Origin of the sequence: Citrobacter sp. Cs237 (assembly GCF_030332325.1) — a bacterium.
GTDB classification, from domain to species: domain Bacteria; phylum Pseudomonadota; class Gammaproteobacteria; order Enterobacterales; family Enterobacteriaceae; genus Citrobacter_A; species Citrobacter_A sedlakii.
In genome coordinates, this window is sequence record NZ_JAOWIB010000091.1 from 1 (window position 1) to 55,400 (window position 55,400).

Annotated in this window: 65 protein-coding genes (1 of these 65 running past the window's edge); 52 read left to right on the forward strand and 13 right to left on the reverse strand. The window is 53.0% G+C overall.

Translation table 11 applies throughout. The annotated features are described in order from the left end of the window. Positions 1 to 731: 731 nt before the first annotated feature. The 12 genes from OGY07_RS03700 (at position 732) to OGY07_RS03755 (ending at position 14,561) form a co-directional block, all read left to right on the forward strand. Positions 732 to 995, forward strand: a complete 264-nt coding sequence (locus tag OGY07_RS03700; protein WP_060569349.1) for a PAAR domain-containing protein — start codon at positions 732 to 734, stop codon at positions 993 to 995. A gap of 2 nt (positions 996 to 997) precedes the next feature. Continuing rightward, entirely contained in the window at positions 998 to 2,260 is a 1,263-nt protein-coding gene (locus OGY07_RS03705; RefSeq protein ID WP_286598723.1) for a KPHS_23130 family T6SS system protein, read from the forward strand. Positions 2,261 to 2,319: 59 nt separating this feature from the next. Continuing rightward, complete coding sequence (locus OGY07_RS03710) at positions 2,320 to 5,724, forward strand: ImcF-related family protein (RefSeq protein WP_286598724.1); 3,405 nt, start codon at positions 2,320 to 2,322, stop codon at positions 5,722 to 5,724. After that, complete coding sequence (gene tssA / locus OGY07_RS03715) at positions 5,724 to 7,319, forward strand: type VI secretion system protein TssA (protein ID WP_286598726.1); 1,596 nt, start codon at positions 5,724 to 5,726, stop codon at positions 7,317 to 7,319. Before OGY07_RS03710 ends, tssA begins: the two co-directional genes overlap by 1 nt. A 50-nt stretch (positions 7,320 to 7,369) precedes the next feature. Further along, positions 7,370 to 8,113 (forward strand): YidX family protein, encoded by a 744-nt coding sequence (locus tag OGY07_RS03720; RefSeq protein ID WP_286598728.1) that lies wholly within the window; start codon positions 7,370 to 7,372, stop codon positions 8,111 to 8,113. Positions 8,114 to 8,128: 15 nt separating this feature from the next. After that, positions 8,129 to 9,892 carry a type VI secretion system baseplate subunit TssF gene (gene tssF / locus OGY07_RS03725; protein WP_286598730.1) on the forward strand — a complete coding sequence of 588 codons (1,764 nt, stop codon included), beginning with the start codon at positions 8,129 to 8,131 and terminating at the stop codon, positions 9,890 to 9,892. Next, positions 9,847 to 10,950, forward strand: coding sequence for a type VI secretion system baseplate subunit TssG (gene tssG / locus OGY07_RS03730; RefSeq protein ID WP_286598732.1), 1,104 nt, complete (start codon positions 9,847 to 9,849; stop codon positions 10,948 to 10,950). The genes tssF and tssG overlap by 46 nt, the downstream gene beginning before the upstream one ends. After that, positions 10,931 to 11,467: a type VI secretion system lipoprotein TssJ gene (gene tssJ, locus OGY07_RS03735; RefSeq protein ID WP_286598877.1), complete on the forward strand. Its 537-nt coding sequence runs from the start codon at positions 10,931 to 10,933 to the stop codon at positions 11,465 to 11,467. Before tssG ends, tssJ begins: the two co-directional genes overlap by 20 nt. Beyond that, positions 11,460 to 11,912 (forward strand): type VI secretion system baseplate subunit TssE, encoded by a 453-nt coding sequence (gene tssE, locus OGY07_RS03740; RefSeq protein ID WP_060569342.1) that lies wholly within the window; start codon positions 11,460 to 11,462, stop codon positions 11,910 to 11,912. The genes tssJ and tssE overlap by 8 nt, the downstream gene beginning before the upstream one ends. A gap of 22 nt (positions 11,913 to 11,934) precedes the next feature. Beyond that, a complete protein-coding gene (locus tag OGY07_RS03745; protein ID WP_286598735.1) occupies positions 11,935 to 12,408 on the forward strand; it encodes a hypothetical protein in 474 nt (157 codons plus the stop codon). Positions 12,409 to 12,450: 42 nt separating this feature from the next. Beyond that, the gene (locus OGY07_RS03750; RefSeq protein ID WP_286598737.1) at positions 12,451 to 13,833 is read left to right on the forward strand and encodes a VasL domain-containing protein; all 1,383 of its coding nucleotides are present in this window, start codon (positions 12,451 to 12,453) and stop codon (positions 13,831 to 13,833) included. Positions 13,834 to 14,114: 281 nt separating this feature from the next. After that, the gene (locus OGY07_RS03755) at positions 14,115 to 14,561 is read left to right on the forward strand and encodes a hypothetical protein (RefSeq protein ID WP_286598739.1); all 447 of its coding nucleotides are present in this window, start codon (positions 14,115 to 14,117) and stop codon (positions 14,559 to 14,561) included. Here OGY07_RS03755 and OGY07_RS03760 read toward each other — a convergent pair. The 13 genes from OGY07_RS03760 to OGY07_RS03820 form a co-directional block, all read right to left on the reverse strand. Continuing rightward, the gene (locus OGY07_RS03760) at positions 14,497 to 14,883 is read right to left on the reverse strand and encodes a phage integrase central domain-containing protein (protein WP_192841973.1); all 387 of its coding nucleotides are present in this window, start codon (positions 14,881 to 14,883) and stop codon (positions 14,497 to 14,499) included. The genes OGY07_RS03755 and OGY07_RS03760 overlap by 65 nt on opposite strands. Before the next feature lie 427 nt (positions 14,884 to 15,310). Continuing rightward, on the reverse strand, positions 15,311 to 16,498 hold the full coding sequence (locus tag OGY07_RS03765) for a phage integrase Arm DNA-binding domain-containing protein (RefSeq protein ID WP_048993903.1): 1,188 nt from the start codon (positions 16,496 to 16,498) through the stop codon (positions 15,311 to 15,313). Positions 16,499 to 16,500: 2 nt separating this feature from the next. Further along, positions 16,501 to 16,710, reverse strand: a complete 210-nt coding sequence (locus tag OGY07_RS03770; protein WP_001515618.1) for a hypothetical protein — start codon at positions 16,708 to 16,710, stop codon at positions 16,501 to 16,503. 44 nt (positions 16,711 to 16,754) lie between these two features. After that, entirely contained in the window at positions 16,755 to 17,327 is a 573-nt protein-coding gene (locus tag OGY07_RS03775; RefSeq protein WP_047363398.1) for a 3'-5' exonuclease, read from the reverse strand. A gap of 201 nt (positions 17,328 to 17,528) precedes the next feature. After that, on the reverse strand, positions 17,529 to 18,002 hold the full coding sequence (locus tag OGY07_RS03780) for a hypothetical protein (protein ID WP_286598748.1): 474 nt from the start codon (positions 18,000 to 18,002) through the stop codon (positions 17,529 to 17,531). After that, entirely contained in the window at positions 17,999 to 18,211 is a 213-nt protein-coding gene (locus tag OGY07_RS03785) for a hypothetical protein (protein WP_286598751.1), read from the reverse strand. The genes OGY07_RS03780 and OGY07_RS03785 overlap by 4 nt, the downstream gene beginning before the upstream one ends. Beyond that, positions 18,211 to 18,438 carry a TraR/DksA family transcriptional regulator gene (locus tag OGY07_RS03790; protein WP_059686777.1) on the reverse strand — a complete coding sequence of 76 codons (228 nt, stop codon included), beginning with the start codon at positions 18,436 to 18,438 and terminating at the stop codon, positions 18,211 to 18,213. Before OGY07_RS03790 ends, OGY07_RS03785 begins: the two co-directional genes overlap by 1 nt. After that, a complete protein-coding gene (locus OGY07_RS03795; protein WP_286598754.1) occupies positions 18,435 to 18,938 on the reverse strand; it encodes a hypothetical protein in 504 nt (167 codons plus the stop codon). The genes OGY07_RS03790 and OGY07_RS03795 overlap by 4 nt, the downstream gene beginning before the upstream one ends. Continuing rightward, positions 18,935 to 19,132, reverse strand: a complete 198-nt coding sequence (locus OGY07_RS03800) for a hypothetical protein (RefSeq protein WP_016247400.1) — start codon at positions 19,130 to 19,132, stop codon at positions 18,935 to 18,937. Before OGY07_RS03800 ends, OGY07_RS03795 begins: the two co-directional genes overlap by 4 nt. Beyond that, on the reverse strand, positions 19,120 to 19,659 hold the full coding sequence (locus OGY07_RS03805) for an HD family hydrolase (protein ID WP_286598757.1): 540 nt from the start codon (positions 19,657 to 19,659) through the stop codon (positions 19,120 to 19,122). The genes OGY07_RS03800 and OGY07_RS03805 overlap by 13 nt, the downstream gene beginning before the upstream one ends. Before the next feature lie 135 nt (positions 19,660 to 19,794). Further along, positions 19,795 to 20,625, reverse strand: coding sequence for a YfdQ family protein (locus OGY07_RS03810; protein ID WP_032623253.1), 831 nt, complete (start codon positions 20,623 to 20,625; stop codon positions 19,795 to 19,797). A 52-nt stretch (positions 20,626 to 20,677) separates the two neighbouring features. Further along, a complete protein-coding gene (locus OGY07_RS03815) occupies positions 20,678 to 21,049 on the reverse strand; it encodes a YfdP family phage-associated protein (protein WP_016247397.1) in 372 nt (123 codons plus the stop codon). Between the two features lie 628 nt (positions 21,050 to 21,677). Then, positions 21,678 to 22,304: a LexA family protein gene (locus tag OGY07_RS03820; protein ID WP_139507284.1), complete on the reverse strand. Its 627-nt coding sequence runs from the start codon at positions 22,302 to 22,304 to the stop codon at positions 21,678 to 21,680. A gap of 99 nt (positions 22,305 to 22,403) precedes the next feature. On the opposite strand from OGY07_RS03820, the gene OGY07_RS03825 reads away from it, so the two are divergent. The 40 genes from OGY07_RS03825 to OGY07_RS04020 all read left to right on the forward strand — a co-directional run. After that, the gene (locus tag OGY07_RS03825) at positions 22,404 to 22,619 is read left to right on the forward strand and encodes a Cro/CI family transcriptional regulator (RefSeq protein WP_286598761.1); all 216 of its coding nucleotides are present in this window, start codon (positions 22,404 to 22,406) and stop codon (positions 22,617 to 22,619) included. A gap of 22 nt (positions 22,620 to 22,641) precedes the next feature. After that, the gene (locus tag OGY07_RS03830; protein ID WP_023294083.1) at positions 22,642 to 23,190 is read left to right on the forward strand and encodes a YmfL family putative regulatory protein; all 549 of its coding nucleotides are present in this window, start codon (positions 22,642 to 22,644) and stop codon (positions 23,188 to 23,190) included. A gap of 172 nt (positions 23,191 to 23,362) precedes the next feature. Then, a complete protein-coding gene (locus OGY07_RS03835; RefSeq protein WP_286598765.1) occupies positions 23,363 to 23,542 on the forward strand; it encodes a DUF4222 domain-containing protein in 180 nt (59 codons plus the stop codon). Then, positions 23,532 to 24,386, forward strand: coding sequence for a conserved phage C-terminal domain-containing protein (locus OGY07_RS03840; protein WP_286598767.1), 855 nt, complete (start codon positions 23,532 to 23,534; stop codon positions 24,384 to 24,386). The genes OGY07_RS03835 and OGY07_RS03840 overlap by 11 nt, the downstream gene beginning before the upstream one ends. Further along, positions 24,386 to 25,264, forward strand: a complete 879-nt coding sequence (locus tag OGY07_RS03845; protein WP_286598769.1) for a phage N-6-adenine-methyltransferase — start codon at positions 24,386 to 24,388, stop codon at positions 25,262 to 25,264. Before OGY07_RS03840 ends, OGY07_RS03845 begins: the two co-directional genes overlap by 1 nt. Further along, a complete protein-coding gene (locus OGY07_RS03850) occupies positions 25,257 to 27,239 on the forward strand; it encodes a DNA cytosine methyltransferase (RefSeq protein ID WP_286598771.1) in 1,983 nt (660 codons plus the stop codon). Before OGY07_RS03845 ends, OGY07_RS03850 begins: the two co-directional genes overlap by 8 nt. Next, positions 27,236 to 27,556 (forward strand): LexA family protein, encoded by a 321-nt coding sequence (locus tag OGY07_RS03855; protein ID WP_353655517.1) that lies wholly within the window; start codon positions 27,236 to 27,238, stop codon positions 27,554 to 27,556. The genes OGY07_RS03850 and OGY07_RS03855 overlap by 4 nt, the downstream gene beginning before the upstream one ends. Continuing rightward, positions 27,553 to 27,942, forward strand: coding sequence for a RusA family crossover junction endodeoxyribonuclease (locus tag OGY07_RS03860; protein ID WP_181681098.1), 390 nt, complete (start codon positions 27,553 to 27,555; stop codon positions 27,940 to 27,942). The genes OGY07_RS03855 and OGY07_RS03860 overlap by 4 nt, the downstream gene beginning before the upstream one ends. A gap of 14 nt (positions 27,943 to 27,956) precedes the next feature. Beyond that, positions 27,957 to 28,649 (forward strand): phage antirepressor KilAC domain-containing protein, encoded by a 693-nt coding sequence (locus OGY07_RS03865; protein ID WP_286598775.1) that lies wholly within the window; start codon positions 27,957 to 27,959, stop codon positions 28,647 to 28,649. Then, complete coding sequence (locus OGY07_RS03870) at positions 28,646 to 29,707, forward strand: DUF968 domain-containing protein (RefSeq protein WP_286598777.1); 1,062 nt, start codon at positions 28,646 to 28,648, stop codon at positions 29,705 to 29,707. Before OGY07_RS03865 ends, OGY07_RS03870 begins: the two co-directional genes overlap by 4 nt. A gap of 21 nt (positions 29,708 to 29,728) precedes the next feature. Then, on the forward strand, positions 29,729 to 30,412 hold the full coding sequence (locus OGY07_RS03875; RefSeq protein ID WP_286598779.1) for a bacteriophage antitermination protein Q: 684 nt from the start codon (positions 29,729 to 29,731) through the stop codon (positions 30,410 to 30,412). Between the two features lie 333 nt (positions 30,413 to 30,745). Continuing rightward, positions 30,746 to 31,798 carry a DNA methyltransferase gene (locus OGY07_RS03880; RefSeq protein WP_286598781.1) on the forward strand — a complete coding sequence of 351 codons (1,053 nt, stop codon included), beginning with the start codon at positions 30,746 to 30,748 and terminating at the stop codon, positions 31,796 to 31,798. Between the two features lie 68 nt (positions 31,799 to 31,866). After that, positions 31,867 to 32,169 (forward strand): hypothetical protein, encoded by a 303-nt coding sequence (locus tag OGY07_RS03885; protein WP_286598783.1) that lies wholly within the window; start codon positions 31,867 to 31,869, stop codon positions 32,167 to 32,169. Beyond that, positions 32,169 to 32,705 (forward strand): lysozyme, encoded by a 537-nt coding sequence (locus OGY07_RS03890; protein WP_286598785.1) that lies wholly within the window; start codon positions 32,169 to 32,171, stop codon positions 32,703 to 32,705. The genes OGY07_RS03885 and OGY07_RS03890 overlap by 1 nt, the downstream gene beginning before the upstream one ends. Beyond that, positions 32,702 to 33,223: a hypothetical protein gene (locus OGY07_RS03895; RefSeq protein WP_286598786.1), complete on the forward strand. Its 522-nt coding sequence runs from the start codon at positions 32,702 to 32,704 to the stop codon at positions 33,221 to 33,223. Before OGY07_RS03890 ends, OGY07_RS03895 begins: the two co-directional genes overlap by 4 nt. A 273-nt stretch (positions 33,224 to 33,496) precedes the next feature. After that, positions 33,497 to 34,360 (forward strand): DUF6236 family protein, encoded by an 864-nt coding sequence (locus tag OGY07_RS03900; protein WP_286598788.1) that lies wholly within the window; start codon positions 33,497 to 33,499, stop codon positions 34,358 to 34,360. A 484-nt stretch (positions 34,361 to 34,844) separates the two neighbouring features. Further along, on the forward strand, positions 34,845 to 35,390 hold the full coding sequence (locus OGY07_RS03905; protein ID WP_286598790.1) for a terminase small subunit: 546 nt from the start codon (positions 34,845 to 34,847) through the stop codon (positions 35,388 to 35,390). Further along, positions 35,365 to 37,287: a phage terminase large subunit family protein gene (locus OGY07_RS03910; protein WP_048029714.1), complete on the forward strand. Its 1,923-nt coding sequence runs from the start codon at positions 35,365 to 35,367 to the stop codon at positions 37,285 to 37,287. Before OGY07_RS03905 ends, OGY07_RS03910 begins: the two co-directional genes overlap by 26 nt. Beyond that, positions 37,287 to 37,493: a phage head-tail joining protein gene (locus tag OGY07_RS03915; protein ID WP_023292738.1), complete on the forward strand. Its 207-nt coding sequence runs from the start codon at positions 37,287 to 37,289 to the stop codon at positions 37,491 to 37,493. The genes OGY07_RS03910 and OGY07_RS03915 overlap by 1 nt, the downstream gene beginning before the upstream one ends. Continuing rightward, the gene (locus tag OGY07_RS03920; RefSeq protein ID WP_286598793.1) at positions 37,490 to 39,079 is read left to right on the forward strand and encodes a phage portal protein; all 1,590 of its coding nucleotides are present in this window, start codon (positions 37,490 to 37,492) and stop codon (positions 39,077 to 39,079) included. Before OGY07_RS03915 ends, OGY07_RS03920 begins: the two co-directional genes overlap by 4 nt. Beyond that, complete coding sequence (locus OGY07_RS03925; RefSeq protein WP_286598795.1) at positions 39,060 to 40,403, forward strand: S49 family peptidase; 1,344 nt, start codon at positions 39,060 to 39,062, stop codon at positions 40,401 to 40,403. The genes OGY07_RS03920 and OGY07_RS03925 overlap by 20 nt, the downstream gene beginning before the upstream one ends. A 9-nt stretch (positions 40,404 to 40,412) precedes the next feature. After that, entirely contained in the window at positions 40,413 to 40,745 is a 333-nt protein-coding gene (locus OGY07_RS03930) for a head decoration protein (protein ID WP_023292735.1), read from the forward strand. 55 nt (positions 40,746 to 40,800) lie between these two features. Beyond that, on the forward strand, positions 40,801 to 41,826 hold the full coding sequence (locus OGY07_RS03935) for a major capsid protein (RefSeq protein ID WP_023292734.1): 1,026 nt from the start codon (positions 40,801 to 40,803) through the stop codon (positions 41,824 to 41,826). A gap of 45 nt (positions 41,827 to 41,871) precedes the next feature. Beyond that, positions 41,872 to 42,285: a DNA-packaging protein FI gene (gene gpFI / locus OGY07_RS03940; RefSeq protein WP_286598798.1), complete on the forward strand. Its 414-nt coding sequence runs from the start codon at positions 41,872 to 41,874 to the stop codon at positions 42,283 to 42,285. 11 nt (positions 42,286 to 42,296) lie between these two features. Further along, complete coding sequence (locus tag OGY07_RS03945) at positions 42,297 to 42,650, forward strand: head-tail joining protein (protein WP_048029717.1); 354 nt, start codon at positions 42,297 to 42,299, stop codon at positions 42,648 to 42,650. Between the two features lie 9 nt (positions 42,651 to 42,659). Beyond that, positions 42,660 to 43,244, forward strand: a complete 585-nt coding sequence (locus OGY07_RS03950) for a phage tail protein (RefSeq protein WP_023292731.1) — start codon at positions 42,660 to 42,662, stop codon at positions 43,242 to 43,244. Next, the gene (locus tag OGY07_RS03955; RefSeq protein WP_000683284.1) at positions 43,241 to 43,639 is read left to right on the forward strand and encodes a phage minor tail U family protein; all 399 of its coding nucleotides are present in this window, start codon (positions 43,241 to 43,243) and stop codon (positions 43,637 to 43,639) included. The genes OGY07_RS03950 and OGY07_RS03955 overlap by 4 nt, the downstream gene beginning before the upstream one ends. Before the next feature lie 7 nt (positions 43,640 to 43,646). Continuing rightward, positions 43,647 to 44,390 carry a phage tail protein gene (locus OGY07_RS03960; protein ID WP_001704116.1) on the forward strand — a complete coding sequence of 248 codons (744 nt, stop codon included), beginning with the start codon at positions 43,647 to 43,649 and terminating at the stop codon, positions 44,388 to 44,390. A 10-nt stretch (positions 44,391 to 44,400) separates the two neighbouring features. Continuing rightward, positions 44,401 to 44,832, forward strand: a complete 432-nt coding sequence (gene gpG / locus OGY07_RS03965) for a phage tail assembly chaperone G (RefSeq protein ID WP_286598801.1) — start codon at positions 44,401 to 44,403, stop codon at positions 44,830 to 44,832. A 50-nt stretch (positions 44,833 to 44,882) separates the two neighbouring features. Next, positions 44,883 to 45,155 carry a phage tail assembly protein T gene (locus OGY07_RS03970; RefSeq protein WP_023292728.1) on the forward strand — a complete coding sequence of 91 codons (273 nt, stop codon included), beginning with the start codon at positions 44,883 to 44,885 and terminating at the stop codon, positions 45,153 to 45,155. Next, positions 45,139 to 48,282 carry a phage tail tape measure protein gene (locus OGY07_RS03975; protein WP_286598802.1) on the forward strand — a complete coding sequence of 1,048 codons (3,144 nt, stop codon included), beginning with the start codon at positions 45,139 to 45,141 and terminating at the stop codon, positions 48,280 to 48,282. Before OGY07_RS03970 ends, OGY07_RS03975 begins: the two co-directional genes overlap by 17 nt. 3 nt (positions 48,283 to 48,285) lie before the next feature. Beyond that, entirely contained in the window at positions 48,286 to 48,633 is a 348-nt protein-coding gene (locus OGY07_RS03980) for a phage tail protein (RefSeq protein WP_023343873.1), read from the forward strand. Further along, positions 48,630 to 49,385, forward strand: a complete 756-nt coding sequence (locus OGY07_RS03985; protein ID WP_286598803.1) for a phage minor tail protein L — start codon at positions 48,630 to 48,632, stop codon at positions 49,383 to 49,385. The genes OGY07_RS03980 and OGY07_RS03985 overlap by 4 nt, the downstream gene beginning before the upstream one ends. Position 49,386: 1 nt before the next feature. Then, on the forward strand, positions 49,387 to 50,097 hold the full coding sequence (locus OGY07_RS03990) for a C40 family peptidase (RefSeq protein WP_286598806.1): 711 nt from the start codon (positions 49,387 to 49,389) through the stop codon (positions 50,095 to 50,097). A gap of 29 nt (positions 50,098 to 50,126) precedes the next feature. Continuing rightward, a complete protein-coding gene (locus OGY07_RS03995) occupies positions 50,127 to 50,537 on the forward strand; it encodes a hypothetical protein (protein WP_200882527.1) in 411 nt (136 codons plus the stop codon). A gap of 58 nt (positions 50,538 to 50,595) precedes the next feature. Beyond that, positions 50,596 to 51,186, forward strand: coding sequence for a tail assembly protein (locus OGY07_RS04000; protein WP_286598810.1), 591 nt, complete (start codon positions 50,596 to 50,598; stop codon positions 51,184 to 51,186). Further along, the gene (locus tag OGY07_RS04005) at positions 51,183 to 51,455 is read left to right on the forward strand and encodes a hypothetical protein (RefSeq protein WP_286598812.1); all 273 of its coding nucleotides are present in this window, start codon (positions 51,183 to 51,185) and stop codon (positions 51,453 to 51,455) included. Before OGY07_RS04000 ends, OGY07_RS04005 begins: the two co-directional genes overlap by 4 nt. Positions 51,456 to 51,504: 49 nt before the next feature. Next, positions 51,505 to 54,678 (forward strand): TipJ family phage tail tip protein, encoded by a 3,174-nt coding sequence (locus tag OGY07_RS04010; protein WP_286598817.1) that lies wholly within the window; start codon positions 51,505 to 51,507, stop codon positions 54,676 to 54,678. Then, complete coding sequence (locus tag OGY07_RS04015) at positions 54,672 to 54,974, forward strand: hypothetical protein (protein WP_237770469.1); 303 nt, start codon at positions 54,672 to 54,674, stop codon at positions 54,972 to 54,974. Before OGY07_RS04010 ends, OGY07_RS04015 begins: the two co-directional genes overlap by 7 nt. Continuing rightward, positions 54,971 to 55,400, forward strand: the 5' portion of a protein-coding gene (locus tag OGY07_RS04020; RefSeq protein WP_165556927.1) for a DUF8377 family phage-derived protein. 212 nt of this gene lie beyond the right edge of the window; only the first 430 of its 642 coding nucleotides appear in the window; it begins with the start codon at positions 54,971 to 54,973; the stop codon falls past the right edge of the window. Before OGY07_RS04015 ends, OGY07_RS04020 begins: the two co-directional genes overlap by 4 nt.

The following is a 55,400-nucleotide window of genomic DNA, read 5'->3' on the forward strand; positions in this document are numbered from 1 at the left end:
ACCGCATACGGGTATCAGTCAGGAAGAGATCCGTTACTTTACCGAAGGTGAAACCATGCCGATGGATATTGTTGAGAGGCAGTATTCGCGTCCGTGGCCGTTCAGTGATAAACGGGTGCGTGAGGAACGCGCAGTGGAATGGCGATTAGTTGGTGAAGCGTAAGTATTTTACATATCTCTTGAATTAATTCCTTCACTGGAAAGAGAATGTCTGTGATGTATAGTCATTAAACAACATGTTATTTTCAATGAAGAGGTTAATATTTATGCCAAAGATAGCTAAAGTGTTGTTAGTCGTTTTTTTTATTGCCATTGGACTTTTTAGTTTGTTCTTCAGCTTCATGATTATCGGTGCTGGCGTCAGTGGCAGCGGGTGTGGGACTGAGTGCTTTAACTCAGCGTCTACCATGAAAACTATAAGTTATATATCTTTCGCGCTGGCATTTTTGTCAGGGATACTCCCAGCCAAAAAGAGTAATAATAAGTGAACTAACATTAAGTCAGCACTGTAACTAAATTAATTAGTTTCGACATGCAAAGTTTCAGTCATCTATTTTTTGTTGGGTTGGTAGCAAATCTGAATTGAGTTCGATGCGTTCTTTTGTGTTAATACAACTCCTCTCATTTACTGTTATTTATCAGAGAATCTCTCCCGTTTTTTTAGGTGGTGTGGTTTTATTTGGTGTATGTCCAGAGATGTATGATGATGTTGTTATTAAAAGGAAATATAAATGAAGAGTATAATTCGTATCGGTGATAAACATACAGGCGGTGGTTCTGTATTAAGTGGTTCCACAAAAATGAAATTTGGTGGCATTGGTGTTGCCCGCCTCGGCGATCCCGTTAGTTGCCCCATCGAAGGACACGGGCCAACTGTGGTTGCTGAAGGCCATCCGACATTTAAAGATAATGGTGTACCGGTGGCCTTCGACGGTCACCGCTGCGCATGTGGCTGTAAGCTGATCTCTAGCCTGCCTCAGGCTACGGCGAGCTGAATATGCCTGTAAATTTAAAGCTGATCCCGGCTCCTGCGATCAAGCCGCGTCCACCGATCTGGTGGGTGTGGTTGCTTTTACTGGTTTTCATGCTACTGGGGGGAATGGCTGATGCAATACTGAGTAATCTGTCCCGGACAGAGATCAATTCACAAGAATTCTGGACATCGGCATTAGGTCTTCCCTCCCTGCTTTGGCTCATCTTAGCGGCATTGCGCGTCGCCTGGTATAAAGGGCAGTTGGGCACGGCGCGAAGCAGGGATAAAGAGCGTGATCGTCTGCTTCACCGCGAAATTCAGCGCGGGCAGCGCTACCTGAACGTCTTTGGAATAAGCTTACATAGTGCTCTGCGGGAACCCGAGGATACCGACGGCGCGAAGCAGTGGGAGGCACTGCGGGGAAAAGTTAAAGCATTAAAAACTCAGCCTTCATGGAAAAGCCATGAAGGTATACGCCATAGCCGACTTGCTCTGGCTGATGGCGAGGATACCGGGCAGATGCTGGGGCGCGGATTGAAGAAAACGCTCGAAGAACTCAGCATTGTACTGTCTTCCCTGCCCCTGGACACCCCCGTATCACTTTTGCTGGAAAGTAACAGTAGCTTACCCGAAAGCCAGTTGGAGGAAATCTGGCAGAAGAGCTGGGATGCGAGTCAAATCCGACAATCTGCAATACGCCTTGATGAGAGGGGGCTGTCAGTAGTGGATAAATGGCTTGATGATCTACGTAATGCCCATTCACTGCTAATGATTATCGCTCTGCAGGTCAGACCTGAGCACCCGAAAGGATCTGCTGAGAATATTGTGGGGCTGCTTCTGGGAGGTAATCAGGTATCGCAGGACTTAAAACCACTTGCCCGATTACACCGCCCGGAGATGATGCATCACACTGAAGCTGACGATTTTCAGTATGCCCTGAAGCAATCAATGGAGTGGGTTCCGATCGCTGCCGGTGAGGTAAAAAGTGGTTTTCTGGTCGGTGTTAACCCGGCATGGCATATGGCAATTGCTACAGGTTTGCAGGCAATACAAAGTCCCATCAACGTGGGGCAGGACATTCACGATCTGGGCAAGACACTTGGGTATCCCGGGCCTGCTGCGCCATGGGTTGCCATTGCCTGTGCTGTTGAGGCTTGCCATCGCAGTGATTCGCAACTGATTGTGAGTGGAAACAATCATGATAATGTCCCGCTGTGGGTCACCATGGTGACGCCCGCAGAAAAACAACAGGGACAGGCGGCTGCTTTTAATCCGAAAAACAGATGATCGGCAGTAAAAGCAAAAGAGCGATTAATTTATTTATATTATTACGGCAGGGAAAGAGGATGGATGCATCGAATAACACGGAACACTGGGTTAGTCGTCCAGGCTTTATCATAGCGCTACTGGCGGGCATCGCTCTGGGTATATATCGTTTTGGGGACCATCTTGGCCTGGACTCACCCAGGGTTAAGCTTTATGTCGTTTTGGGTTTATGTGCTGTCATTCTTTTGCTCCGCTATGGGGGGCAAATCTTCCAGTATTTCAAAAACCGAAATAACGAGAAAGTAAGCGCATCCTTATCCCAAAAAACAGTAAAATCAACTCTCAAGACACCTTATTTCGACACACTGACCGATCTTAAGCAGGCACTTCGTTACCAGTATGGTCGTTGCTGGCGACGTAAAGTCACATTCCTGATGCTGACGGGGCGTGCTGCTGATGTTGAATATCTGGCGCCCGGGCTCAGCACTCAGCACTGGCTGGAAGATCAGGGGACGGTTTTGTTGTGGGGAGGTGACATTGACATGCCTCTGGACAGCGACTGGTTCAGTGGTGTGTGTAAATTACGCCATCGTTCCGTGGATGCGATGGTCTGGGTAACCTCTGCGTTTTCTCAATTTGCGACACTGAGTCAGCCTGCTAAAAATAGTTCGCTATCACCAGATGAAATGGACAATATTTCCAGCCGCATTAGCTCCCGCTTTGAGGCGCTTGGATGGAAATTACCTCTTTATCTATGGTCAGTCTCGCCGGGAAGCCAACATCAGGGGCGGATCACGCAACCCGTGGGTTATTTGCTCCCGGCGCGCGCAAAACCTGCCGATATTGATGTCCAGCTTGCAAGCTTATGCGAAAAGCTGACCGCGCAGGGGATACAGCAAATATGTATTAATCCGGAATATACCTATCTGCTTGATCTTACCAGCCAGCTTTCTCTGTCGCCGGGAAGTATCAGTACACCGTTATCCGTACTGCTGAACCCTTATCGTTCCTTGCCGTTGGCGGGTATGATGTTTAGCCCTCCAGCTACGGGTGCCGCCAGAGAGATTAAACACCACTGGGGCAGAGATAATCGCTGGGACTTGTTGCTGACGTCCTTGTCTGAGCTTCCTGCGGAATTACGCGCCAGGAAGCAACGTTTTGGGTCGTGGCAGGCATTGCGCATACTACTTGCTGCAGGCATGGTCGCCTGGGCAGCCTGGATGAGCATCGCGTATGTCACCAACCGCAGCCAGATTGACAGCGCTAATGCCCAGGCTGCACTTGCCGCCCGGCAGAATCAGTCCCTGGAACAGCGCCTGCACGCTCTGTCTGAACTGCAGAAAACGCTGGCCCGCCTGCAGTACCGTTCTGAGCATGGCGTGCCGTGGTACGAGCAGGCCGGACTAAGCCAGAACAATGCGCTGCTGGCCGCACTATGGCCACGTTACCAGGACAGCGCATTGCCGCTGTTGCGGGATGCCGCCGCTGACTATCTGCAGAGACAACTGAATACCTTTAATGCGTTGCCACCGGGCAGCCCGCTACGTGAGCAGATGGCCAGAACCACTTATGACCAGCTCAAACTCTATCTGATGTTGGCCCGCCCGGAGCATATGGATGCATCCTGGTTCAGTTCTGCGTTGATGAATGACTGGCCGAAGCGTGATGGTGTGAAAGACGGCGTCTGGCAGGGGATAGGGCCGTCGCTGCTGTCGTTTTACAGTGCCCAACTGGCGACACATCCCGAGTGGAAGTTACGGGCTGATGAGAACCTGGTCAGCCAGGCGCGCTCCCTGCTGGTTCGTCTGATGGGCGTACGTAACAGTGAATCGACCCTGTACCAGAAGATGCTCTCCCGGGTGTCGCACCTGTATGTCGATATGCGCCTTGAAGACATGACCGGCGATACTGACGCCGCCCGCCTGTTCAGCACCACCGAAATTGTGCCGGGCATGTTCACCCGGCAGGCCTGGGAGCAGGCCGTGCAGCCTGCCATTGAGAAAGTGGTGAAGGCGCGCCGGGATGAGCTTGACTGGGTGCTCACTGACAGCAAGCGTCAGGTGAATAAACAGGATGAAACCTCTCCGGAAGCGTTGAAAAAGCGCCTGACGGAGCGTTACTTTGCCGACTTCGGCGGGGCATGGCTTGAGTTCCTTAATAGTCTGCACTGGAACCAGGCCGTCACGTTGTCAGACTCCATTGACCAGTTGACCCTGATGGCCGACGTGCGTCAGTCACCACTGGTGGCACTGATGAACACCCTGAATGTGCAGGGACGTACCGGGCAAACTGGGGAGGCGATTTCTGATTCACTGGTGAAATCAGCGAAAAATCTGTTGGGTGGTGACAACCAGGATGCCATTGACCAGAGTGCCGGTGTTCACGGCCCGCTGGATGCGACCTTTGGTCCGGTACTGGCGCTGATGGATAAAAGCAACACTGAAGCACAGGCGCTGAGTCTTCAGTCGTACCTGACCCGGGTGACGCAGGTGCGCCTGCGTCTGCAGCAGGTGACCAATGCCGCCGACCCGCAGGCGATGACACAGACGCTGGCGCAGACCGTATTTCAGGGCAAGGCGGTCGACCTCACTGAAACCCGTGACTACGGCAGCCTGATTGCCGCCGGTCTCGGCCAGGAGTGGAGCGGCTTTGGCCGTACCGTGTTTGTTCAGCCGATGGAGCAGGCCTGGCAGCAGGTACTGACCCCGGCGGCGGAAAGCCTCAATGCCCAGTGGCAGCAGGCGGTGGTTGCTGAGTGGAACAGTGCCTTCAGTGGACGCTATCCGTTTAACAACTCCAGCAGTGATGTATCCCTGCCGCTGCTGGCTAAATACCTCAATGCAGATTCCGGGCGTATTGCCCAGTTCCTGCAGACCCGCCTCAGGGGAGTGCTGCACAAAGAGGGCAACCACTGGGTGCCGGACAGCATCAACTCGCAGGGGCTGGTCTTTAACCCTGCATTCCTCAATGCCATCAATACCCTGAGCCATATCTCGGATGTCGCTTTCACCGAAGGCAACGCCGGCATGAATTTCGAACTGCGTCCGGGCACTGCTGATGGCGTGATGCAGACGGACATGGTTATCGACAGCCAGAAGCTTATTTATGTGAACCAGTTGCCGGCATGGAAGCGCTTCGCCTGGCCTGCGGATACCGAAGCACCCGGTGCGAACCTGAGCTGGATAAGCACGCAGGCAGGAACCCGTCAGTACGCCGATATCCCAGGTGCCTGGGGCTGGATACGTCTGCTTGATAAAGCGGTGGTCAGTGCTTATCCGGGCGTTGACAGCAGTTACAGTCTGAGCTGGAAAGCACAGGACGGACGCACGCTCAAATACACCCTGCGTACCGAGGCGGGCGAGGGGCCACTGGCGCTGCTGAAACTGCGTAATTTCCGTCTGCCGGAAACCATCTTCAGCACCTCCGGTGCAACATCACCAGACCAGGTTGCCAGTGCAGGCAATGATACAGAGGACGTATATTGATGAGCATGCTCAATGCCTTACTCAGCGCCTGCCAGACTGAGCAAGAGCCGCTGCTTGCGGCAACCCGTGAGCGCGTGGCGCAGTGGGACAACTGGCTGCAGCCGCTGTCCGGTTCATCGCCCGCTGGCGAAGAACCCGGCTATGACGATGACTTCCAGCAGATGCGCGAAGAGGTCAACAAACTCTCCGGCGCGGATACCGAACTCATCTGCCGGCTGGCGGAGAAGCTGCTGACCAGCACTGCGAAAGACATTCGCGTCGCGACGTACTACTGCTGGGCGAAGCTGCACCGCGAAGGCGAGCAGGGGCTGGCTGAAGGGCTTGAACTGCTGGCCGGGTTGCTGGAGCGCTTTGGACCACAGCTGCACCCGCAGCGTGACCGCAGCCGTAAGGCGGCGCTGGAATGGCTGGCGGGGTCGCGTATGACGGATTCTCTCTCCCTGTACCCGGAAGTGGTCAGGATCGATGCGATGCGTACCACCGGGGCGCTGCTGCTGATAGCACAACTGACCGAAAATGAGCCAGATGAAACCCGTCCGGAACTTAACGCGCTGTACGGTGCACTGGAAAGTCGTCTGCAGAAAGCAGGGGGCGTGGATGCGGTGGTACCGCAGAACGCCAGTACCAGCGACACACCTGCCATGACCAGCCACAGCGACGCCCCGGCCATCGGGCGTATCACCTCCGGCCAGGATTTGCTGGCCCAGGCTCGTACGCTCACTGAATACCTGCGCGAGCAGCCGGATGGCTGGCTGTCAGCGCACCATCTGATGAAAAGCCTGCGTCATGACACACTGCGGGCCATCCCGGCCACGGATGCGCAGGGGCGTACACGTATTGAGCCGCCAAGGGCGGATCAGCGCGCGTTGCTTAAACGCCTGTACCTGCAACAGAACTGGGCTGAAATGCTTGAAACGGCGGACAGCGCGTTTTCCCGTGGTGCCAATCACCTGTGGCTGGATTTGCAGTGGTATATCCATCAGGCGCTGACGAAATCCGGTCAGGACACGCTGGCCGGTATTATCGCGGCTGACCTGAAAGGGCTGCTGACCCGTCTGTCCGGGCTCGAAACACTGGCCTTCAGTGACGGCACGCCATTTGCGGATGACGTGACGCTGAACTGGATCCAGCAGAGCGTGCTGGATTCGACAGGCGGGTGGGGTAATGACACTCCTTCCGCACAGATGTCCCCAGGCAACGATGACATTCTGGCGCTGGAGCCGGAAGCGGTGGCACTGGCCGACAGTGAAGGCCCGGATGCGGCACTGGGCTGGTTGCAGGCCCGTCCCGGCATCACCACCGTACGCCAGCAGTGGCTGCTGCGCCTGCTGATGGGGCGTATCGCGGAGCAGTACGGCAAAAATGAGCTGGCGGTGCATCTGTTTGCGGAGCTGGGCGAGCGGGCCGGTGAACTCACCCTTACGAACTGGGAGCCTGAGCTGTTGTTTGAGGTACAGGCCCGCCATCTGAAACTCCTGCGCCTGAAAGCCGGTCGCAGTGAGGCTGATAAGGCCCGCCTTACGCCAGTAATGGACCAGTTACTTGCCGGACTGATCGCAGTTGATCCTGCCCGTGCCGCCGTGCTTTGCGGATGATAATTAGTCATACCTTCAGGAAAGAAATCAGAATCAAGGGAAATTAAAAAATGAAACGTCTTAGAATATTTACTTGTTTAGGTGTGATGTTCTTGCTTTCAGGTTGTACAGCACTGCTGTGGGGAGGAAATAAGGTCGCCGAGCCAAAAACAGAGAGACATATTCAGATTCAGGACAGTGTAACCGGTGTATTTCAGTATAAAAACCTTGCTGTTTCTGTTGTTCAGGGAAGCAAAAAAACTACTGTTAACGTTCCCTCTGAAGGTGTTGCCTTTGTAGGTGAAAAAAATATATACATTCTGACCCGGGGGGCTGATGAACTTCTGTCCCTTAATAAACTTGCAACTCAAATTCCCCTGATATCAGGTCGGGAAGAGAATACCCTTAAGTTTCGGATAAACAAACCATCAGGCAGCGACAGCGTGCTTCAGTTCAGCGATGCTCTTCCTGTCGAAGTCAATAAATCCTCCAGGATGCTTTCAACAGAAGAGTTAAAGACTATTCAGCATGCAGGCTTCCGCAGCAACGGTGTCCGGTATGTCAGGGACGTATATATCACGGGAGTGATTATTCCCAAAGTGAGCCTTAATTATGCTTTTGATAAGACTGAATCTTTGGGGAGAACGTACAGCGTTCAGTTTTATTCGCTGGAGTCTGGAACCGATTTTCACCCCGTAAATCTGGCGACCAATATTGTCGTTACCCCGTTAGCACTCACTGCTGATATTGTTTTTTTCCCGATATCATTAAGTCTGCTCCAGCTCATTAATGGCCCTTCACCATTCGGACATTAATTAAACAGGTGTTTTATGGAAGATTTAACCCTGCGCTATTTTGATGCAGAAATGCGCTACCTGCGTGAAGCCGCAAAAGAGTTCGCGCAGACCCATCCCGATCGTGCAGCGATGCTCGACCTGGATAAAGTCGGGACTCCCGACCCGTATGTCGAACGCCTGTTTGAAGGCTTTGCTTTCTCGATGGGGCGACTGCGCGAAAAGATTGACGACGACCTGCCGGAACTTACCGAGGGGCTGGTCAGTATGCTCTGGCCGCATTACCTGCGTACCATTCCGTCGCTTTCGGTGGTGGCGTTCACCCCGGCGCGGCATGCCATGAAAATGGCGGAAGTGGTGCCTGCGGGGCTGGAGGTATACTCCCGCCCGGTGGGGCCGAAGAGCACGGTCTGCCGCTATCGCACCACGCAGGATGTGATGCTCAACCCCCTGAGCGTGTCGGGTGTGACCATGGGCACTGAGCCGGACGGGCGCTCGTTGCTGCGGATGCGTTTTGCCTGCAGCACCCAGGCGGACTGGTCCCATGCGGACCTCAGCCACCTGAGTCTTTATCTCGGGGCGGACGCTCCCGTCAGCAGCCAGCTGCACCTGATGTTGACCAAACGGCAGGCCGCCCTCTATATGCGCCTGCCCGGGCAGACTGACCGTATCCGGCTTGACGGATATTTCTCACCGGGCGGTTTTCGTGACGAAGACTGCCTGTGGCCGAAAGGCGATACCGCGTTCAGCGGCTACCAGCTTCTGCTGGAGTATTTCACCTTCCGCGACAAGTTTATGTTTGTCTACCTTAACGGCCTTAAGGGCATCACGCCGCCAGCGGGGGCCGAGTATTTTGATATTGAAGTCGTGTTCAATACGCCATGGCCATCTGACCTGCCGGTCTCTGATGATGCGGTTCGTCTGCACTGTGTGCCGGTGATTAACCTGTTCACACTGGAAGCTGACCCGCTCACCATTACCGGGCTTGAAAGTGAGTACCTGCTGCGCCCTAAACGTCTGCAGGACGGACACACCGAGATTTTTTCGGTGGATTCGGTTACTGGCTCAAAGCGCACCGGTGATGCCGAGTACGTGCCGTTCAGCAGCTTCAGGCACAAGGGGGGGATGATGCGCCGTCATGCACCACCCCGTTACTACCACACCCGCGTGAAGCGCAGCGTGACCGGGCTGTATGACACCTGGCTTATCCTTGGGGGGCACCAGTGGGAAGATGACCGCCTGTTTGAGCGTGAAGCCGTATCGCTGCAAATCACCGGCACCAACGGCCAGCTGCCGCGCCGTGCACTACAGAGTACGCTGCTGGACTGCTGTGAGCAGGTGGTCAGTACACAACTTTCAGTACGCAATCTCTGCAAACCAACGCTGCCAGTCTATCCGCCTTCTGAAGACCGTTTTCACTGGCGGGTTCTGAGCCACCTGGGATCCGGTTTCCTGAATATGCTGAGTACCGCCGAAGTGCTGCGCGGGACGCTGGCGCTCTACAACTGGCAGGAAGATGAACTGAACACCCGACGTCTGGAGGCGATTCAGCATGTAGAGCACCATCGCCTTCAACGTTTTGAACAGGGCTACCTGCTTCGGGGGCTGGATATCGAAGTGACCCTCGACAGCAATGGTTTTACCGGCGAGGGCGATATTCATCTGTTCGGTGAAATGCTTAACCGGTTTTTTGCGCTGTATGCCGATATGAACCAGTTCAACCAGCTCACCCTCATCGTTCAGCCAGAAGGAAAATGCATCCGGTGGAAAGAGAACCACAGTCCGCGTCTGCCAGGCTGATAGAGCGGCTGGGTGACCGGCTGTCATATATCAACTTTTACCGCTTCTGTCAGTTGCTGGAGCAGAGCCAGCCGGACAAACCGGTTACGGGCAGCACCTGGCAGGTACGTCATGAGCCGGTACGTTTTCGGCCACACCCGGGGATGGGCTTCCCGGCCTCCGAAATCAAAGGGATTGAACCACCGGAGCACCTGCATCTGCCTCCCACGGTCCGCATCACCTTTATGGGGCTTTACGGCGTGGAATCGCCGCTGCCGACGCACTATATCGATGACATTACCCAGCGGCGGGAAGGGTATGAAGCCACCGCCGATTTTCTCGATATCTTCAACCACCGGTTGATTGCCCAGTACTACCGCATCTGGCGGAAATATTCGTATCCGGCAACCTTTGAGGAAGGCGGTAAGGACAAAACCTCGCAGTATTTGCTGGGGCTGGCCGGGCTCGGGATTGACGGCTGTACAGACAGTATCGCAGCGCCAGCCTCACGCTTTCTTGCGCTGCTGCCGGTCATGATGCTGCCAGGGAGGACTGCAGAAGGCATGGCCTCACTAGTGCGACTGCTGGCACCCGGCACGCAGGTAAAAATCTGGCATCATGACAAACGCCGTGTGCCGCTGAGGCAGCCTCTGACCATGAGCGTCAGCCAGCCTGTCACCCTGACAAACCGTCCGGTGATGGGTAACTATGCCACCGATGTGAACAGCCAGGTACTGATGCGTCTGACCACTACCAGCTCGCCGGAGGTACAGGGCTGGTTGCCCGGTGGTGAACTGCACACGGACTTAATGGCGCTGCTGCATGTGTATCTCGGGTCGCGTCTCAGTGTGCGTTTACAGCTGTGTGTCGACCGTCGCCTGCTTCCTGACGCGACGATGAACAGTAAACCTGAAGCTGGTGCGGTGCAACTGGGTCGCACCGCCGTGATGCGCCCACTGAATGCGGCGAATACCGTCGTACACCCCAAAATCATAACTATCAGTCTTGGCCGCTATGAGCGGGTCCAGGAAAATATTCACCGCAGGGAGACCGATGAAGATGGCGATTACCGCTGGTAAATTTCCTCTGGCTGCTCTGGCCGCCAGTATCACACTGATGCTGGCGGGCTGTGGGCTGACGCAAAAAGTGACAGACGGCACCGTTGCGGTGACCAGGTCGATTTTTTATAAACAGGTAAAGACCCTGCATCTGGATATTCGCGCCCGCGAGGCCGTCAACAGCAATGCAGGCGGCGTGGCACTGTCGACGGTGGTACGTATTTACCAGCTCAAAGACCGGAAAACCTTCGACACGACGGACTACCCGTCACTGTTTAAGGCTGACAGCCAGGCCATTCAGGCAGACCTGGTAGCGGAGAAAGATATTCGTTTGCAGCCGGGTGGGTCGGTGATGGTGGATATGCCGATGGAGGAAACTGCGCAGTATGTTGCGGTGGCTGGCATGTTTATGTCGCCGGACCAGGTGAACAATACCTGGCGGGTAGTGCTGAGCCGTGACGACCTCGATCCGGACAAGGCCCGGGTGATTGAGGCAGGTAACAACCGGCTGAGCCTGAAGGCGCTGAAAGATGAGTGAGTCATCCTGTCCTTCACTGTATGAAACGCTTTACGGCAACTTTACCGGAGGTCTTGACCTGCACCAGGTCAGTGAGCAGAACCAGGTGATTCTGTCCGTACTCGACAATATGCAGCGCATTCTTAACTGCCGCGCCGGTACGCTGGCGCACCTGCCGGACTATGGGTTGCCGGATATGATCAAAATTCTGCAGGGGATGCCGGGCACGACCCATGAACTGATGGGGATCTTATCGTCTGTATTGCTTAAGTACGAGCCCCGGCTTAAGAAAATCGATGTGGTTCTGCTTGAGCAGGCTATTCCCGGCGAACTGCGCTACGCCATTGATGCCGAGTTAAGGGGAATAGGCCTGGTACGTTACGGCACGGAATTTATGCCCGAAGGTTGCGTGCTGATACGCCACCTCAAACAGCAGCAATATCTTGATGTTCAGACCCGCCTCTAATCTTTTGACGGACAGTAAAAGCATGTCGGCAAAATCACGATTTTTTAAAAAACTGCAGGACCAGCATCCCCGTAATGTAGCCTTTGACACGAAAGCAGAAGCGGACATTGCGGCGTTTCGTGAGCGGATCAGTCAGCTTCAGGCGTCCATGGATGAGTGGCTTAACGGGACGAAGATGCACACCGAAGCCACAACCACTTCCCTGATTGAGTTCCTGATTGGCGGGAGCGCGTTTTCGGTGCCGGGTATTACCCTGCACTACGCGCAGCGGAGTATCCGGTTTACCCCCATTTTTCTGTACGGGCAGGGCGTGACCGGCTGCATGGAGGTCTGCCTGTATACTGAGGCCAATATCCGGCCCCTGTACCGGCTGTTTATGCGCAGTGGCGGGCAGAATGACTGGACCTGGTGTCCGGCCGGCGTGCAGGGCGGCAATCCTGCCCGGTTTGATGAAGAGGCATTCTTTACAATGATTGTCTCTTTGCTTCCTGAGTAACCCTGAATCTGGCTCGCTTTGAAGTCCACGGACAACTAAAACATGCATGACGAACAACCACGCCAGGTGAGAACCGGCGGCGATCCTCGTTCACTGCCTCAGTTTGCGGCGCTGCGCGATGAGATGAATAAACTGACGCATCCGGCACGTCCGGACGTCGACTGGAAGCAGGTGGAAACACTGTCGCTCTCCCTGTTTGAGATTCACGGCGTGGAGCTGCAGACAGGGGCGTGGTATACCCTTGCCCGCAGCTATCTGACCCGCGTCAGGGGGATGAATGAAGGCCTCAACATACTGGTTGCGTTGCTGAGCCATCAATGGACGCAACTCTGGCCACAGCCGGTTAACGCCCGGGCGGAGATCCTGAATGGCCTTTTTCAGCGCTTACAGAAACTTTTCCGGACCTGGTCACTATCGCCGGCAGACTTTACCGCACTTGAACTGGCGGAAAGGCACCTGCAGGCGCTGGACGACATTCTGAAGCGTCAGGAACTCAGGCACGCCTGCAATCTGAGGCCTCTGTTGCAGCAAATACGCAGTGCCTTAAGTCGCCTGGAGAACAGTCCTCTGCAGGAGGAGACAACCCAGGACACGGCCTTGCCTGAACAAGTGCTGGTGAGGGGGGATGAAGCGGCTCCACCTGCCAGCCAGCTGGTCTATGTCATCCATAAAGATCCTGAAGTAAAGGTGCAGGTGGCAGAAGCACCACCGGTTAAGCCAAAACGATGGCCAGCCTTTATGGCTGGCATGGCAACCTCGATGGTGCTGAGCGCAGCGACCGTTTTTGGATGGCAGGCTATGCATCGACCGGATGACGCCACAAAATCCATGGCCGCCTCCGTTGCCTGGCTGCCCGAACCCATGACTCCCCCGCAAATCGATGCTTTCAGGAAAACGGATAACAGCCGGACAGAATCTGCCATGTGGCTTGAGCGAATAACGAATCAGGTCAACGGGATCATGAATTTGTCGCCGGGCTGGCGGCTTCGCTATGGTCAGGGACTGGTTTCGCAGGCAAAGGCCTTGTGGCCGAACGATCCGGCAACCCGTCAACTGATAAAACACTGGGAGCAATATCAGGTAGCCAGAACGCTGCCGGCAAGTCAGTTGCAGGGCTGGCATGAGGGAATGAAACAACTTCACGCGCTGTCGGCAAAGCTTGATGCGCTGGACCATCAGAAAGGGAAATACCTGACGGGTAGTGAGCTGAAGACGTTGGTCTGGCAGATAACCAGTTCGTTTGCCAGTGCAGTGCCGGTCGAAGAGCAACTGCGACAACTTGTTACATCGCAGGAGGACGTTAATAAGAACGGGATCAATGTTGAACGGGCTTCACGTCATCTGGATTCTTTGAACCACACACTGGGACAGTTATCGAACCAGTATGAGGATGTTCATTCAGAAACAGGCCCGGGGGGCCAATGATTCCAGCGCATTCCGTCGTTAAGCAAAAAATCGCGTTTGTCAGGGAGCAAGAAACGAATTGAGGTGTCGAGCTGATGGCAGGTAAAGCGCAAAACAGGCGAAATCATCTGTCCCTATGGGCAACTTCCGACAGAGGAAATCGCCATAAAACTGGGGCGAAGCGTTGGTGCAGTGAGACGAATAGCGTATAAATCCGGAGGGGGGGTAAACCGGGTTCCCGGCCCTGGACGGAAGACGAACTATCGCTGATCCGTCTGCATTATCATAAGGGATCGGGGTATATGCTGGCACTGTTGCCCGGCAGAACAAGGCAGGCAATTCACTCACAAGCCAGTCATCTGGGAGTGACTGTCAGTAACTGGAGCGATCAGGAACGCCAGTTTTTAAAAGACCATCACGGCATCATGCCCATCAGTAAGATCGCTTCCATACTTGGCAGGAGTCCGGAGGGAGCAAGACGGATGGCTTATGGCATGGATCCTGGAAAAAAAAGCGAAGAGGCCTGCGAACCCCTGGACCGAGCAGGAAATGGCAATACTGCGTGTGCACTCGAATCAGGAAGCATGGATTCTGCTTCCGTGATGGTCAGCCATTCATGGTGTGAAATATTCATGAGCAAGTTCCTGATTGAGAAAGGTTTCGTTGATACTCTGGGTCATGCGTTTAACCGTTTCCAGCTTGTCCGCGGCGCGGGTGGGCTCCAGCGCCGCGATAAACTGGCGCGGTGATTTCGTGGATCGGCAGATCGCCGATATGTGGGAAAACATATCTGTTGAGTGAGTTCCAGATGTCCTGGAGCGTATGCGGGGTGAGGTTTCTGGAGCATTTGACCTTATACCAGTCACCTGCAATTTTTTTGAAGGTGTTCTCTTTCAGGCGCTGCTGTTCGAGCCGCTCGGCCTCTTTATGTTCCTGCGCATCAATTTCCCGGACTAAAAGCTCTCTGGCCTTATCGCGGATCTCGCGGGCGTAACCGAGAGAAACCTCGGGCCAGGGACCGAGGCTTATTGTTCGGCGCTGCTGAGCATGAGGATGGGGTAACGAAAACATCAGAGCTTAGAACCCTGTGGAGTGATATCCATAATGAAATGAATTTATTAGGGAAAATCGACTTCCTGGCTATTTTAAATTCAGCACGTTGGCCGAATAGCCACAGGATATGTCAGAAAACTGCGGATGCAAGCGAACAACTATGAACGACTACGAACAATAAAAAAACAGCGAGTGATTACACTCGCTGTTTTTTCGTGGGGTAATGAACACACTTACATCTGTTATGTGTTCAAAAATTTGATTGGTCGGCACGAGAGGATTTGAACCTCCGACCCCCGACACCCCATGTCACTGCGTTAAAGCCGCTGCAACCCTTGTAAATACTGGTGCTACGGCATGTTTGACTGTATATGCAAACAGTGCATTTTTTGCAAAATCCGCACTATATACATCAATGAGTTACGGGTAGGTTTTTCCCCATACATCACCCGGCTTTAAAGACAATTTCAGCATGAGGAACTTCTACCCATTCCACATGGTTCTGGGTATAAATTTTTGTCGATTTTGCATCACTATGAGCCATCCTTGCCTGCGGATCGATACCTTGTCTTTCGAAAATATGAGCCGCCAGCGCTCTAATCTCGTGGAAAGTTGGCCTTTCTTTGATAGGTAATTCTGCCGCTACACCTATCCGGTCCCGCAGCTCTGAAAATGCCCTGCTCAAATAATCAGGGGCCACCTGTGTTGGGTGGTTAACTTCCTTGCTTATCGGATTGCTTCTCTTTTCCAGAAGCCGGTGAACAACATAAGGGCTGGCCACATTGTCTCTGCTGTTGTCGATGATCTCTTTCAGGGCCCTGCCGATCGGAATAGCGACGTGTGAAGCCTCTTTGTGCTGCACTTTTTGCCGATGAATGTAAAGCGTTCCGAATATGCCAGCCTCCTCCTGATCGAACCATACACAGCCGCAAACCCCTTCTTGAGGTTCCTTGATCGAGTACCGGATCCGGGAAACTTCCAGGCGCGCTTGCGTAGTTTGTATGGCAAGGTCCATTGCAGTCTTCAGCCAAGGTTCAGCAGCTGCATGTATGGCCAAGAACTGTTCCAAAGTGAGTCGCCGGCGGACCTTTTTATCGACACGCCGCATTTTTTTCCGTGTTGCAGGGTTATCCATCATTAGCGATTCATCAACAGCATAAGAGAATAGCTTTTTCAGGAAGCTAACTTTTCGGTTCTGAACATTGGCCGACGATTCAGAATGGTAATTTCGTATGTAGGCATTTACGTGCTCAAGCTCAATATCGCATGCGGGTATGTTGTTAAAAAATTCTTTAACCCTGATGGCATCATTATTCCAATCGTCAAGTGTGCTTTTAGAAGGCTGCTCATCTTTGATCGCTCTCTCCATAATGCGATCAACATGTTCAGAAAACGGGTGGGCTTCACCATTCAGCCCTCCAGATTCCCGAATTAATGAATCTATCGATGGTGTATTTTCAGGGCGCATCCTCAGGTTATACTCTCGGGCGATGGCGATAGCCATTACTCGATCCGAACCGAGAGTTTTCTTTTTCCCAGTTATAAGCGTGAACTTATACACGCCACGATCTTTATCAAAAAAAAGATAATCAGGAAGGTGGCGGTATTCTTTTTTTCGTGGCCTTGCTGCCATGGTCAACCCTCAATTATTAACTGACGTACCGCCTGATTAACAATTGAGTCAACTCCCCACTTTTCGGTTTCATAGACAAAAACTGAACCATCTACAATCCTTCCCATGAGTAATCCGTTTTCGACCCAACGTTTAATTGTACGGTTGTCAGGAATGGAGTCTTTGGTAAATTCGCGCTTACTCCAGAGACTCGCTTTCATTAGCTTTGCCATGGTTTCCTTCTCCATAAAGCCCGGCTGCACCCGGGCTGAGTGGTTTACTCGTTGGTGCTGGTGGCAGGGATAAGTTTCTGCCAAATTGCTGACACATATTTTGCCTGATGGCGCGCATCAGCCAGGGCGTTGTGAACATCGCCAATGAAAGGCATGTCACGTTTCGGATCGAAACCAACACTGCGACCGAGGGTAACGATCGTGCGTACATCGTGATCGTTCCAAAATTCCCACGGGCAAATGCGCCCGGCGCGTTCGTAAGCTCCGCGCAGAATCACATTGTCAAAGGTGGCCCCGTTACCCCAGACCTTCATGTATTTGAGATTATATGCATGCCGGTGAATGAAATGGCTAAGTTCCGACAGTGCATCAGTGATAGGCATCGCGTCATCAACACAAATAGCTGAGCGTGCTTCCGGGCTTTGTTTTAGCCACCAAAGAATTGTATCTCCATCCGGTACCGCACCTTGAGCCATTGCGCTTTCAAGCGAGACGGCCGTGTAAAATTCTTGGCCAAGTTCACCTGTTTGGGGGTTAAAAAAGACGGCACCAATTGAGACGATCGGCGCGTTTGGCTTTTTCCCCATTGATTCGAGGTCAATCATTAAGTCGTTCAACTGCTTTCTCCATTGCTAATTCTGCGATTAAAGCCGAGGGGACAACCACCGGCATTGGTACTCTGACGATCTGTGCTCGTACTCTATCGATTTCCCCTGCCAGCTCCAGCAGGCGGGAGCGGCAATCCTCTGCCTCTTCACGCCACCAGGCTACGTCGGCTTTAAGGCGGCGCAAGCGCCGCTGTTTGAGTTTACTGGGCATTAGGCCTCCGGTTTGGGCGCTGCTGCAATCATGGCTGCCCAGCACAGCTTCGCCCGGTGCGCTGCCTGTTTACATCCGCTCATGGCGTCGTATGCTTCCCAGACCTCCGCATCGCTAAAGCTCTCATCTGGCTCTGACTCGAACCCATTGACGATCATGTCTTCTGTCGGCTCAATCGGCACCGCCACCCACCCCTCTGGCAACTTGTAAGCCGTCGTTACAGGTTCGGCACCCTGAAGCATGGCGGCGGCGCGTTCTGCGTCATACAGCCATGCATCAATCGGATTAAGCGAGTTTTCGATTAGTGTCCCGCCTGACTGGTACATCAGAGCCTTTGCACGTAAAAACAGCTCTTTCACCACTTCCAGATCAGCCACACGCTTCTCTGCTTCGTCAGCCTTCACAACGGGAACATGGCCGTAACCGGGGTCCGTGCTACCGAACGCCGCCGGATGGATGTAATAAGTTTTCATGCTTCATGACCTGCTATCGGCTTAATGCTGCTCAGAATCAAACGGCGTGATGTCATCGGTGCACCGCTGCGGCGGCCATCTTCTTTCCGGTAGGTTTCAGTGCGGCCAACACACCAGGTCGTTGGAGTCTCGCGCAAATGCACGGTTTTCTCGCCATCTTTGGTGATGATGGTTCCGGTATGGGTTTTTATTTTCTGGTTTACTGCCATTATCGATTACCCCTTATCTGCTTAACCATGAGCTCTAAAAATTCCTGGCAACTGGCGCACGTTTGGCAGCCAGGCATTGCAACCCGGCGCGCCTCAGGAATGTCCTCTCCGCATTCAGAACAGTGCTCTGCAGAGACTGCATTCTGATCAATACGGTGTTTTTGTATGGCCAGCTGCAGGCGGTGCTCTACCAGCTCGTTTGCCTGATCGATGATGTCTGAACTCATACGGCGCGCTCCTGGCGAAGTAACGCATCGTGCAGCGCCATTGCACCCGCTTCACGGAGTGCAGCATCTTCATAACTGATGCCGTTCGAATCCATGATGCAGTCCCTATCGAGGTACTCCGAACAATCGTTGAGGGCAGATTTGATAGCGTGGGCACGCACTTCATCCAGTACAGCGTCGGTCACATTGCCTGAATGGTCTGGGTCGGTGAACTCGATAAGGACTTCATTTCCTCTCTGAAGAAGTTCTTCATCAGATGCATAGGGGAGTTCATCAGCAGTATTAAGGTGCCCATGATTATACCCAGCTGAATAAACCTGCCCGGCAGCCCATCGCACCGCCTGAACTTCCGCAGCCAGCGCAGCTACCTGCTTCTCAGCGTTTGACAGATGAAGGAGGAGTTCTTCAACTAACGTCACACGCATCACTACCTTCTGGCAGTCGTTGCGTTTAGCTCTGGCGATGGTGCCGCGCAGAGTCGCGTATTTGTTGGTAGTCATTGGACGGACTCCTGACGAAGATGGTTAATTTCGGCGTCAAGGCTCATTCGCTGGTCCATCGATTCCGTCAAGGCGGCAAATGTCACGTCCAGGCGAGTGGCTACCTCACGCATTAGAGAGGCTTCTGCTGGTGGCAGTTTCCCCGCCGCAGCATGGGCTGCGGCTACCAGTTCTTTTATCTTCATGCGAGGCATGCGCGTGATTCCGTAAGCTCATTGAAACGGTTAATGAACAAGCCATATGCCTGGCCTGGGCGAAGAGGAACGATCTGGATAATGTCGCTGGCCGGAATACCTTCGAGGCAAGGCCAGAGTGAGCCGTCGTCGATATCCAGATCGCGGCGTTCCGTGGCAAGCATCACCAGATCGGCGTATTTCACTACCGCTGACATATCAGGGGTGATGCTGAATTTGGCCCGGATCAGCTGTTCTACCCGCTCTTCAATGCGACGGTAATCTGGAAGCAATGCTTTCAGGGGGGCAGGGATGTCCTGGCAATAGGCTTCAGCTGCGTCATGCATCATGGCTTCAAAGGCAAACTCTGGCGGCACAATTTGGCTGCACAGTACCGAGTGCTGGGCCACGCTGTAAAATTCCGGCAGATGACCACTGAAGCGGCAGATGTGGGAAAGTGCGGTCGCAATATCCTCGATCTCTACGTCGTCAGTGGTTGAATTGAGGTAATCGAATTTCTTACCTGAAAGTGTCTGGATATAACTCATCGTATTTTCTTCTCCATATTTGGCAGCTGCACCTGCGCCAGTTTTGGGTTGTACGAATCCCTCGCCATTGGCGATTAATAAAGGGAATTACGCTTCAATAAATCCCCGCGGCGCCGGGGATTTAATGCAGAGAAATTACGCTTTAAAGTTACCGATAAAGGTTTCAACCGGCTTGTCGGTGAACTTCTCGATCAGCAGGTCCCGGAACTCGTTGGCGATAGCTTCTTCCTGGGCTTCCAGTTGAACGATGCGGAGTACAAACACCGGTTCCCCGCTTTTAAGCAGGCTGTTACGCAGGCTAAAGCGGCGTTCGCCCAGGCCTTCATATGGCACGCATTTGAACTCGAAGGCGACAGGCATCACGTCTTTACTGCTGGCTTCAACGCTCTGCATCAGGGACTTTCTGCCGCCAAAATCTTCGTCTTCATGAGCTGCTTCCGAGACTTGTTTGATATTGACGCGACGAACGGCACCAGCTGCCTGCGCGATGGACAACACATTCCCGTCGGCATCAAATGCGCTCAGGAAGTCGGCCCAGTCCTCCAGCCATTCAGCAATTTCCTTCTGGCCCAGTCGATCGCCATTTACCTGAAGTAGGGCTCGGAATGGCGCTGTCTTTTTGAGGGTGATTGAGGCGACGTTATCAGCATGGCCAGGGTTAGCCAGCGTACCGATATTGAACACGGAGCGTGCGGTCATGTTGTCAGCATCGATAAAGCATCGCGCTGGTTCAACTTCGTTGGCATAGCCAGCTGCATAACGCACAAAGTCAGGAATGCTGGTTGTGGTCATGGCACCGCGGAAACGAAAACGCTCCAGATCGAAACGCTCAAGGCTCTCTACGTTTACGCCATCAGGGAGGAGGGCAGTAGGGCATGCTGTTTCTTTAACTGCAGTGAGGTGATAACCGGAAAGAACAAGGTCTTTCACCTGCTGCAGGGCATTGCCGTCTAAAATCTGGGACATAAAATTTCCTTAATATGTGGTCAAAGGGATGTCAGTGATTGTCTGCTGCGGATCACTGTGCCGCTTTAAGCTTTCCGTCAACGCCGCCGTTGATCCCGAACAGCTGCCCCTGATCTTCCTGCAGGATGGTCAGCTTGCCGCCTTTGTTAACCCACATTGGTGTTTCGGTGGTGTCTTCTTCGGAGGCTTTACCGCGCGGGGTTGGGGTGACGTAGTTCAGCTTGTGCTTGATCTTGACGCGCTTCTCTTCGACGGAGTTACCCATACGCTCAATATCAAAGGTGAGGACTACTTTGCCTTTGGTACCGTTATTCAGAACGCCAAGCGCGGTAGTGTTTAAAGCTGCCGCGATCTTGTTCATGAACACGCCGGCATCCAGTTCGCCCAGGAAATCGGGCACTACGGTCATGCGGTCATTACTCATGGTTTAACCCTCTGTGAGGCGGCTGCCACCGCCAGTGGAACTTCTCCATACACAACAGAAAAGGGCACCTGCGCTTCGGCTATGGGTAGGAGGTCCATTTCCATAGCGCCCGGGTGGATTGGGGAATGAGCCCGTCGCCCGGTGATGCCCTTGTCTCTTGTGTAAAAAAGGTGCCCACCGATGTGATGGGCAAAGACTACACACAGCAATGATTTTGTTGTGGCGGTGGTGCCTCCACCTGCCGGACCGGCCAGAACCGGCGACGCTACACCTCAAGAAACGTATTCATTTCAAAAGTTGAAATAAAAACTTGTTGGCCTCGTCACGTGCGCAGAGCCGCATTACCACAACTGGAAGCGCACTACTTCGGTAACAAACCTGCCCCCGCAGTGAAAGAGAGAAGGAGTGCGCTTTCACGTTATGCCCTTAAAAAGCTGGCTGTCACCCTCAAGGGGAAAGTGAGCAGCCAGAACAGGGAACACGTCTTATTGCTTTGGCCTGCTTTTAACCACATCAGGCGCGGTGGTTCGGTTTCGACAGAAAAAAATCTAACTTAACTTAGTTTGCTGGTCAAGTGAAAACATCAAACTAAACTTAGCTTGATGCTTAGAGGAAGAGCGGGAAGGGATTAGAGTTCGTACTGAACGCCTTTAACTACGCCAATAATGAGGCAGTTACCATTGATCGGGATGTTGGGGTAGCGAGGATTTAGTGGGACTAAAAATTTTTGTGGGCCATCAATGACCAGTTTTTTAACAGTCGCTTCGTTAGTGCCATCAATACGCGCAACAACAATCTTGCCATGAAGGGGTTCGGCATCTGGATCAACAATAACGGTTGCCCCTTCAGGGATTGTTGGGAGGCCATTTGGATTGGTCATTGAATCCCCTTTGACCTCTAAAGCGAACGAGCTATCCCCAATGCGTAGTGATGTTTCAACCCATTTATCAACATCACTGAATAACTCAGCGGCCTTACATTCCGTAAACTGCCCAGCTTGAACCCAGGAAATCACGGGCACACGCCTCATTTTAGTTATGAGGGTACCTTCAAATTCAGTGCCGTAAAGAATGTAATCTATTGATGTATTGAAGAATTTAGCCAGCTTAACCAGCGATTCTCCGTTTGGGATATTCACATCCTTTTCCCAATAACCCACCGCTACGTCACTAACCCCGCAGAACTTACCCAGTTCTTTTTGAGAGGTTTTTGTAACCCTGCGTAGGGCTTTAATGCGCTGACCAACCGTTTCCATGAAAGCACCAAATTTAAAAAAGACTAAGTAATCTTAGTTTTTATTGACCAAAGTTAGATTGGTTATTAATATCTAACCAAACTTAGCTAAGGAGGCTTCATGACAACCGACGAGATTGAACAACATTTCGGCAGCACTGAGAAAGTTGCCGAATTTTTTGGCATCACCAGTGAGGCCGTTTACCAGTGGCGTAATCGCCCCGGACGCTTAATCCCTAAAGGACGAGCTGCTGAAGCTGCGTATCGAACTGCTGGTGAACTGGAATTCAACCCAGAACATTATGGCAAGAATACATCGCCTAACGATCAGAAATAACCACAGAAGGGAGGACCTAGCCGTGGGTATAGAACCTGAATGGAAAGTAGATAAGCAGCCAGCCTGGCTGGTGGCCGCAATCAAAAAAACGATCACCGAGCTGCCTGGCGGATATTCAGAAGCTGCTGAGTGGTTGGGTGTGACCGAGAACGCGCTGTTTAATCGGCTGCGTACCGATGGTGATCAGATCTTCCCGCTCGGTTGGGCGATGGTGCTTCAACGTGCTGGTGGTTCAAACCACATAGCGAACGCTATTGCACGTCACTCGAACGGTGTTTTTGTGCCATTGGCTGATGTTGAAGAGATTGAGAACGGCGATATCAACCAGCGTCTCATGGAGTCAGTTGAGTGGATCGGCAGGCATTCACAATACGTTCGTAAAGCTACCGCTGACGGCGTTATTGATGCTCAGGAACGCGCCCAGATCGAAGAGAACAGCTATCAGGTGATGGCTAAGTGGCAGGAACATTTGACGCTGCTTTTCCGTGTGTTTTGTGCGCCGGAAAAGAGTGACGCCCGCGAGTGTGCAGCTCCGGGCGTCGTGGCAGACAAATCTTGTATGGAGAAGTAATCCGCATGACCAGTTTAACGGCTTTTAACCGTTTGCCGCAACTCAGGATGATCCCGGTACCGGGCGCTCCGTTGTTTCGGTATGAACGCAGAATAGCAAACCGCTGGGTGCCATGTAACCACAGTCGGGCGATGGCAATTGTGGGGGTATGGCGCCGTAGAGGGGAATCCTTATGCGAGAACTTAACCGATGGTTCAAAGACCACTACGGCATCCCGGTTCGCGTTATCAGATGGGAGCCGGAAACCCGCCGCGTTATCTACCTGCGTAAAGGCTATGAGCATGAGTGTTTCAGTCCGCTTGAGCAGTTTCAGCGAAAGTTCAGGGAAATAGAGGCCGACTATGAGCACTAAATTGACAGGCTATGTATGGGATGCCTGTGCAGCGTCAGGAATGAAGTTGTCCAGCGTGGCCATCATGGCGCGCCTGGCTGATTTCAGCAATGACGAAGGTGTCTGCTGGCCTTCCATCGAAACTATCGCGAGACAGCTTGGTGCAGGCGTCAGCACTGTCAGAACGGCAATAGCGAAGCTTGAGGCCGACGGCTGGTTGTCACGCAAAGCGCGGCGACAGGGCAACCGAAATGCCTCCAATGTTTATCAGTTGAATGTGGCAAAACTCCAGACAGTTGCATTCGCTCACCTGTCAGATTCTGACCCGTCAAAATCTGACGTATCAAAATCTGACCCGTCAAAATTTGAGCCCTCAAAATCCGGTAAGAATGGCGGTTTTCACCCGCCAGAATCTGGCGGGGATCCGTCAGTAAATTCAACTACTGATCCATCAGGTAAAAAACCTTCTTGTCCGGTTGCGTCGCAACCAGACCCTGAAGTTGCGATCACTGATAACGCCATTCTGGTTTTAACCCATTTGAACCAGGTCAGCGGCTCCCGATATCAGAAGTCTAAAACCTCGCTGGAAAACATTCGTGCTCGTCTGCGTGAAGGTTACAGCGTTGCTGACCTGCAACTGGTTATCGACCTGAAACACGAGCACTGGAACGGCAACGATGAGCAGTACCAGTACATGCGTCCTGAAACACTGTTTGGCCCGAAAAAATTTGAGGGGTATCTGCAAAGCGGGATCCGCTGGGACAAAAAGGGGCGTCCGCCACGTGAATGCTGGGGTGAAAAGAAACATGACCCAATGAAGTTCGGTCCGGTTGATACCAAAATTCCAGAGGGGTTCAGGGGATAATGACAAACAAATATTGCCAGGCGCTGGCGGAACTGCGCAGCAAACCAGCCCACGAACTGAAAGAGGTTGGTGATCAATGGCGTACTCCGGATCTGTTGTTTTGGGGGATCAACGCAATATTCGGGCCGTTGGTTCTGGATCTGTTTGCTGACGACGATAACGCGAAGTGTCCGGTCTGGTACACCGCCGAAGATAACGCGCTGGTGCAGGATTGGGCGGAAATGCTGGAGTCAATCGGCGGGGCCGCATTCGGTAATCCACCCTATAGCCGCTCTCAGTACCACGAGAAGCAGGCGATCACCGGCATGACCCACATCATGGATCACACAATGGAGATGCGTGAAAAGGGTGGGCGTTACGTGTTCCTCATTAAAGCGGCGACAAGTGAAACATGGTGGCCTGAAGATGCCGATCACATCATGTTTATTCGCGGTCGCATTGGTTTCGATCTCCCTGTGTGGTTTGTTCCTGCTGACGATAAGCAGAAACCCACAGGTGCTTTCTTCGCTGGCGCCATTGCAATCTTCGATAAGTCATGGCGCGGCGAGCGTTTCAGCTACATCAGCCGTACCGATCTGGAGGAAAAAGGGAAGGCGTTTATGTCGCTGGTCACATTTGCCGCTGGTAAGGCCCGGCAGGCAGAAACAGTACAGCCAACTGCGCCGCTGGTATTGCCAGAAGTCGAATCGCGTATCTGGCCTCTCGAGGTTGGTCTGGTGTTTAACCAGGTGGATGGCGTTGACGCCCTGACTGAGTCACAGCAGAACAAGCTGAAAGGCAATATCAATCAGCTGTGGCTTGAACGTATGCCCACCAGCGAGATTATTGTTGTTGCCTCTGGTCTTGCCAGCAGCATGCAGGGGGTGACTCATGCGTGAGATTATCGTTGATAACTTTGCTGGTGGTGGCGGCGCGTCAACCGGTATTGAAATGGCGATTGGTCGTAGTGTTGATATCGCGATCAACCATGACGAGAACGCGATCGCGATGCACAAGACGAACCACCCGGACACACTTCATTACTGCGAATCCGTATTTGAAGTGGATCCGCGCGCGGCGACGGGTGGCTTACCGGTTGCCCTGGCATGGTTTAGTCCTGATTGTCGCCATTTTTCTAAAGCAAAAGGTGCGAAGCCAGTAGAAAAAGCGATTCGTGGTCTTGCCTGGGTTGTTCTGCGCTGGGCACTTGATGTTAAACCCCGAGTGATGAAGCTGGAGAACGTCGAAGAGTTCAGAACGTGGGGACCGCTTCTCGCAGGTGAAATGCGCCCGGATCCTGAACGTGTTGGCGAAACTTTCCGGGCTTTCGTAGCTATGCTGACGACGGGGATTTCTCCCGATCATCCTGCGCTGGTGGAGTGTTGTGAATTCCTGGGGATTCCTCTCGACAGCGAGGACGCCGCCAGACTGGTAAAAGGTCTGGGTTATGTCGTTGAGTATCGCGAACTGCGCGCCTGTGATTACGGTGCGCCGACGATCAGAAAACGCTTCTTCATGGTTATGCGCTGTGACAGGAAACCGATAGTGTGGCCGGAACCAACACACGGGGATCCGAAATCACCGGCGGTTCAGGCTGGCAAGCTGTTGCCGTGGCGCACCGCTGCGGAGTGTATCGACTGGACCATTCCCGCGCCGTCGATCTTCGACCGCAAAAAGCCCCTGGCAGTGAATACGCTCAAGCGCATTGCGCGCGGTATTCAGCGTTTCGTTATCGACAGCGCGTCGCCGTTTATCGTGAAGTGCAACCATACCAGCACTAAAACGCATTACGACTGCTTCCGGGGCCAGTCGCTGGAAGAACCGCTGCAGACAATCACCAAAACCCACGGCTATGCAATCGCGGTACCGCACCTGACTAAGTTCAGAACAGGCGCGACAGGGCAGGATGTCACACAACCAGTCCCGACAATCACTGCCGGCACATCGCGGTGCCCGGGCGGGAATGGTCATGCTCTCGGCATTGTTGAGGCCGCTCTTACACCGTTCCTGGCTGGTAATGGCGGCAGTGAATACCAGGCAAAGCCCCGCCCGCTGAATAAACCCGCTCACACCATCCTGAAACAGTCTCGTGCCTGTCTGGTTGCACCGGTTATCGCTCGCCAGTTTGGGGCCAGCATCGGTCACCGGGCAGACGAGCCGAGTGCGACGATTACGGCGGGCGGCGGCGGTCATTCACAGCTGGTGACGCCAACGTTGATCCAGATGGGGTACGGCGAAAGGCCGGGGCAGGACCCGCGTGTGTTGCAGCTTGAAAAGCCGCTGGGGACAGTAACCGCTGGTGGTAACAAGTTCGCCGTGGCCAGCGCATTTCTGGCGAAGCACTACGGCGGCAACTATACGGGGCCGGGCGTCGGGCTGGATGAACCAGTCCACTCGGTGACAACTGTCGATCACCATGCGGTGGTGGCCTCTCACCTGGTAAAACTGCGCGGCACCTGTCGCGATGGTCAGCCCACGAGTGAACCATTGCCGACAGTTACGGCCGGCGGCCTGCATGTCGGAGAAGTCAAAACCACACTGGCGGTCGAAGACTACGACGAACAGCGCGCACAGCAGGCGCTGGCGTTCCTGCGTGAATACTGCAGCGAGGAATGCACCGGGATGGTCGACATCGATGGGATAACGTACCGCATCGTCGATATCGGTATGCGTATGCTTCAGCCGCACGAGCTTTACCGCGCACAGGGCTTCCCTGACTGGTACATCATCGATCAGGATTATCGCGGCAAGCGGTACGCCAAAGATAAACAAGTAGCCCGTTGCGGCAACGCGGTCCCGCCACCGTTCGCTGAAGCGCTGGTGCGCGCCAATCTGCCAGAGCTATGCGTGAGCAAGGAGGAACAGGCAGCATGATGAACTTAACGACTCGTCAGCAGCATGTACTGGATACCTTGATCAGTTTTCAACGCGAGCATGGCTATCCTCCAACCAATACAGAACTGTCGGGGCTGCTGGGATGCAGCTCCCCAAATGCCGCTGCGGATCATCTGCGCGCGCTGGAGAGGAAAGGGGCTATCACCCTGACGCGTGGTGTTTCGCGGGGAATAGCCATCAACTATCTGGAAAACGTTGCTGATGCAGATTCCCTGCTGCATGCGCTTGTGAATGGTGAGGATGGTGCGAAGGACCGCGCAATCGCCTATCTCAAGAACAAGGGGATCCGGCTATGAAACTGGTGCTGCCGTTTCCTCCAAGTGTGAACACATACTGGCGCGCTCCGAATAAGGGGCCGCTTGCCGGTCGTCACCTGATAAGTGCCAAAGGTCGCCAGTTCCAGTCGTCAGCATGTGCGGCAATCATTGAACAACTGCGCATGCTCCCTAAGCCGTCATCGTCACCGGCGTCTGTCGAAATAATCCTGTTCCCGCCGGACAACCGGATCCGGGATCTGGATAACTACAACAAAGCGCTGTTTGACGCTCTTACCCACGCTGGGATCTGGGAGGACGACAGCCAGGTGAAAAGAATGCTGGTGGAGTGGGGGCCGATTATCCCGAAGGGGAAAGTGGAAATCACGATCACCAAATTTGAACCGGGGGCGGGTGCAGCCGCCTGATATGGAGAAATAGCATGAATCAGTTAACCGCAAAGGGTGTTGTGACAATGTCCAGCCGTGAAATTGCCAGGCTGGTACAGAGCAAACATGGTGATGTGAAGCGCTCAGCTGAGCGCCTTGCATCTGCTGGTATTTTAACCGCGCCGTTGGCGCACACCCCCTACACACACCCGCAAAACGGGCAAACCTACGAGGAGTATTGGTTCAACAAACGTGATTCTCTGGTGATCGTCGCCAGGCTGTCGCCAGAATTTACCGCCGCTGTTGTCGATCGCTGGCAAGAGCTGGAGAACAGCCAGGCCGTAAGTGTCCCGCAAACATTGCCGGAGGCATTACGTCTCGCCGCGGATCTGGCCGAGCAGAAAGAACAACTCAGCCATCAGTTAGCCGCTGCCGCGCCGAAAATTGAGTTTGTCGATCGGTATTGTACTGCCAAAGGCTCAATGTCATTCCGCCAGGTGGCAAAGCTATTGCAGGCCAAAGAAACAGATTTCCGCTTGTTCCTCATTGAAAACGACATCTTGTACCGGCTAGGCGGAGTGCTGACACCGCGGCACCAGCACATTGCTGCCGGGCGGTTTGAAGTGAAAACCGGTACTACGAGTGAAACAAACTACGCATTCAGCCAGGCACGTTTTACACCCAAAGGCATCGAGTGGATCGGCGGCCTGTGGACGGCACACATCGCTAAGGGGCATGCCGCGTGAGAGGACTGTTTACAGCCGAGACTGTTCCGCGCCTGGGGCTTGTGTTGTTAAAGCCAGGTAGCGATCTGATGTCACTGTTCCAGCAGGGGCGTGTGCTGGTGGAGCCTCAGCCAAAAAGTATGGCTGGGCTTCCGTCGGGGCTCGTCCCTGACGCGAGGCAGCCGCTGGCAGAAGATAAGTCCCTCGAGGAATTCTTCTCCGACGAGAGGGTTATCCGCGCCGCAGGTGGTTTATCCGCGTTGGACTCATGGTTAGAGCGCAACGTTAAGGAATGCCAGTACCCGCACGCTGACTATCACCATCGCGAGCTGGTAACAATGCGCCATCCTCCAGGGTCAATGCTGCTCTGCTGGCATTGCGATAACCAGCTGCGCGAGCAGACCACCGCGGCGCTGGCAGAACTTGCCCGGCGAAATCTCATCAACTGGCTGATCAATTCGATCCTGTCTGCGCTTGGCTACAACACCGAGCGCGAACTATCCCTCGGCGAATTGTGCTGGTGGGCCGTTTACTCTGGGATTGCCGATGCAATCACAGAAAGGATGGCACAACGTGCACTCCGCATGCCGGATGAGCCTTTTTTATCTGTGTATCGTGAAAGTGACATTGTGCCGATGCCTCCGGCAAAAAGCATTTTGCAGAAGAAGGTCACAACTGCGGTCAAGGCTGCGAAATTAAAGCATGGAGCAAATCAGGAAGTGGTCTATGACCAACCAAAGGTTCTGGCTCTGCATGCGGATCCAGAATCCCCTGAATCATTCATGTTACGTCCGAAACATCGTCGGTGGGTGAATGAGGATTATACCCAGTGGGTTAAAACCCAGCCGTGTGAAGGTTGCCGGCGGCCAGCGGATGATCCACACCATGTCATTGGTCACGGGATGGGCGGTACCGCCACAAAAGCACATGATTTGTTCGTGTTCCCTCTGTGCAGAGAGTGTCACGACAAACTACATGCCGATTTAGCAGCGTTTGAGAAAAAACACGGTACTCAGCTGGAGCTGCTGTTCCGGTTTATGAATCGTGCGCTGGCGATCGGCGTAATAACGAAAGCGTAATTGTATGGAGCGCTGAGCATTATGAATTTACAAGAACTCGAATATACCCGTATTGAATTGCGCCGCGCGCTGGCCGATTTCTCAGGATCGACGAAGGGACAGCTGCAGGCTTTCAGTGAGCATCCACCAGCAGATAAAAATAAGTATCCCCGGCACCATCCAGAAATAGTCATGGAGGGTGGGGAAGGTTGTGGATCGAAGGTTGTAAAAACTCTGGCCACTCCGCTTTATGTTCTGGAGACAAGAAGCCGTCGACGCCCATTACCACCTATGAAGGATGTAGAGTTTGCGAGCTCTGCGTGGCGCCGCTCGGTAAATGGCCTTGGAGAGCATCTGCAGGCGTGGGTTCGGTATTGCTATGGATATGATCTGTCTTTCCGGTACCAGACATTAATGTGCCAGTACGTTTGGGCACAGTTTCAGTATCAGCAGGGGAGTAAGAAGCTCCAGGAGAGAGTCACAAAAAAATTAGTGGGGCTTGTCTGGCTCGCGGCCCAGGAAGTTGCAGCATCACGCAATAACGATACGTACCAGGAATATGCGGGGGCGGCACTGGCCCGCATGGTGAGCGTGGAGCGTTCAACCTGGCTCAGGGTATACGCTGCTCACTGGGCAGCATTTAAAGCAGCTTTCGTGGAAATGGACAGCTTGGCGTTACGTGAAAGCCTGGCGCGGTACGAAGAAGTGAAAGTGGTGGAAATGTGAAGTAAATTTCACTAACTTCTTCAATCAGGCTTGCAAAATGCAACAAAATAAGCGATATTTGAAGCTAATTTGATATGTTGCCAAAAGTATATAAACCCGCCACTGAGCGGGTTTTTTTATGGCTATCTCCCGGTCTTATCGGGATGTCGGATTTTCCATTCGGATAATTGAGCGCCTCCAGATCCGGAGGCTTTCTGCTGTGAAAATGGGCGGCTGGTGGATGTTGGAGCACCCACCAGCCATCAGCTCATGCTTTCAGGTCACAAGCTAACCAAGGCCCACCGCTTTAGCGCAAAAGCATAGTGAGCCTATCAGAGTTACGCTTACTGATCTATGAAAAATACTGTAATTATAAACAGTGTTGAGTTAGTCAACGCTGATAGCCTGCAATACATCGCAACTCTCCCTGATAACTCCATTGACCTGATAGTCACGGATCCGCCGTACTTCAAAGTGAAACCCAACGGCTGGGACAATCAATGGAAAGGGGATGAGGATTATCTTCGCTGGCTTGATATGTGCCTCGCACAATTCTGGCGAGTGCTAAAACCTGCCGGCAGTCTTTATCTTTTCTCCGGTCACCGCCTGGCGGCAGACATTGAGATCATGATGCGTGAGCGGTTCAACGTCCTGAACCACATAATCTGGGCTAAACCGTCGGGCCGCTGGAATGGCTGTAATAAAGAGAGCCTGCGTTCTTACTTCCCTGCAACAGAGCGCATCCTGTTCGCTGAGCAATACCAGGGGCCGTATAAACCAAAGAGCGGTGGGTACGCTGAGAAGGGAAGCGAGCTGAAGCAGCATGTAATGACTCCCCTAATTTCTTATTTCCGGGATGCACGTGAAGCGCTTGGCATAACCTCAAAACAAATAGCCGATGCGACTGGAAAGAAGAACATGGTGTCTCACTGGTTCAGCGGTAGCCAGTGGCAATTACCGAATGAATCAGACTACCGGAAGCTTCAGTCCCTATTCACGCAGGTAGCCATCGAAAAGCACCAGAACGGCGAACTGGCAACACCACACCACCAGCTGGTGGCTATGTGGCATTCGTTGAATCGCAAATATTCAGAGCTGCTCGAAGAGTACAAATCACTTCGGCGGCATTTCTCTGTTTCCGTATCCGTTCCTTATACCGACGTCTGGACACATAAACCCGTTCAGTTTTACCCAGGTAAACACCCATGCGAAAAACCCGCTGATATGTTGCGGCAGATCATCAGCGCCAGCAGTAAGCCTGGTGATGTGGTGGCTGATTTCTTTATGGGGTCCGGTTCGACCGTGAAAGTCGCGCTGGAACTTGGCCGCCAGGCTATTGGTGTTGAACTCGAAGAGGAAAGGTTTAATCAGACGTTGGGGGAAATACGGGCGTTGGCAGGGGAATAAACGTGAGGTCGCGATAGCGGCCTTTTTTATTACCTCAATAACACCCGCCCACAGCGAGGTGAGAGACGATGAAAATGAACGATTCAGGGAACATCTTCACGCAGTTCTTCGCGTGGGTAGCAGCTGTTGCGTCTGCCATTGGATTTACCACTCAGGATCTGGTGTTCATGTTCTTTGGCGCTGCCGGTTTGCTTATCTCGCTTGCCTCCTACATCAACGGGCGTGTAGATGCACACCGCAGGCGTAAAGAGGATGAGAAGCGGACAAAAATGGTCAATGACTACTTGAAAGGCGTTGGTGACAAACCGCTTCACGAACGTCCTGCAGCTGCAAGCGTGGTCGTTGAGGCATTACAAAAGGAAGGTGAGTAATGGGAACCAGAGCAAAATTGAGTGCTACTGTTCTGGGGTTGGTACTCGCTGGTGCGCCGGCATCCGTCATTCTCGATCAGTTTCTGAATGAGAAAGAGGGTAACAGCCTCACGGCGTACAAAGATGGCGGTGGTATCTGGACTATTTGCCGCGGCGCCACGATGGTTGATGGTAAACCGGTTGTGCAGGGCATGAAATTGACACAGGCGAAATGCAATCAGGTGAACGCCATCGAACGCAATAAGGCTCTGGCGTGGGTTGACCGCAATATTACGGTACCGCTTACCGAACCGCAGAAGGCCGGGATCGCATCTTTCTGCCCGTACAACATCGGGCCGGGTAATTGCTTTCCTTCCACGTTCTACAAGCGCATCAATGCCGGTGACCGCCAAGGGGCATGCGAGGCGATTCGCTGGTGGATTAGAGACGGTGGTCGCGACTGCCGCCTGACTAAAGGCCAGAAGAATGGTTGCTATGGTCAGGTTGAGCGTCGGGATCAGGAAAGCGCACTGACGTGCTGGGGGATAGACCAGTGAAACTTAATCTTTTCCCAGTCGCGATTGTCATCATAGCTGGCCTGTCAGTCGCACTCGTTAAAAGTTGTTCAGACGCCAGCGGTCTGCAGAGCGATAACGACGTTCTGAGAAGTGACAACACTTTGCAGGGGCAGGTGATCGCCACGCAGGCATTCAACTTTAATCGGTTCAATCAGGTAGCCGAACATGCCAACAGGCTTAACTCTCTGATAGACACCAGTACCGAAGAAACTGTAATCGAATACCGGGAGATTCTCCGCCGTGAAAAAACCTGTGATCTGCCTGTTCCTGCTGACATTGCTGGTGGGCTGCTCGAATACGCGTACCGTTTACGTGCCAGCGCCATGCACACCGATACCGACAAACCTAACTCAGCCGATGATCGTGCCGTTACCACCAGCCCAATGACATATTGTCAGGCAGTGCTTTGGATAAAACCATTACTGTCACTTATCGAAAAGGGCAACAAGCGCTTTGCAGGGATTCGAGAGATAGAAAATGTTCGAGCATCTCATTAACTAGGAAAAATAAATTTTATGAAGTCAGTCAAACTGTTCTATGTACTAGTTTATGAAAAAGACGTTCCGAAAAATGCTAGTAGATTTCATTTTTGAGATGATTGTTTATTCGGTATTCCGATGTTGTCGATTATTTTTATTATTGCCACAAGCGTGACTGATAGAGTTTCATAATCCAAATCAAGTATACAGTATTTTTCGTTTACTTTTTTTTGTAGGTGTGATAGTTACTTTCTCCTAAGCTTTTGAGTGAAAACTACTAAGGGGAATATTGTGGAAAGATGTGTTGTTGCTTCACCTGTTATGACGGAAGTTTTGCCCACTGGTGGATTCCAGACAGCGCGAGGGTTGAATGAAGAAGATTTGAATTATTACACTCTTTTTTGGGATAGATTAGTAATTCCAGGCTCAAGAGAAATATATTTTCAATTACCCCGAGAAGATATATTGATTGGTTTGGGCTTTTTGTCTAGACCAGTAGTGTCTATCGGATTCAATAGCGATCAGTACCCGATAGAGTTCCCAAAACGTCAGGTTGAGATACTTAGTAAGTTAAGGAAGGATGAGCCTCAGCGTGACTGGAATTTACATCAGATAGGAGAGGAATTTATAGGGGGGAATGGGACAAGTGATAGAAATACGAACTTAAAACTTGAACTCTTTGATGCACTTCCTGTTCCCGGACCACATATCCATCCGGAGCAGATACTTGAGTTTAAGCATAAATATAAAGTTGATTATGATGCGTTCCATAATTATCTGGATGACTTATACAAAGATGTTGCTTATGCTCCCGATGAGCCGCTTTTTCAAAAAAAGGCTTATGAACGCTTCCGTAATTCCTTGGAAGATATAAACAGAATTAGTGAAATTAATAAAGGTTGGTTCTTAAATCGCTACAATTTAAGTTTTGAAATGCCAGGTTCTGACGATATGGTTAATATTGTTTTAGGAGCGATTATTAGTGTTAGCGACACGGAAAATCCATTGGTGACAGGTTTGGGGCTTCTGCAGGCTGCGAAGGGATTCATTAAAGTAAGTGATAAGCATGCTGAGATTTTACATAGTGATGATAAGGAAAGTAACCTACTTTATCTTGCTAGGGCTTATAAGAAAGGGATTTTAGATAGGGATTAAGTGTTTAACGTGTAAGTTTGTTGATAAGGTTTAGTGGGGTGACATATAAGTTGCGACGATATTTATTTTCTTGGCTATGTGTCAGTTGCTACACACAACAGTTTGGAACTAAGTGGAAGTGTTAATTACATAGGTTTATTTTAAAGCATGATGAACAGGTTAATTTCAATAGTTTGCTTTGGTAGATGCTATTGGGATTTTACGACCATATACAAGTTATTTGCTTGAGTGTGGGCCCATAATATATGCGGATGTATGCATTATTCGGGTCCTTTCCGGCTATCTGACATGTTACGGGGCGGCGACCTCGCAGGTTCTCGCTATTTATGAAAATTTTCAGGATTTTGCCTTTTCCGTTCTTCTTCTTGCTAAGTATCTGTCTTTGCAGGGTATAACCCGCCACAAGAAAGGAAGTGTTAAAGCCTGGTAGTTGTCATTTTACCCGGCATGGTTTCCTTACCCTGTGTTTCGCCTGGAGTTCTTCATGGAGGTCAATAAAAAACGCCTTTCAGAGATTTTTGGTGTCAGCATCCGCACGATCCAGAACTGGCAGGATCAGGGAATGCCAGTTGCGCGCGGTGGTGGAAAAGGTAATGAAGTGCTTTATGACTCTGCCACCGTAATCGAATGGTATTCCGCCCGTGACGCAGCGATAGAAAACGAAAAGCTGCGAAAAGAGGTTGAACAGCTGAGAGTTGATTCAGAATCAGACCTTGTGCCTGGCACGATTGATTATGAGCGCCATAGGCTTACCCGAGCCCAGGCTGATGCTCAGGAACTAAAAAATGCTAAAGAGTCCGCTGAGGTGGTGGAGACCGCATTCTGCACGTTCGTCCTGTCGCGGATAGCCGGAGAAATTGCCAGTATCCTTGATGGAATACCTCTGTCGGTTCAGCGGCGCTTTCCGGAACTGGAAAATCGACATATTGATTTCCTCAAGAAGGACATCATAAAAGCCATGAACAAAGCAGCTGCGCTGGATGAAATGATACCGGGGTTGCTGAGTGAATATATCGAACAGTCAGGTTAAGGGGCTACAGCACTCCGCGCGCTCGGGGCTCCGTTCGTTGTACCGGCCAGAACCGCAAACGGCGGTTGAGTGGGCAGACGAAAATTATTACCTTCCAAAAGAGTCTGCTTATCAGGAAGGGCGCTGGGAAACGCTGCCGTTTCAGCGTGCGATAATGAATGCGATGGGTAATGACTATATCCGCGAGGTCAATGTCGTTAAGTCTGCCCGAGTAGGCTATTCAAAAATGCTGCTCGGCGTGTATGCGTATTTCATCCAGCATAAACAGCGTAACTCGCTTATCTGGTTACCTACCGACGGTGATGCAGAAAACTTCATGAAATCCCATGTCGAACCGACAATCCGGGACATCCCCTCACTGCTGGCGCTGGCGCCCTGGTACGGTAAAAAGCACCGGGACAACACGTTGAGTATGAAACGTTTCTCGAATGGGCGAGGTTTCTGGTGCCTCGGTGGTAAAGCTGCAAAAAACTACCGTGAAAAATCTGTTGATGTGGCGGGTTATGACGAGCTGGCGGCATTTGACGATGATATCGAGAAAGAGGGCTCTCCAACGTTCCTGGGGGATAAACGTATTGAAGGGTCGGTCTGGCCTAAATCGATACGAGGATCCACACCCAAAATTAAAGGGACATGCCAGATTGAACGTGCCGCCAAGGAGTCTGAGCATTTCTTGCGCTTCTATGTTCCCTGCCCACATTGTGGGGAGGAGCAGTTCCTTAAATTCGGCGATAAAGAGACGCCATTCGGGTTCAAATGGACGCCGGGCGATCCTGCCAGCGTTATATATCTGTGTGAACACAATGCCTGCGTAATTAAACAGCAGGAGCTCGATTTTTCGCAGGCGCGGTACATCTGTGATGAAACCGGGATCTGGACGCGCGACGGACTTTGCTGGTTTTCATCATCGGGTGCCGAAATTGATCCGCCTGACAGCGTAACCTTTCACATCTGGACGGCCTATAGCCCCTTCACAACCTGGGTGCAAATCGTCAAGGACTGGATCAAGACCAAAGGGGACACGGGTAAGCGTAAGACGTTCGTCAACACAACGCTTGGTGAAACGTGGGAGCCTAAAATTGGTGAGCGTCCTGATGCTGAGGTGATGGCCGAACGTATTGAGCACTTCGGTGCCAGGGTGCCGGAGCGCGTGGCCTATCTTACTGCCGGTATTGACTCCCAGCTTGACCGTTACGAAATGCGTGTCTGGGGCTGGGGGCCTGGTGAGGAAAGCTGGCTTATCGACAAAATTATCATTATGGGGCGCCATGATGATGAATCCACGCTTCTGAGGTTGGATGAGGCGATCAACAAAACCTATCCGAGGCCTAACGGCGTTGAGATGCTTATTTCCCGCATCTGCTGGGATATCGGCGGCATAGACCCAACGATTGTTTATAACCGCTCGAAAAAGCATGGTCTGTTTCGTGTCATCCCCGTTAAAGGCGCATCTGTCTACGGCAAGCCCGTGGCGAATATGCCTCGTAAGCGTAACAAGAACGGCGTTTATCTTACTGAGGTAGGAACAGACACCGCGAAAGAGCAGATTTATAACCGTTTCACGTTGGTGGCAGAAGGCGACGAACCGCTGGCGGGAGCGGTTCACTTCCCTAATAACCCTGAAATATATGATTTAGCTGAGGCTCAGCAGCTTACGGCTGAAGAGCAGGTTGAGAAGTGGGTAGACGGGAAGAAAAAAATCGTCTGGGACAGTAAAAAACGACGAAATGAGGCGCTTGACTGTTTTGTCTATGCACTTGCAGCTCTGCGGATAAGTATCTCCCGCTGGCAGCTGGATCTGGATTCTCTTCTGGCCAGCTTACGGGAAGAAGACACTGGCCGTAAAAATAATAAATCTCTGGCGGATTATGCCAGGGCATTAGCGGGAGATGAATAATGGCAACACAGGCTGAACTGGATGCCGCGCGCGCAGCGTTACATGATCTGATGATGGGAAAACGGGTTGCGACGGTACAGAAAGACGGTCGAAGGGTGGAATTTACGGCGACGTCAGTCAGCGATCTGAAAAAGTACATCGCCGATCTAGAGTCACAGGTCGGTACCACTTCACGACGCCGCGGGCCGGCAAGGTTCTACGCATGAAAATTCCTTCTTTAATTGGCCCCGACGGGAAAACCTCCCTGAGGGAATATGCGGGCTATCACGCCGGTGGCGGCGGATTCGGTGGGCAGCTAAATGCCTGGAATCCCCAGAGTGAAAGTGCCGACGCCGCACTTCTGCCGAACTTCGCCCGGGGGAATGCCCGTGCTGATGATCTGGTCCGTAACAATGGTTATGCGGCAAATGCCGTTCAGCTTCACCAGGATCACATCGTCGGGTCTTTCTTCAGACTGAGTTACTGCCCGAGCTGGCGTTATCTCGGCATTAAAGAAGAGGAAAGCCGAGCATTTGCCAGGGAGGTGGAGGCCGCCTGGTATGAATATGCGGAGGATGACTTTTGCGGAATTGATGCCGAGCGCAAGCGTACCTTTACGATGATGATCCGTGAAGGCGTTGCGACGCACGCATTTAACGGTGAACTGTGCGTCCAGCCCACCTGGGACAGTGATTCATCCCGACTTTTTCGCACGCAATTTAAAATGGTTAGTCCAAAACGCGTGAGTAATCCCGGTAATACAAGTGACACGCGTAACTGTCGCGCGGGTGTCAAAATCAGTGATAGCGGCGCAGCGCTGGGGTACTACGTCAGTGAAGACAGCTATCCTGGCTGGATGTCGCAAAAATGGACCTATATACCACGGGAACTGCCGGGCGGAAGGCCATCATTCATCCATATTTTTGAACCGCTTGAGGATGGACAGACCCGCGGCGCAAACGTGTTTTACAGCGTGATGGAGCAGATGAAAATGCTCGACACACTGCAAAATACTCAGCTCCAGAGCGCAATTGTAAAAGCTATGTATGCGGCGACAATCGAGAGCGAACTTGATACCGATACGGCGATGGACTTTATCCTCGGCGCGGATAGTAAGCAGCAAAATAAGCTGACGGGCTGGCTTGGCGAAATGGCAGCATACTACGCTGCAGCGCCGGTTCGCCTCGGTGGCGCGAAAGTGCCTCATCTTATGCCTGGCGATTCCCTGAACCTTCAGTCAGCACAGGATACCGATAACGGTTATTCCACCTTTGAACAATCACTCCTGCGCTATATTTCTGCCGGTCTTGGTGTTTCGTATGAGCAGCTTTCCCGTAACTACTCTCAGATGAGCTATTCGACGGCGCGCGCCAGCGCCAATGAATCCTGGGCGTTCTTTATGGGGCGTCGCAAGTTTGTCGCGGCCCGGCAAGCCTGCCAGATGTTCGTCTGCTGGCTCGAAGAGGCGATTGCGCGCCGGGTTGTCACGCTCCCGTCCAAAGCCAGGTTTAGCTTCCAGGAGGCGAGAACTGCCTGGGGTAACGCCAACTGGATTGGCTCGGGGCGCATGGCTATTGATGGGCTGAAGGAGGTGCAGGAGGCCGTGATGCTGATTGAGGCTGGTCTCAGCACATATGAGAAGGAGTGTGCCAAACGCGGAGATGACTATCAGGAAATATTTTCTCAGCAGGTACGTGAAACTATGGAGCGCCGGAGCGCGGGACTTAAACCTCCGGCATGGGCGGCAGCTGCATTTGAATCTGGGCTGAAAAAATCAAACGAGGAGGTAAAAGATGACGCCAGAGCTGCGTAATCTCCCGCATATTGCCAGCATGGCCTTCAATGAGCCGCTGATGCTTGAACCCGCCTACGCGCGGGTTTTCTTTTGCGCGCTGGCAGGCCAGCTGGGTATCAGCCGACTGACTGATTCCGCTTCTGGCGTCTCGCTCGGCGCTGAACAAATTGCAGAGCCGCTGGCGCTGTTTGGCGATGACGAGGAGATGGGGCCCCGGCCAGCGCGGAGCTATCAGGTAACAAACGGGATCGCGGTGCTGCCCGTTTCCGGGACGCTGGTCAGCAAAACCCGGTCACTTCAGCCTTATTCCGGTATGACGGGCTATAACGGGGTCATTGCCCGACTGCAGCAGGCAATGAGCGATCCAGGCGTAGACGGTATTCTGCTGGATATGGACACGCCGGGCGGGATGGTGTCCGGGGCTTTCGACTGTGCCGACATTATTGCCCGGATGCGGGATATCAAGCCCGTTTGGGCGCTGGCAAATGATATGAACTGCAGCGCAGGGCAGCTAATTGCCAGTTCTGCATCGCGACGGCTTGTCACGCAAACGGCCAGAACCGGCTCCATCGGCGTCATGATGGCGCACAGTAATTATGGCGCTGCGCTGAAAACTAACGGCGTTGAGGTCACGCTGATTTACAGCGGCGATCATAAAGTCGACGGCAACCCCTACGAAAAACTACCAAAGGACGTTCGCGCTGATTTTCAGACGCGCATCGATGCCACTCGTCAGATGTTTGCCGAAAAGGTTTCCGCTTATACCGGAATGTCAGTGCAGGCCGTACTGGACACCGAAGCGGCCGTCTTCTCCGGCCAGGAGTCCGTGGATAACGGTCTGGCGGATGAACTTGTTAACAATACCGACGCGCTCAGCGTGATGCGTGAAGCACTCGACAGACGCAAAAAAACAACCACTGGAGGAACTATGCCATCACCTTCTGCATCTGCAGCGACCAATCAGCCAGCTGACCAGGCAGCAACACAGACGACTGCACCGGCTGAGCAGGTCACCACCGTTGACACAACAACTGCTGCCTTAACGGCCCCGGCAGACCTCAGCGCTCAGGTATCGGCAGCCGTAGCCGCCGAGAATGGTCGCATCATGGGTATTCTGAACTGCGAAGAGGCAAAAGGTCGTGAATCACAGGCCCGTGTCCTGGCCGAAACGCCGGGCATGACGGTCGAGAGTGCACAGCGCATTCTGGCCGCGGCGCCGCAAAGCGCCCAGGCGCGTACCGATACGGCGCTGGATCGCCTGATGGAAACCGCACCAGGCGCTCTTTCAGCAGGGAATGCCTCTGCTGAAGCCGGCGACGATTTGTTAAACACCCCCGTTTAAGAGGCTAACATGGCAATCACAGAAGTATTTACTCATCACCAGCCGCTCGGTAACAGCGATCCGGCACACACCGCGTATGCACCGGGCGAACTGACAGCATCCACCCCGGCAATGACCCCGCTCATGCTCGATGCTACGTCCGGCAAGCTAACCGTTTGGGACGGCGAGCATGCAGGTGCAGCTACCGGCATTCTGGCGGTTACCGCTGACCAGAGCAGTGCTGAACTGGCATTCTATAAATCCGGTTCTTTCCGCATCGAAGATGTGCTCTGGCCATCTGCCGTTACCGACGAAAATATCAAGCGTAACGCGTTCGCAGGTACTGCGATCAGCATCGTTTAATCACCCTCAACTTTCATAAAAGCCGCTTATGCGGCTTTTTTTACGGGAAAAATCTATGTCAGTTTACACAACAGCCCAGCTTCTGGCGGTCAATGAGAAGAAATTCAAGTTCGATCCGCTCTTCCTGCGTATCTTCTTTCGCGAAACTTATCCCTTCAGTACAGAAAAAGTCTACCTGTCGCAAATTCCGGGCATGGTCAATATGGCGCTGTACGTATCGCCGATTGTCTCCGGGAAAGTGATTCGTTCCCGTGGTGGCAGCACGTCGGAATTTACGCCGGGGTATGTGAAGCCAAAACACGAAGTGAATCCGCTGATGACCCTCCGCCGCCTGCCTGATGAAGATCCACAGAATCTGGCCGACCCTGCCTATCGCCGCCGACGCATCATTCTTCAGAACATGAAAGATGAAGAGCTTGCAATTGCGCAGGTAGAAGAAAAGCAGGCCGTTGCTGCAGTCCTCAGTGGTAAATACACCATGACCGGGGAAGCGTTTGAGCCGGTTGAAGTTGATATGGGACGCAGTGCCGGTAACAACATCACCCAGGCGGGTGCAGCAGCCTGGTCTTCTCGCGACAAAAAAACGTACGACCCGACCGATGATATTGAAGCGTACGCGCTTAACGCCAGTGGTGTGGTCAACATTATCGTCTTCGATCCAAAGGGCTGGGCGCTGTTCCGCTCCTTTGACGCGGTGAAGGAAAAGCTGGATACGCGTCGCGGCTCGAGCTCTGAGCTGGAAACCGCCGTGAAAGACCTGGGAATGGCCGTCTCTTATAAGGGGATGTATGGCGACGTGGCCATCGTTGTGTACTCCGGTCAGTACATCGAGGATGACGTCAAAAAGAACTACCTGCCGGATCTGACAATGGTGCTGGGAAATACCCAGGCGCGCGGTCTGCGTACCTATGGCTGCATTCTGGATGCAGATGCACAGCGTGAAGGCATTAATGCTTCAACGCGCTATCCGAAAAACTGGGTGCAAACGGGCGACCCGGCTCGCGAGTTCACCATGATTCAGTCAGCTCCGCTGATGCTGCTGCCAGATCCGGACGCGTTCGTTTCAGTCAAGCTGGCATAACTTTCCCCAGTGGCCCTGTTGGGCCACATTTCTGGAGTATTTCCCATGACAGAAAAAGAAACCCTTATCGCCCGACTGAAAGAGCTGGGCGTAAAGCTTGATCGTGAGGTCAACGTCACAGGCACCATCCAGGAGCTTACGTTACGTATTACTGAGCTCGAAGAGGAACTCGACGAAGACGGAGAAGAGGGCGCTGAGGTGTCCGTTGCCAGCACTACTGCTGGCAGCACCTCGGGCCAGCCCGGCCCAGAGAACACCTCTGGCTCTATTACCGAGAATCCTGCGTCAAATGAACCCGGCGAGCTGGTGGCGGTTGAGACGCTGGTGACCTTGCACATTGTTGCACTTCACGCCACACGCAACGAGTCCCTCTCAATTGTTGAGCCTGGTGTCGTTATTCGCGTGACCGACGCGGAGGCTACCGAACTGGTTTCTCAGGGGCTGGCCCGGGAAGTCTGACAGGGGGCCTAATGGCTGATTTCGATAATCTTTTTGATGAAGCGATGGCGCGCGCGGATACCACTATACGTGGAGTGATGGGCGCAGAGGCAAGGATAACCTCTGGATCTTTATCCGGCGTCACGCTCCGCGGGGTCTTTGACGATCCAGAGAACATCGGTTTCGCAGAAGCGGGGATCAGAATTGACGGAACCAAGCCGACGTTTTTTGTGAACTCATCGGATGTAAGCGGGCTGGAACGTCTGGACACGCTGAAGGTAAACGGGCGTGAATTTTGGGTTGATCGCGTGGGCCCGGATGATTGCGGTTCCTGCCATGTATGGCTGGGTAGTGGATCACCTCCCGGCGGATCGCGGCGTCGTTAAGGAGCATTCATGTCGATAAAAGGTCTTGAGCAGGCGATTGCTAACCTGGATAGCCTGGACAGAAATATGGTTCCCAATGCCAGCGCATGGGCTGTGAACCGGGTTGCTGCTAATGGCGTCTCGGTTGCCGTCCGAAGGGTGGCGAAAGAAACGGTAGCCGGTGATAACCGCGTTTCGGGGATACCTGTAAAGCTGGTCAGACAAAGGGTGAGAATCAACAAAGCCTCGGCTTCCGGGCACTCAGCGGCCCGAATTAAGGTTAACCGGGGCAACCTTCCCGCCATCAAACTCGGTGCCGCGCAGGTCAGGGCGACGAACAGAAAAGGCCCGCTGGTTCGAAAAAGTAGCGTGCTGAGAATTGGCCGTTATGTTTTTCGCGACGCCTTTATCCAGCGCCTGGCGAACGGCCGCTGGCACGTCATGAAGCGCATTGCAGGAAAAAGTCGTTATCCCATCGACGTGGTCAAAATCCCATTGTCCGCGCCCCTCACTACTGCTTTCGAAGCAGAGAAGAAACGCATGCTTGAAGAGGAAATGCCAAAACAACTTGGCTATGCCCTCAGGCAACAACTGAGGTTGCATCTGACACGATGAAACACACTCTCATTCGCCAGAAAATTATTGATGTGCTTGAAGAGGCCATCGGGATCGACGTCATGTTTTTTGACGGGCGCCCGGCTGTCATTGAGGAGGAGGATTTTCCTGCCGTCGCGGTCTATCTGACCGATGCGGAGTATACCGGCGAAGAACTTGATGCCGATATGTGGGCGGCAACGCTACATATCGAGGTCTTCCTGTCCTCGCAGGTACCAGATTCCGAACTGGATGAATGGATGGAAAGCCATATCTATCCGGCCCTCGCTGATGTTCCCGGCCTCGATTCACTGTTAACGCTCATGGTTCCACAAGGCTTCGATTACCAGCGCGATGATGCGATGGGGCTGTGGACCTCCGCCGATATGAAATATTCAATCACTTACGAAATGTGAGGAAAACATGCCAACACCAAATCCACTTGCTCCTGTAAAAGGCGCCGGTACGACGCTCTGGCTTTACACCGGAACGGGCAACGCTTTCGCTAACCCACTCTCTGATATCGACTGGAATCGCCTGGCGAAAATCAAAGAGCTGACGCCGGGCGAAATGACCGCCGAATCGTATGACGACACTTACCTCGACGACGAGGATGCCGACTGGAACGCGACGGCCCAGGGTGCAAAATCTGCTGGCGATACCTCGTTCACCCTCGCCTGGAAGCCGGGCGAAGAAGGGCAAAAAGACCTGGTCGCATGGTTTATTGATGGCTCAGTACGCTATTACAAAATCAAATACCCGAACGGTACCGTCGACGTTTTCCGCGGCTGGTGCAGCAGCCTGGGTAAAGCCATTCCGGCAAAAGAGGTCATTACCCGTACAGCGAAAATCACCAATACCGGCAAGCCGGAACTGGCAGAAGAAAGCGGTACCCCGAATATCCCCGTGACCGGCGTTACTCTCGATAAAGCCACGGCAAGCGTGGCCGTCGGCGCAACCACAACGCTCAATGTGACGGTTAACCCTGCCAGCGCCTCAGATACCTCGTTCCGCGTGGCAACCTCAGACGGGGCAAAAGCAACGGTCACCGTTAGCGGCAACGCGATCACCGTCACCGGCGTGGCGGCAGGCACCGCTGACGTTATTGTTATGACCAGCGACGGTAATTTCGTTGCGGTCTGCAAAGTCACCGTAACTGCAGCGTAAGGAAGGACGCATGTTTCTGAAAAAAGAGAAGTTCACCTGGCAAAAAGAATCACTGACCATCTTCGAGCTGTCGGCGCTGCAGCGTATTGAGTACATCACGTTTATGGCCGCAGAGGAAAAGGCCGTCAGCGCTGACAGCGACGGCATCAGCGATCAGGAAATGACGGCCAGGCTGATTGGCTCAAATATTCGCTGCGGTGCGCGTCTGATTGCGATGTCTTTGTGGCATAACGATCCGGCTGGTACGGATGTGGAGACGCTTTATCAGCAGGTGCTTAGCGGCTGGCCGCCGGAGGCGATCGGTAAAGCAGAAATGGAAATAAAGCTGCTCTCCGGCATGCTCGTTCCGGTTGAGGATGACAACGCTGCCGATCCGGATGCCTCAGCGGAGGCCGAAAGCGCAGAACCCGTTACGGCGGAAAAGCCCTTGCCAGCGAGCTGAAGTTTGTCCTGAATCTGGCGCGCGAGTTCGGGCGACCCGACTGGCGCGCCATGCTGGCTGGAATGACTTCCAGTGAGCTGGGCGACTGGCACCAGTTCTACCGGGAGCATTATTTTCAGGACGCGCAGCTCGATGCGCATTTCTCAGAGCTGCTTTATTCCATCTCCACTCTTTTCTTCCGCGACCCGGAACTTACCCCCGCACATTTCAGCCTGCTTTCTCCTTCGGATGTCGTCATCAGCGATGACGAGCCGGATGATGACACGCTGATGACCGCCGCTGAGGGGATCACAGGAGGTATCCGATATGGCCCAGCAGATTAGCGATCTGGTTATTAAGCTGGATGTTGACCGCGCAACCTTCAGCGAGCAGGTCGCCCGAATCAAAGGGCAACTGACAGGAATGGCGGATGAGTCTGATAAAGTTCAGGCGCGAATGCAGCGTGCTGCGGACCGTCAGAGCGCTGCACTAAAGAGTGTGGGCGACGCTGGCGCGGCGGCCGCCGCAGACATGAAAGCCCGTCAGTCAGCCGCAACCGAAGGGCTGACAAAAGACTGGCAGAACGTTTCCAGGTCCGTTGATGAAACTCATCGCCGCGTGACCGAACTTAACCAACGCATGCGTGAGAATGACGGGCAGGCTGCAGCGCTTGCCCGCCGACAGGATGAACTGGCGGCATCATTTTTCCGCCAGATTGACGGCGTTCGCCAGCTCAATGGTGAAACACAGTCGCTTGCGAACGTGCAGGCGCGCTTTCGCGCAGCCAGGGCACAGGGCAACATAACCCAGCAGGATTATCTCGCCCTTATTTCCCGCACCACGGCCCGGCAAAAAGAACTGCAGATCGTGGAGGAAAAATCGGCCGCCGCACGCACGCGATTCCTCAGCCAGCTGAAGCAACAGGTTGCAGAGCAAAAGCTCTCCGGTACCGAGCTGCTGCGCATGAAGGCGGCGCAGGTCGGTGCCAGCGATGCGGCTGAGGTCTATATCCGCAAGCTTGAAGCTGCCAAAGTGGCCACGCACGGTCTGGGGCTGCAAAGTGCTGCAGCCCGGCAGGAGCTGGGGGTACTTATCGGCGAGGTCATGCGCGGTAACTTCGGTGCGCTGCGCGGCTCCGGGATCACGCTGGCGAACCGGGCAGGATGGATAGACCAGCTGCTGTCGCTGCGCGGCCTGGGGATCGCCGGCTTGGTTGGTGGGATTGCCGCGGCGGTATTCGGGCTGGGTAAGGCCTGGTATGACGGCAGCAAAGAGTCTGAGGAATTTAACAGGCAGCTGATCCTGACCGGGAACTACGCGGGGAAAACGTCAGGGCAGCTTCAGGCGCTGGCGCGCTCGCTGGCCGGTAATGGCATCACGCAGCATGCCGCTGCAGGCGTGCTGGCGCAGGTCGTTGGAAGCGGCGCGTTCAGCGGGAATGACGTCAGCATGGTCAGCAATGTTGCCGCCAGGCTGCAGCAGGCTACCGGGCAGGCCGTTGACGAAACCATAAATCAGTTTAAACGCCTGAAGGATGATCCGGTTAACGCGGTCGCTACGCTCAACGATTCCCTTCACTTTCTGACGGCCACCCAGTATGAACAGATAGCTTCTGCTCAGGCGCTGGGGGATTCGCAGAAAGCTGCCGAGCTGGCCATGCGGGCATATTCCGACGCGGTCATTCAGCGCGCCGGGGCGGTCGAGGATAATCTTGGCTCCCTCGAAAAAGCCTGGAACTGGGTGAAGAATGCCGCCTCCGGCGCATGGGATGCGATGCTTGGCATAGGGCGTAATCCTGACTCCGCGATGAAGCGCCAGGACTCTTTTGCTGAATGGCAGGCAGCAGAGAAAGAGTACCGCGCGCTGTCCAGCAATCTTAAAGTCGACCCGGATTATGCCGGTAACAACGTTCTGCAGAAAGCGGATGCGGAAAGGCTGAGAAACGCGCGCCAGCAGGTGGAGCTGAAAAAGCAGGCTTACGATCTTGCCGATCAGCAATATGCCCAGGAAGGGCTGGCAGCCGCGCGGGAAAAAATGCGGACGGACCAGCAGGCTCAGGCAATCCGCAACCAGCAGCAGTTTAACCAGCTGGTGGAGTCCGGCGCGACGGCGGCAGAAAAGAGGGCTTCAGCAGAGAAAAAGCTCAGTCAGCTTATTGAGAAAAACCGCCAGGATGCGAAAGACGGTGTCGCCACGCTGTGGACTGAAAAGGACATTGCCGCTGCCCGTGCCGGGATTGAAAAGCAGTGGAAGGATCCAAAAACGCCGAAAGGCAAAAGCTACTCAACGCCCGCCGGGGATAAAGCCGAGGAAAAGGCGCAGGCCGAACTTCTCACCCTTCAGGCCCAGCTTAAAACGCTTGAGCAGCATACCAGCGTGAACGACGTCATAAGCAAACAGCGTCAGGACCTCTGGCAAACTGAAAATCAGTTCACCGTTCTGCAGGAGGCTGCTGGTCGTCGTCAGCTTACGGCGCAGGAAAAATCCCTGCTGGCGCACAAGGAAGAAACGCTCGAGTACAAGCGGCAGCTGGCCGATCTGGGCGATAAGGTTGCCAGCCAGCAAAAGCTCAACCAGCTGGCCGATCAGGCCGTGAAGTTTGAGCAGCAGCAAAAAGCCGCCAGGGCGGGCCTGCAGGCTCAGTCTGAGGGGGTATCCACCCGGGAAGCCGGGCGACAAACTACGCTGCAGCGTCTCAGCGAAAGCTATTCGTACAACCCTCAGGCGCAGCAAAAGGTTCTCGAAGAGCAAAGGGCGACGTTCGAGGCTGAAGATGCCCTGCGCGCAAACTGGCTGGCCGGTGCGAAACAGGGCTGGGCCGAATATCAGGATTCAGCGACAAACGTTTTCAGCTCTGTTCAGCAGATTTCGCAGGCTACGTTCAGCGGGCTGGCGGGTCAGCTTACCAGCCTGACGACAACCGGGAAGGCGAGCTTCAGGGACTTCACCAGCTCGATCCTTAAAATGATTGTCTCCGTTATCAACCAGCTGCTGGTGGCCTACACCATCCAGAGCGCAATGGGCTGGGTGAGTGGCGGTACCAATACAGCATCTGCAGGTCAGTCATTTTCTGTACCGTCTTTCCGCCCTACGGGCTTTGACGCAGGCGGCTTTACCGGGCACGGCGGCAAGTACGAGCCAGCCGGTATCGTTCACCGCGGGGAGTTCGTCTTCACCAAAGAGTCAACCAGCCGCATCGGCGTGGCCAATCTTTATCGGCTGATGCGCGGGTATGCCTCCGGTGGTCTGGTCGGCGGGGGGAGCGCAGCAGCTTCTGGTATCGGTGGGATTAACGTTTACGCACCCGTTTCAGTGACTACAGCGCAGTCTAACGATACGAAGCAGCCACAGAGTGGCGATGGTGCACTTGCTCAGGCTTATCAGAAAGTTGTTGATCGTTCGGTCCGCGAAGGTATCGCGCGCGAAACAAGGCCTGGGGGAATCATCTGGAATGCCACTAAACAGAGGTAAATGATGGCCATAGAGCATTTTGCATGGAAGATTCAGGCAGCAAGCCAGCCCACTCTGAGCAGCAAAGATACAGTCAGAACGGCGCAGTTCGGTGATGGGTACAAGCAGGTAAGTGGTTCTGGCCTGAACGATGAGGTTCTAAATTATGCCTTTTCTTTTACCGGCGATCCGGTAATAGCCAGAGAGATTCATTCATTTCTGCGGAGGCATAAAACCAAGTCTTTCACATTCACTCCACCTGGTGGTGATTTAGCCCTCTGGCGTGTTGAGGCTGACAGCCTTCAGCGAGTCACCCTGAATAAAAAAGTGGAAACCGTAACAGCAACGTTTGAACAGGCATTTGCACCATGAGCCTTCATGCTGATTATCAAAAACTCGAGCCGGGGAATTCTGTCCGGCTTTTTACTGTGGATTGCACCGACTTCGGTATGCCAGATGTGCTTTGCTTCCATGCGTATAATATCGCGCATACACCAGAGGAGATTGATGCTGCTGGTGGGGATGAAAGCAAATTGCCTGCGAAATCCATATGGTGGCAGGGGCAGGAATATAAAGCGTGGCCTTGTCATATTGAGGGAATTGAGGCCTCCACCAATGGGAGCAGCGCACAGCCTAAGTTATCGGTTGCTAACCTCGACAGCTCTGTCACTGCGCTTTGTCTTGCCTATGATGATCTGCTGCAGGCGAAGGTCACGATCCATGATACGTTGGCGAACTACCTTGATTCCAGAAATTTTCCAGGCGGGAACGCCACGGCAGACCCTACGCAGGAAAAGGTGAAGGTATTTTACATCGATGCCAAAAGCGCAGAGACAAACGAGTCTGTGGAGTTCACACTTTCCAGTCCGATGGACCTGCAGGGATTGATGATTCCGACGCGCCAGCTGCATTCGCTCTGTACCTGGTGCATCCGGAACAAGTATCGCACCGGCGACGGCTGCGACTATGCCGGTACCCGCTATTTCGATAAAAACAACAACCCAGTAAGCGATCCGTCGCTAGATGAATGCCCCGGCACGCTTACGGCCTGTAAGCTCCGGCATGGAGACGGCAACGAACTGCCGTTCGGTGGGTTCCCTGGCACGTCTTTGATCAGGAGCTGATATGCGTAAGAAAACCATCGATGCGATTATGGCTCATGCTGCAGCAGAGTATCCTCGCGAGTGTTGCGGCGTGGTGGCGCAGAAAAGCCGCGTTGAACGTTATTTTCCGTGCTGTAATCTTGCAGTGGCGCCAGAGGACAATTTTGTTCTTTGTCCGGAAGATTACGCAGCAGCTGAAGACTGGGGAACTGTGATCGCCATCGCTCACAGTCATCCTGATGCCACGACGCAACCAAGCGAACTGGATAAAGCGCAATGCGATGCAACGCTTTTACCCTGGCACATCGTGAGCTGGCCGGAGGGGGATTTACGTACCATCCAGCCGCGCGGAGAACTGCCGCTGCTGGAGCGTCCGTTTGTGCTTGGTCACTTTGACTGCTGGGGTCTGGTCATGAGCTATTTTCGCCAGAACCACGGTATCGAGCTCCATGATTACCGCGTCGATTATCCCTGGTGGGAAAACAGCTACCCGGACAACTTCTATCAGGATTGCTGGTACGAGTGCGGTTTCAGAGAGCTCGACGGACCGCCGAGGCCAGGCGATATGGTGATCATGCAGGTCCAAGCCGATAAATGGAATCACGCGGGGATCCTGCTTGAAGGCAATATGCTACTGCATCATCTGTACGGGCATCTTAGCCAGCGCGTACCATATGGTGGTTACTGGCAGGAACGGACGATGAAGATTTTACGTTACAAATCTCTGTGTTAACCTTTTGCAAAACCAAAGGGGTTAGGGATATGAAAAAAACATTATTGGCATTTTCATTGTTAATTATGGCTGGTTGTTCGACAGAGCCAGTTCTCCCGCAGTATGCAAAAGAAGTATCAGCACCAAAAGAATTTCAACAGAAAACAAACACAACTGCCGTGACTATCATTCGCGATAAAGGTTTCGTTGCTGGTGGGTGCGCTATTACAACCTATATCAATGGTAAGTATCTGGCTGAACTTGATACTGGTGAAAAAGTCACTGCTTTCTTAAACCCTGGCGATGTATTGGTCGGAGCAGGGTTTGCTGGGAAAGGCCTATGTAATGGCGCACCTAAAAAAGAACGGGAGTTTTCAATAAAAGAAAATGCTCCACGAGCTTTAAGGATATTTATCGACCAAAGTGGGAATGTGGACATACTCCCGATGTCGATAAACTAGATTCTATTTTTAATACTAAAAGGCCACCTTCGGGTGGTTTTTTTTACCGGGGTGATTCATGGCAGATGTAATGACACGCATTGAACTTGGCGGCGTTCTAGGAAAGACTTTTGGTAAAACACATTATCGCTCGTTAAGCACAACCCAAGAAGCCTGCAAAGCCTTATCTGCTACGATTAATGGTTTCGAAAAATTCATGAATACGAGTAAGCAAAGAGGACTTTCTTATGCGGTTTTTCGTGGGAAGAAAAATATAGGCATTGATGAATTAGGTTTTCCTGTTAAGGGTGAGGTTATAAGAATAGTACCAGTGCCGATTGGAAGTAAAAAAGCAGGTGTATTACAAACTATTTTAGGTGCGGTGTTAGTAGCAGTAGGGGTGGTATTGAATTTCACACCATTTGCAGGAGCATCACCATTTTTCTATCAAGCTGGTGGCGCTTTGATCCTTGGTGGTGTTGTGCAAATGCTTTCACCTCAACCAACCGGATTAGCCAGCAAACAAAGCGCAGATAACCGCGCCTCATACGCATTCGGCGGAGCCACAAACACCGCTGCGCAGGGCTATCCGGTACCGCTTCTTTATGGTCGCCGACGCATAGGCGGCGCGATTATTTCAGCCGGGATTTACGTTGAGGATCAACAATGAAGAAATATTTAAGACTGACCATTTCAGGCCTGCATCATATTGTTGATGAAGGAATCCTAATCGGCGGAAATGCAACAGTAATAGTAACCCGTGGCGGAGAGTTTATTTGCCGCGAGAAATTTTCTGGCAAAGTTTCTGATAAATATTCAAAGCTATATGAAGTTGAAGATACCGGTATTCCAGTATCAGTAACGTCTTCCAGTGATTGTCAGTTTTTCAAAGCAGAAGCTGATTTTGTAAACCCATTTAGCGAAAAAATATCTAATTAATTCTCTCTTGCAATAAGCCACCTCAGGGTGGCTTTTTTATGGGCGCAATATGGCTACATCTACTCCGATTAGAGGCCGCAAGGGCGGCAGCTCAAGTTCCCGTACCCCTACCGAACAGCCTGATGACCTGCAATCTGTAGCGAAGGCAAAAATCCTCGTTGCGCTTGGTGAAGGGGAGTTTGCAGGGCAGCTAACCGGCAAAGATATCTACCTGGACGGAACAGCCCTGGAGAACGCTGACGGCTCCCAAAACTTCAGCGGCGTAACGTGGGAGTTTCGCGCAGGAACGCAGGCGCAAAAATATATTCAGGGTATTCCCGGTACCGAAAACGAAATCAGCGTAGGAACTGAGGTATCAAGCGCTACAGCCTGGACGCGCACGTTTACCAATACGCAGCTTTCAGCAGTTCGCCTGCGTCTGAAATGGCCCTCGCTTTTCAAACAGGAGGACGACGGCGATCTGGTGGGTTACTCGGTCAATTATGCGATTGACCTGCAGACTGACGGGGGGGCATGGCAGACAATACTCAATACCAGCGTGACCGGAAAAACGACATCTGGTTATGAGCGCAGCCACCGTATCGATTTACCGCAGGCTGGCAGCACCTGGACAATCCGTCTGCGTAAGATTACCTCTGACGCCAACAGCGCGAAGATCGGCGACACGATGACGCTGCAGAGCTTCACTGAGGTGATTGACGCCAAGTTACGCTATCCCAACACAGCGCTACTCTACATCGAATTCGATTCCAGCCAGTTTAACGGCTCTATCCCGCAGATCTCCTGCGAGCCTCGCGGGCGTGTTATTCGTGTGCCAGATAACTATGACCCTGAAACACGAACGTACAGCGGTACATGGACCGGTGCGTTTAAGTGGGCATGGACGGATAATCCGGCGTGGATATTTTACGATCTGGTTGTTTCTGACCGGTTCGGCCTCGGCCACCGTTTGACTGCTGCGAATATCGATAAATGGACGCTGTATCAGGTTGCCCAGTATTGCGATCAGATGGTACCAGACGGCAAGGGGGGCAACGGTACCGAACCACGTTATACCTGTAACGTGTACATCCAGGACCGGAACGACGCCTACACAGTCCTGCGTGATTTTGCTGCTATCTTCCGTGGTATGACCTACTGGGGCGGTGATCAGATTGTTGCCCTGGCTGACATGCCGCGCGATGTTGATTACAGCTACACGCGCGCTAACGTTGTTGGCGGTCGCTTCACCTATTCGAGCAGCACCACGAAAAGCCGCTACACCACAGCGCTGGTATCATGGTCTGATCCCGGTAATGCTTACGCCGACGCGATGGAGCCGGTATTTGAGCAGGCGCTGGTGGCGCGGTACGGTTTCAATCAGCTGGAAATGACAGCCATCGGCTGTACCAGGCAGTCTGAAGCAAACCGAAAAGGCCGCTGGGGCATCCTCACCAACAACAAGGATCGCGTTGTTTCGTTTGATGTCGGGCTCGACGGAAACATTCCGCAGCCGGGGTACATCATCGCCGTGGCAGACGAGCTACTATCCGGAAAGGTGATGGGCGGCCGCATCAGCGCCGTCAACGGTCGCGTTATTAAACTTGACCGCGTGGCAGATGCGGCAGCTGGTGATCGCCTTATTCTCAACCTACCTTCCGGAGCATCACAGAGCAGGACCATTCAGGCCGTGAACGGTGAATCAGTCACAGTCACCACGGCATACAGTGAGACGCCGCAGGCCGAAGCTGTTTGGGTGGTTGAATCTGACGAGCTTTACGCGCAGCAGTATCGTGTTGTCAGCGTTTCTGATAACGATGATGGCACTTTCTCGATTACCGCCGCATGGCACGATCCGGATAAATATGACCGTATTGATACCGGAGCCATCATCGACCAGCGGCCGGTGAGCGTGGTCCCGCCGGGTAACCAGTCGCCGCCTGCGAACATCGTGATCAGCTCGTTTTCTGTGGTTCAGCAGAATATCAGCGTCGAGACCATGCGCGTGAGCTGGGACCAGGCACAAAATGCTATTGCCTATGAGGGACAGTGGCGCCGCAACGACGGAAACTGGGTGAACATGCCTCGCAGCTCCACCACGTCATTTGACGTCCCTGGGATTTATGCCGGGCGCTACCTGGTGCGCGTGCGCGCAATTAATGCCGCTGAAATTTCTTCCGGGTGGGGATATTCAGAAGAGAAGACACTGACCGGCAAAGTAGGTAATCCGCCTAAGCCAGTAGGATTCACAGCCACGGGCATTAACTGGGGGATTCGTCTTAACTGGGGGTTCCCGGCAAACACCGGCGATACGCTAAAAACGGAAATTCAGTACACTGCCAACAGTGACTTTTCGGATCCAATATTACTCTCAGACGTGCCTTATCCATCTGCGGAATACACCCAGCTCGGCCTTAAAGCAGGGCAGGAATTCTGGTACCGCGCGCAGCTGGTCGACAGAACAGGTAACGAATCTGGGTATACCGACTGGGTAAGGGGGATGTCTAACGATAACGCCGATGATTATCTTGGAGATATCGCAGACGATTTCCTAACCTCTGCCGACGGGGAACGCCTCACCGGTGACATCGATACCAACATTGAGGGAATTCTACAGAACGCCCTGGCGAACCACGGAACTGTTGAGCACCAGTGGGCACAATACGGAGAAGTGCGTGCCGATATTCTGGTGGTTAAAACGACGATTGCTGAAGTTGATAATGCAATGGCCGAACTTTCGACGCAGGTGCAGGCGCAGATTGAGGATGTTACCGCTTCCCTGGAAGACAAGCTTACAGCTGTCGTAGATGCCTCCGGTGCTTCGGCAATCTACACCCTCAAAACGGGCGTGAGAATAAACGGGGTGATGTACAACGCCGGGATGTCTATTGCAGTGCTTGCAGAGGCAGGGAAGCCGGTAGTCACGCGGGTTGGTTTCAACGCTAACCAGTTCGTGCTGATGAGCGGCAGTGGTGATACCCAGTATTCGCCGTTCGCGGTGGTAAACGGTCAGGTGTTTATCAGCTCAGCGTTTATTCAGGATGGCACGATCACCAATGCCAAAATCGGCAATTTCATCCAGTCAAATAATTATGTTGCAGGGTCGCAGGGATGGCGAATTGATAAAAACGGGACGTTCGAAATTAACGGCGTAGCTGGAGGGGGAAGAATGCTGATAACCAGCACTCTTATTCAGATTTACGACAGCAACAACGTGCTGCGCGTCAGAATGGGGTTATGGTAATGCCGCAAGGTTTACAATGCTGGGATAGTGCAGGGCGTATTGCTGTAGATCTAACTGATTATGCAATCAGATATATAGGGAGCACATCTGTAACGTTTGCTGCTGGAGAAACGGTAAAAGACGTTTATTTTTCGGGTGTAACTCAGGATGGCTCATTTATAACGATTGTAACGTCGGGGGTAACTGCGAATGAATATTACTGCCGCGCTTTTAATGGCGGCTTTACTGCATTCTATTTACCGATCACTGGTAGCCCTGCATTCACTTTCACAGTCGAGGTTTATAACTTTCAATGAGCGGATTCGAAGTTTATAACAGTGCCGGGAAGTTGCTCGTTGACTCACAAAACAGGTCCACCCTTTTTTATGATCAGCGCTCGCTGGGCGCTGTTACGGATAAAGGGTTTTACCGCGTGGATAGCCCGTTCGGTGACGGAAGTACACTGGGTTTCACCCAGCAACAGTTCTGGAATGACGGAACATTGCGATGGCTTAAACTTGATGTGAATAAGTATGGTTTGCCTGGAGCTGAGCTTCTTGAAGATAATGCTGGCAGCATGATCCGAACGACGAGAAACATCGGAATGCAGAGCGGTTACCTGGATGTTTTCGATAGTGCCGGAAACCTTATCTGGAGCGCAGCTTCAGCATCGAAAATGCCCCGGGTAGTTGGCTTCTTTGATGTCCCTGCGAACTATGACCTTCAGAACAATACCTTTGTGT

Coding starts and splice junctions, on each gene's coding strand:
- tssG (WP_286598732.1), top strand. CDS start 9,847: ATGCATCCGGTGGAAAGAGAACCACAGTCCGCGTCTGCCAGGCTGATA.
- OGY07_RS03890 (WP_286598785.1), top strand. CDS start 32,169: ATGGGAACCAGAGCAAAATTGAGTGCTACTGTTCTGGGGTTGGTACTC.
- OGY07_RS03920 (WP_286598793.1), top strand. CDS start 37,490: ATGAAAATTCCTTCTTTAATTGGCCCCGACGGGAAAACCTCCCTGAGG.
- OGY07_RS04005 (WP_286598812.1), top strand. CDS start 51,183: ATGAAGAAATATTTAAGACTGACCATTTCAGGCCTGCATCATATTGTT.
- OGY07_RS03855 (WP_353655517.1), top strand. CDS start 27,236: ATGATGAACTTAACGACTCGTCAGCAGCATGTACTGGATACCTTGATC.
- tssF (WP_286598730.1), top strand. CDS start 8,129: ATGGAAGATTTAACCCTGCGCTATTTTGATGCAGAAATGCGCTACCTG.
- OGY07_RS03925 (WP_286598795.1), top strand. CDS start 39,060: ATGACGCCAGAGCTGCGTAATCTCCCGCATATTGCCAGCATGGCCTTC.
- tssJ (WP_286598877.1), top strand. CDS start 10,931: ATGGCGATTACCGCTGGTAAATTTCCTCTGGCTGCTCTGGCCGCCAGT.
- OGY07_RS03980 (WP_023343873.1), top strand. CDS start 48,286: ATGGCCATAGAGCATTTTGCATGGAAGATTCAGGCAGCAAGCCAGCCC.
- tssA (WP_286598726.1), top strand. CDS start 5,724: ATGAGCATGCTCAATGCCTTACTCAGCGCCTGCCAGACTGAGCAAGAG.
- OGY07_RS03915 (WP_023292738.1), top strand. CDS start 37,287: ATGGCAACACAGGCTGAACTGGATGCCGCGCGCGCAGCGTTACATGAT.
- OGY07_RS03800 (WP_016247400.1), bottom strand. CDS start 19,132: ATGCCTCGCATGAAGATAAAAGAACTGGTAGCCGCAGCCCATGCTGCG.
- OGY07_RS03750 (WP_286598737.1), top strand. CDS start 12,451: ATGCATGACGAACAACCACGCCAGGTGAGAACCGGCGGCGATCCTCGT.
- OGY07_RS03850 (WP_286598771.1), top strand. CDS start 25,257: ATGCGTGAGATTATCGTTGATAACTTTGCTGGTGGTGGCGGCGCGTCA.
- OGY07_RS03840 (WP_286598767.1), top strand. CDS start 23,532: ATGAGCACTAAATTGACAGGCTATGTATGGGATGCCTGTGCAGCGTCA.
- OGY07_RS04015 (WP_237770469.1), top strand. CDS start 54,672: ATGGTAATGCCGCAAGGTTTACAATGCTGGGATAGTGCAGGGCGTATT.
- OGY07_RS04000 (WP_286598810.1), top strand. CDS start 50,596: ATGGCAGATGTAATGACACGCATTGAACTTGGCGGCGTTCTAGGAAAG.
- gpG (WP_286598801.1), top strand. CDS start 44,401: ATGTTTCTGAAAAAAGAGAAGTTCACCTGGCAAAAAGAATCACTGACC.
- OGY07_RS03860 (WP_181681098.1), top strand. CDS start 27,553: ATGAAACTGGTGCTGCCGTTTCCTCCAAGTGTGAACACATACTGGCGC.
- OGY07_RS03755 (WP_286598739.1), top strand. CDS start 14,115: ATGCTGGCACTGTTGCCCGGCAGAACAAGGCAGGCAATTCACTCACAA.
- OGY07_RS03795 (WP_286598754.1), bottom strand. CDS start 18,938: ATGACTACCAACAAATACGCGACTCTGCGCGGCACCATCGCCAGAGCT.
- OGY07_RS03790 (WP_059686777.1), bottom strand. CDS start 18,438: ATGAGTTCAGACATCATCGATCAGGCAAACGAGCTGGTAGAGCACCGC.
- OGY07_RS03875 (WP_286598779.1), top strand. CDS start 29,729: ATGAATTTACAAGAACTCGAATATACCCGTATTGAATTGCGCCGCGCG.
- OGY07_RS03995 (WP_200882527.1), top strand. CDS start 50,127: ATGAAAAAAACATTATTGGCATTTTCATTGTTAATTATGGCTGGTTGT.
- OGY07_RS04010 (WP_286598817.1), top strand. CDS start 51,505: ATGGCTACATCTACTCCGATTAGAGGCCGCAAGGGCGGCAGCTCAAGT.
- OGY07_RS03880 (WP_286598781.1), top strand. CDS start 30,746: ATGAAAAATACTGTAATTATAAACAGTGTTGAGTTAGTCAACGCTGAT.
- OGY07_RS03935 (WP_023292734.1), top strand. CDS start 40,801: ATGTCAGTTTACACAACAGCCCAGCTTCTGGCGGTCAATGAGAAGAAA.
- OGY07_RS03955 (WP_000683284.1), top strand. CDS start 43,241: ATGAAACACACTCTCATTCGCCAGAAAATTATTGATGTGCTTGAAGAG.
- OGY07_RS03810 (WP_032623253.1), bottom strand. CDS start 20,625: ATGTCCCAGATTTTAGACGGCAATGCCCTGCAGCAGGTGAAAGACCTT.
- OGY07_RS03780 (WP_286598748.1), bottom strand. CDS start 18,002: ATGAAAACTTATTACATCCATCCGGCGGCGTTCGGTAGCACGGACCCC.
- OGY07_RS03825 (WP_286598761.1), top strand. CDS start 22,404: ATGACAACCGACGAGATTGAACAACATTTCGGCAGCACTGAGAAAGTT.
- OGY07_RS03930 (WP_023292735.1), top strand. CDS start 40,413: ATGGCAATCACAGAAGTATTTACTCATCACCAGCCGCTCGGTAACAGC.
- OGY07_RS03805 (WP_286598757.1), bottom strand. CDS start 19,659: ATGAGTTATATCCAGACACTTTCAGGTAAGAAATTCGATTACCTCAAT.
- OGY07_RS03990 (WP_286598806.1), top strand. CDS start 49,387: ATGCGTAAGAAAACCATCGATGCGATTATGGCTCATGCTGCAGCAGAG.
- OGY07_RS03785 (WP_286598751.1), bottom strand. CDS start 18,211: ATGGCAGTAAACCAGAAAATAAAAACCCATACCGGAACCATCATCACC.
- OGY07_RS03945 (WP_048029717.1), top strand. CDS start 42,297: ATGGCTGATTTCGATAATCTTTTTGATGAAGCGATGGCGCGCGCGGAT.
- OGY07_RS03865 (WP_286598775.1), top strand. CDS start 27,957: ATGAATCAGTTAACCGCAAAGGGTGTTGTGACAATGTCCAGCCGTGAA.
- OGY07_RS03905 (WP_286598790.1), top strand. CDS start 34,845: ATGGAGGTCAATAAAAAACGCCTTTCAGAGATTTTTGGTGTCAGCATC.
- OGY07_RS03710 (WP_286598724.1), top strand. CDS start 2,320: ATGGATGCATCGAATAACACGGAACACTGGGTTAGTCGTCCAGGCTTT.
- OGY07_RS03720 (WP_286598728.1), top strand. CDS start 7,370: ATGAAACGTCTTAGAATATTTACTTGTTTAGGTGTGATGTTCTTGCTT.
- tssE (WP_060569342.1), top strand. CDS start 11,460: ATGAGTGAGTCATCCTGTCCTTCACTGTATGAAACGCTTTACGGCAAC.
- OGY07_RS03770 (WP_001515618.1), bottom strand. CDS start 16,710: ATGGCAAAGCTAATGAAAGCGAGTCTCTGGAGTAAGCGCGAATTTACC.
- OGY07_RS03975 (WP_286598802.1), top strand. CDS start 45,139: ATGGCCCAGCAGATTAGCGATCTGGTTATTAAGCTGGATGTTGACCGC.
- OGY07_RS03760 (WP_192841973.1), bottom strand. CDS start 14,883: ATGTTTTCGTTACCCCATCCTCATGCTCAGCAGCGCCGAACAATAAGC.
- OGY07_RS03705 (WP_286598723.1), top strand. CDS start 998: ATGCCTGTAAATTTAAAGCTGATCCCGGCTCCTGCGATCAAGCCGCGT.
- OGY07_RS03815 (WP_016247397.1), bottom strand. CDS start 21,049: ATGAGTAATGACCGCATGACCGTAGTGCCCGATTTCCTGGGCGAACTG.
- OGY07_RS03950 (WP_023292731.1), top strand. CDS start 42,660: ATGTCGATAAAAGGTCTTGAGCAGGCGATTGCTAACCTGGATAGCCTG.
- OGY07_RS03960 (WP_001704116.1), top strand. CDS start 43,647: ATGCCAACACCAAATCCACTTGCTCCTGTAAAAGGCGCCGGTACGACG.
- gpFI (WP_286598798.1), top strand. CDS start 41,872: ATGACAGAAAAAGAAACCCTTATCGCCCGACTGAAAGAGCTGGGCGTA.
- OGY07_RS03970 (WP_023292728.1), top strand. CDS start 44,883: ATGCTGGCTGGAATGACTTCCAGTGAGCTGGGCGACTGGCACCAGTTC.
- OGY07_RS03835 (WP_286598765.1), top strand. CDS start 23,363: ATGCGAGAACTTAACCGATGGTTCAAAGACCACTACGGCATCCCGGTT.
- OGY07_RS03885 (WP_286598783.1), top strand. CDS start 31,867: ATGAAAATGAACGATTCAGGGAACATCTTCACGCAGTTCTTCGCGTGG.
- OGY07_RS03845 (WP_286598769.1), top strand. CDS start 24,386: ATGACAAACAAATATTGCCAGGCGCTGGCGGAACTGCGCAGCAAACCA.
- OGY07_RS03700 (WP_060569349.1), top strand. CDS start 732: ATGAAGAGTATAATTCGTATCGGTGATAAACATACAGGCGGTGGTTCT.
- OGY07_RS03820 (WP_139507284.1), bottom strand. CDS start 22,304: ATGGAAACGGTTGGTCAGCGCATTAAAGCCCTACGCAGGGTTACAAAA.
- OGY07_RS03765 (WP_048993903.1), bottom strand. CDS start 16,498: ATGGCAGCAAGGCCACGAAAAAAAGAATACCGCCACCTTCCTGATTAT.
- OGY07_RS03745 (WP_286598735.1), top strand. CDS start 11,935: ATGTCGGCAAAATCACGATTTTTTAAAAAACTGCAGGACCAGCATCCC.
- OGY07_RS03985 (WP_286598803.1), top strand. CDS start 48,630: ATGAGCCTTCATGCTGATTATCAAAAACTCGAGCCGGGGAATTCTGTC.